Raw genomic sequence first — 57671 nt, 5'->3', positions numbered from 1 at the left:
AAGGCTTTATCGAAAGAATTATTAACTCCTCCTCTTAATGAGCAACAATATAAAACAGCTATGAAAGAAAGAGTTTCACAAATCATATCAGATGAAAGAGTAAAGCCGGAAACAATAACCACATTTAAAAAAGCAGATGGTGCTACAGAGGCTTTAGCTGACATATTGATAGAGCGAATTGATCAAGCAATTGCAACTCAAAAAGATCCAAAGACAGGGAAATTAAGTTCACAGTCCATTAATGACATTGCTAAAAAAGCTGCGGAACAGTTAAATAAGTTTATCGATAATCCAAATAAATATACAGTAAAGAAATTTACTAAGCAGTTAGTAAACGATCAAGCTGCAGCATTATCGGATACGATAATGCCAAGGAAACATTTTATTGCAAGAATTTGTGAATATTTAAAAGACAAATGGCATGGATATTCTGATGACAAGAGCAAACTACCATTGGCTGAACAATTGAAGAATGAAGCAAAATTTGTCGGGAAAAAAGCAAAATCACATATGTCATCTAAAGCACCAACGTCACCACCTCCACATAATGAAAAGACGGAAGGTAAAGGAAGAAGTTAGGAAAATTTTTAATAGACTTCTTGCAGCAGTAGAATTATGTAAGAAGTCTAATCTTCGCATCAGCTGGTCTAATATATAACGGCTCTATGGAGTTAGAAAAATTGTGCTTCCTTATTTTATCGGCTATATATTTACATATATGCAGTGCCTTCACTCTAGTAAAACGAGGTAAAATTGTTAAATTTTTTATATCCCTAATCTTGTCGTATATCATCTCTACCCCGCTACCCGCACAGACATTAATAGTAGCATCTTCTGTATTTAATAACTCCACAGCTTGGTCATAATTTATCAGTGAAGGAATAGAAGCTTGTTCATTTTGGTCAAAAACTTGGCTATATAATTGCCCTCTATATGCATTGAGAAAAATAAAAATTTTATTATAATCTTTTACTTGCCTGCTGGCTCTCCACCAAAAATACTCAAAATTAGATGTAGTGATGCCTGTTATCTCTGTACTTAGCAACAAGCCTTTTGCCACTGATAACCCTATTCTAATACCTGTAAAACTGCCCGGACCGTTTGTAACGGCCAAATAATCTAGGTCATGATAAGAAAGCTTTGCTATTTTCAGAGCTTCTTCAATCATTGGCACTATAGTTTCAGCCTGCATAGAAGATCTTAATTCTTCAATATAGGCTAGAATAATCTGATCTTCAGAAATTGCAACAGATGCACTATTATTTGTCGTATCAAATGCTAAAATTTTCATTTATAATATATACTGCTATGATTTCAAGAGTTGGGTAGACGAAGGTCAACTTCAAGAAGAGCTAGGAGTGTCAAAGTCGAGCAGCAGAGCGTACATTAGTACGTGAGCAGCACAGATCTTTGACACGACGACGCCAATTCTTGAAGTTCACCGAGTATACTCAATATTTCAAGTTTTGTAAGTATACTCAATTATAATGACAATGGAAATAAATAGAACAATTTTTAGACTGTATGACATTCGTGGCAGCAGTCTAATAGATATTAATCCAACTATTGCTTATAAAATTGGCTTTTGTTTCACCAAAATGCATATATCCAAGCAAGGGAACGAAATATTTATAGGGCGTGATGGTAGATTAAGCTCCCCTGCCCTTTACCATGCTTTGGTTAATGGCATTATTTCAGCTAAGGGAAAGGTTACCTCAATAGGCATTGTCCCCTCCCCTGTTTTATATTTTGCTGATAAAATATTTAAGCCACAAGCTAGCATAATGATCACAGGATCCCATAACCACAAAGATGATAATGGCTTTAAGTTGTTATCACAAGGAAAGTCTTTTTTCGACCAACAAATACAAGATTTACTGAATAATATTCTAAGTCAAGATTGGTCCACCAATCTTATTATACCAAAAAAATTTCTAGCACTAAGTAATATACGCAATTTAAATGTTACCGATAAATATCTAGATAGGATTTTGCAAGGAATAACTATAGATCCTCAAATAAAAGTCGCATGGGATCCTGCCAATGGTGCGGCTGGAAATATTATTGACTTATTAGCGTTAAGGTTACCTAACAAAAATATCGTTATCAATTCGCAAATTGATGGTAATTTTCCTAATCACCATCCAGATCCAACTATTCCCAAGAATCTAGAACAACTAATAGAGATAGTTAAGACTCAGGATTGCGATATTGGTATTGCATTCGATGGGGATGGAGATCGTATAGGCATTATAAGTAAGAAAGGACGAATAATTTTAGGCGACCAAATCCTTGGTATATTGGCAAAAGATGTAATTGATCAAAATCCAAATGCCACTATTATAATGGATATCAAATCAAGCAGTAGCATATTTAATCAGATTAAGTCATATGGCGGAAACGTGATAATGTGGAAAACAGGCCATTCCTTTATCAAAGATAAGATGCAAACAACTAAGGCGTTACTTGGCGGTGAAACTAGTGGTCATATATTTTTTGCTGATAAATATTATGGATATGATGATGCAATTTATGCCGCCCTACGGTTTGTTGATTTACTATCAAGGTCAAAAAAAACTTTGGACGATATGATAGATGAGTTACCTAAATGTTATAGTACCCCTGAAATTAAGATTTCTGTACCAGATAACCTTAAATTTGATATTATTCAGCAAATAAAAGAGGATTTAAACAGCAGAAATATCACTTTCAACGATATTGATGGTATAAGGGTTGACTCACATAATATACCCAATGAATTTCAAGGATATGCATGGTGGTTACTAAGAGCTTCGAATACTGAAGCTAAAATTATTGCTAGATATGAATCAGATAGTTTGGAAAAACTAAATAGTATAAAATTAGAGCTTTCATCTTTACTAGCCAAATATGGTTTGAAGCTATAGCTAACCCGAAAAACCCGAATTTGGGATAAGAATTGACAAATTCTTATCCCGAATTCGCGTAGGTTAAATTACAATGAATCTACAAGACCCAAATATTTCAAAGAGTCAAGCTACTTTGCCTAAGGTTACCATATACACTGATGGAGCTTGCTCAGGTAATCCTGGACCAGGTGGCTGGGGGGCATTGTTACAGTTTCATGGAGCTAGTGTAGAGCTAGACCCAAATGCTTTGAAGAATTGGTATAGCAAAAAAAAGTTAAACGTGTTAGATATATGTGAGAACTCCACGAAGTTTTGTGATAGCTTTTCTTTAAAGCAGAAGAGTATATTTGGTCATGAACTATATACCACTAATAATCGCATGGAAATGACAGCAGTAATTGAAGCATTAAAAGTTCTTAAAAAATCATGCTATGTAGAACTTTACACAGATAGTAAGTATTTACAGCTTGGAATAACACAGTGGATTAACACATGGATAAAAAATAACTGGCATAAAAACAACAATGATCCCGTCAAGAATGTTGATTTATGGAAAAAATTGTACGAAGAGTTAAGTAAACACTATATTATTTGGAATTGGGTTAAAGGTCACAATAATAATGAAGGTAATGAAATGGCTGATAGACTAGCTGTGAAAGGAAAAGAAACTGCTATAAAAATACTTAAATGTCATTCATAGATAATTTTTTTATACCTATTTTCTCTAAGGAAATTGGAAAAGATCAATTTGGTAACAAATATTATCAAAGTAAAAAGCAGAATTATTTAGGTCAAGCTAGAAGACAGGTGGTTTATAAAGGTAAAGTGGAAGCATCGAAAGTTCCTCCTATGTGGCATGCTTGGTTGCATTATATGACTAATGAAGTGCCAACTAACAATAATAAATTTGACTGGCAACAAAATTATCTCCCTAATATCACTGGCACTAGCTTATCTCATAACCTAATAAAAAATAGTACAACTGAAGCTAAATATAGTAGCTGGAAACCTTTAGATAAATCAAAATAATGAAACAGAATGTTATAGAAACTTTAGTTGGCTTTATAGTAATACTAGTTGCTTTAGGCTTTTTTGTTTTTGCTTATAAAATTGGTAACTCATCAAAAGTTGAATCTGGGTATATACTTAAGGCAAATTTTCAGAATGCGGAAGGGATAGTTCAAGGCAGTAGCGTGATGTTAGCTGGTATAAAAATCGGATCAGTAACCAACATAACTCTAGATAAAACTAGCTTTTTTGCCTTATTAACTATTAGCATCAATAATGATATAAAGTTACCTAAAGACACTAGTATAGCAATAGTCACAAGTGGAATACTTGGTAGTAGATACGTATCCGTAACCCCCGGTTCATCTGAAGAAAATTTGGCTGGAGGTGATCAGATAAAATACACCCAGTCAGCAGTTAATATTGAATCCTTAATAGGTAAATTAATTTATTCCTTTGGTAGTGGTCGTAAGTAAACTGAATTCGATGTAACAAGTTACATCGAACTTTCGTGTTATATATAGAAACAATCAGGTTTGAAGCGGCTGCCCACCTGATTGTTAAAATATAACACTCCATTCAATATACCCCAATTCGGGATAAGAATTAATAATTCTTATATCGGACTGAGGTTAAGTAATATTTTTGAATTATAACAAATAACCTATTAGTGTAGCTCGAAATTAGTGTATACTGCAAAAATATTGAGAATTGATGAATTATATTGTCAATGTTTTTGTTATGAAATAAGTTATGATCATAATGTTTGAATTAATTTATTCACTAACTTGTCTTAGGTTTTACAAGTAGTGGGGATGTATAATGTTTAAGTTAGCTAATATATTAAATATACTAAAATCACCTTCTAATGCGGTAGAGGATCAAAGTGTTCAGTCTAATAACTTTGTTAAAGTTACTAGGAATTGGTACGAAGAAAGATCTGATAGGTTAATTGTACAACGTAATATCTTGTTGGTATTATCTATATTACTAATAATACTTATAATGGCATCTATAGCAGCGGTAACTATAGTGGTAAATTCAAGAGAGTTTAGTCCTTTTGTTATCCAAATTGATGATAGTACGGGGATGGCAACGATTGTAAATCCAATATCTTCGGAGATACTAAACGGTGATGAGGCACTTTCAAGGTATTTTATTAAAAAATACCTCATAGCTAGAGAAACATATAATCCTGTTGATTTTGATACTGAAGCAAGGAAAAGCGTTAGATTATTATCTTCAAGTTCAGTATATTATAACTATCTCGGATATATACAAAATAAAAAGGTAAATCCAGTTTTAATGTATGGTCAAAACAACACAACTTTTTTAATAATTAAATCTTGGTCAGGAGTAGAAAAAAATAAATATATGGTTAGGTTCTCTATTAATGAAACAGCAGGCAATAAAACGGTTTTCAATAAAATAGCTGTGGTAAGTTACGCATATATTCCAATGGAATTAACAGATGCAGATCGAGATATTAACCCAGTAGGTTTTCAAGTTAATGATTATAGGGTAGATGATGATAATAGTTAGACTTCTTTTCATAGCGGCAATATTAGTACATTCGGTTATTGCCAACGCTTGTGCAGGTAATATGCATATAGATAATGATATAGATGATCTAGCCATAACTACTGATAACAGAATTAAAACTTATATACATAATCCTAATGAAGTTTACTTATTAGTTCTGCATTTTGGTTTTCAGTCAAGTATAGAATTCGCCAAAAATGAGGAGATCCAAAATATTGTTCTAGGAGAATCCTACGCTTGGAAAATGACTCCGTTGGCAAATAGATTATTCATTAAGCCATTGGAAAAAAACATTAGAACAAATATGACTATCATAACTAATAAAAGGACTTACCAATTCGATGTTGTGTCCAAAGAATTAGAAGAAGGACGTGAAAAAGACTTGGTGTATGTAGTTAGGTTCTATTATCCTAAAAAAAGGTTTAGTACTTCACAATAATACCCCAATTCGGGATAAGAATTAGTTAATTCTTATCCCGAATTGGCTTTAATATAAGGAAAAATGCATTCTTAAAGCGGCTAACGCGAATGCATTTTAAACCTTTCTAAAGCTAAAAATATTAATTTAACAATCAGATGCAGAGCCGTCTCAAATCTGATTGTTTCTATAATTTCGCGTAATAATGATATTAATTTAACTATGGCAAAGCAAAATAATACCTCTTCTCAAATCAGTACACAGAGTGCAGAGGAACAAGATATACCAGAAGTTCAAAATGAACTATCAAAAGTTGCCACTAATCCTAAGCAAAGCATTCTGATTCTACTTGTCATTTCTGCTGTCTTTATATTTATTTTTTTTAAACTTTTTATTACTGATAATAAACCAGCTGAGGTGGTAGCTCCATCAGCACCTACTGATATTACTAAACCGACACAAGATAATTCTCAAAATCTACCAGAGATTCCAAAATTACCAGAAGCACCTAAACTCGAAACACCTGTGGAGCTTCCACCGCCTCCACCACCACCTCCCCCTAAGGTTGCTGATGTACCAAAGCTTCCTTTACCTACTGCTCCAGTAGATAATAATAGTGCTGACAAAGTTTCTCTTCCTTCCGTTGTATCATCACCCCTTCCTGGAGGAGCTGAAAGTGACGAGGAAAAGAAACGCCGTGAAGCAAAGAGAAAATCTTCTATAGTATTAATTGCAGGAGTTCCAGAGAAAAAAACACCAAGTCAAATTGCCGAAGAAGCAAATTTTCAAGATCGTGGAGATATGGCATTTGTTCTTGGTCGTGGTAAGATAATTGAAGCGGTACTAGAGACTGCTATTAATAGTGATTTAGGTGGGGAAGTAAGGGCAATAATTAGCAGAGATGTATTTTCTGAAAGGGAGAAGATTATTTTAGTTCCTAAAGGATCAAAGATTTTTGGTACTTATACAACTGGTATTAATGGAGCGTATGGTCGAATTGCAATAATATGGAATCGTATTGATCTGTCAAACGGTTATACCATTACCTTAGATGCTGTAGCTGTTGATAATCTTGGAAGGAAAGGTGAGCAAGGAAGAGTAGATAATAAATATAGAGAACGATTAACCAATGCTGTATTATTATCGGCATTTAATATTGGACTTGCCAATGCCCTTGACAAAGTGGTAGCTCCTCCAGTTAATTCACAAGCTGCTGCCGCTAATACTGCTGCCGCTACTAATATACAAAATTTAGCACAAAGTATTAATAATGGTCCTGGTACTGAGGATGTTAAAATTTCACAGATCTGTTCTGCTGTCATGAACGCCATTCCCGATAAGACCTCAACAGCCTATACTGCCATGATGCAGGCTTGTAATACTGCACAAAATCCAACTGGATCACAGCCTGGTCAAAGGATTATTGCATTAATGACTGCAGTAACTAATGCAGCAGCTAGTTTGCTAACTAGCACGGCAACTGCTAGCACTCCAACCCAGGCACAAACAGCTTCAAAACAAGCTTTTACTGATATCAGTGATACTATGAAAGGTATGATTCAGCAACATGAATTTAACCCAACTATTACCATAGATCAAGGTACGGTAATTAAAATTTATGTCAATAAAGATTATAAATTTCCTCAAGCTGTACTAAGAAAATCAAGATTGATAAAATGAGTGATAATTTTGCTGCATTAGAGACTTTTCTATTACCATTTAAAGAACTGTTCGCAGAAGATGGTGTTAATGAGATCATGGTAAATAAACCAGGAGAAGTATGGATTGAGAAGAAAGGAGATCAGTTTTGTAAATTAGTACCTGAACTTGATTTTGAACATCTTATATCGCTTGGTAGGCTTGTAGCTCAGTCAACTGATCAGACAATTTCTGAGGAGAAACCTTTACTTTCTGCATCCCTACCAAATGGCTATCGTATCCAAATAGTGTTTCCTCCTGCTTGTGAACCAGGCCATGTCGGGTATGCTATCAGGAAAGGTAGTGCAATGAATCTTACATTAGATCAATATGATAAAATGGGAGCTTTTGATTCAACATCTACTGGAGAATTAATTGACGAGAATGCAAAAATCTTAAACAATTATTTAAAAGAAAATAAAATAAAAGAATTTATTCGACATGCTGTAATTTCTAAAAAAAATATTATTATTAGTGGTGGTACATCAACTGGTAAAACAACCTTTACTAACGCTGCTTTAGCAGAAATTCCAGATAGCGAGCGATTAATTACTGTTGAAGATGCTAGGGAGGTAATCTTAGCAAATCACCCTAATAAATTACATCTCCTCGCTTCAAAAGGGGGGCAAGGTCGTGCAAAAGTTACTACTCAGGATTTGATTGAGGCGTGTTTACGTCTAAGACCTGACAGAATTATTGTAGGTGAACTTAGAGGAGCTGAAGCATTTAGTTTCTTACGAGCAATTAATACAGGGCATCCTGGCTCTATATCTACTTTACATGCTGATGCACCAGCAATGGCTATAGAACAACTTAAGCTAATGGTTATGCAAGCTAGTTTAGGCATGCCACCAGATGAAGTGAAAAAATATATATTAGCGGTCGTCGATATTGTGATACAATTAAAACGTGGTAGTGGTGGGAAGAGATATGTCTCAGAAATATATTATAGTAAGAATAGGCAAGACTAATGATGGGATTGGAGAGAATAGTAAACCTTGCCCGTAACCTCTTGGGTCATTTTATAATACATCCTTTGGTAGTATTTTGTACGATATGGATTAGTGGAGTACTAGTTGCATTTACTACTAACGAGATTAGAGCTATAAATGTTGACTTAACAGCCATAGATATAGCTTATAAGTGGGCTTATTGGCTAGTTAGTGTATGGTCTCAATTAACTTTTCAAGCATATAATTACTTAAAAATTAAGTTAATATTATCCCTAACTATGCCGACAATTATAGTTATCATATTTTACTGGAAGAATTTTAAAAGAATAAAGAATTTACAATTTTTTATTCAACCGGAAAAAGTTTATGGTGATGCTAGTTGGGCTACTGAAGATGATGTAGATAAAGCTGGTCTACGTTCAAAACATGGTATGTTGCTTGGTACCAATAGCGGTGGATATTTTGTTGCTGATGGATTTCAGCACGCTTTGCTTTTTGCCCCAACTGGTTCAGGTAAGGGGGTAGGATTTGTAATTCCCAATTTATTATTTTGGGAACACTCTATTATAGTACATGACATTAAGCTAGAAAATCATGGTCTTACAAGTGGCTGGCGGCAGAAACAAGGACAACGAGTATTTGTTTGGGAACCTTCCAATCCTGATGGGATAACTCATTGTTACAATCCTATAGACTGGGTAAGTACCAAACCAGGTCAAATGGTGGATGACGTACAAAAAATCTCAAATCTGATTATGCCTGAAAAAGATTTTTGGAATAATGAAGCACGCAGTTTATTTCTTGGTGTGGTACTATACTTAATCGCTGACCCGACAAAAACTAAATCCTTTGGCGAAGTGGTCAGGACAATGCGTAGTGATGACGTGGTGTACAACTTGGCAGTAGTTCTAGATACTTTAGGCAAGGTAATACATCCTGTGGCCTATATGAATATTGCTGCATTTCTACAAAAAGCAGATAAAGAGCGTTCAGGTGTCATCTCTACAATGAACTCTTCTTTAGAATTATGGGCAAACCCGCTAATCGACTCAGCTACTGCATCATCTGACTTTAATATACTTGAGTTTAAGAAGATTAAAACAACAGTTTATGTTGGTTTAACTCCAGATAATATACAGCGTTTACAAAAATTGATGCAGGTTTTTTACCAGCAAGCTACAGAGTTTTTAAGCCGCAAAATGCCTGATTTAAAAGAAGAACCTTATGGGGTTATGTTCCTGCTTGATGAATTCCCTACTTTAGGCAAAATGGATACATTTAAGGCTGGTATCGCATTTTTCAGGGGATATAGAGTTCGCCTATTCTTGATTATACAAGATACTCAACAGCTCAAAGGAACTTATGAGGATGCTGGAATGAACTCGTTCTTGTCAAATGCTACATATCGTATTACTTTTGCAGCTAATAACTATGAAACAGCTAACCTAATATCACAGCTAGTGGGTAATAAAACAGTTGAACAACGATCTTATAGTAAACCACTATTTTTTGATCTTAATATTTCAACAAGAACTCAGAATGTATCCCAAGTTTCAAGGGCTCTGCTTTTGCCTCAAGAAGTAATTCAATTACCAAAAGATGAACAAATCGTTTTAATTGAATCTTTTCCACCTATTAAATCTTTAAAAATTAAGTATTATGAGGATAAGTTCTTTACAAATAGGTTATTACCGCCTACATTTGTTCCAACTCAAAAACCTTATGATCCTAATAAAAATAATGTAGATGAGGAGAAAGAAAATACAGATTCTACTACTAAAGAAGATTAATTTTTTAAGTAAGAAATAAGATAAACCTCTATGCGTTCAGCCATTATTGATATTGGCTATAATGCCATAAGAGCTGTAGTTTATGAATGTGATAGACTTGGAGCCCCAGAAATTTTCAATGATAAATTTAAAAGTGATGTTATCAATTTACTTAATCTAGATGACCTAGAAGTAAAGCATCAAGCATATCTGTCACTACAATATTTTGTACATATTTTTGATAGGTTATCAGTAACAGATGTTAAATGCGTTGCTACTGCTGTACTTAGAGGTCATCCAAGAGCTGAAGAATTTAGAGAAATAGTTAAAAGAAAATTTAATATTAATATTGAAATTATTTCTGGTGATCGCGAGGCCTATCTTACAGCTGCCGGATTAATTTCTGGTATCAATGATGCTTGTGGTATAGCAGCAGACCTAGGTGGAGGCAGTCTTGAGCTTGTCCAAATCAAAGACAGAAAAGTGGGTATCTTAAAGTCTCTACCTTTAGGCACTAGCCTAATCACTAATAATCATTTTGATGATATTAATATAATTAGCCAAATAATCAACAAAGAGTTTGGAGAAGTATACTCAAATCATTCGGGTATACAACAATGTCAACAAGAGTATCATTGTCCAAACTTATACTTAATAGGAGGAGCTTTAAGGCTAATTGGACGTTCTTACATGGAGTTTGTTCATTATCCTCTTAAGAACTTACATAACCTTGAAATAAATCGTAGAGAATTTGAACTATATCTCGAAAAATTGGCTCATGCTCATAGTATGAGAACACAATATAAATCAAGAATTCATTCTAACGCAATTTTGGTGGCAAAATCTATGCTAAATGTTTTTTTACCTGAAAAGGTAATAATTTCAAATTATGGTTTAAAAGAAGGTGTTAGATTTACTTGTCTCCCTAAAGAAGAACAGGAGAAAGATATTATTTATGAAAGAATCAAGACATTAGTAAATTTTGATGAAACTACTTGTAATATCAAAAATTATACAGAAGTCATTAAGCCTATCTTAATTCAACCAGATACAACAACAATTAGTATAATTACTTTGGTCATAATGCTTGCACAATATAATAAAAATATCGATAAAACTCTTCGCTCTAATTTTATTGTTGAATTTATTTTAGCTTCAGATATTCCTTTTAGTCATCGTCAAAGGTTGATGCTTAGTATTGCTCTTGCATTGACCTATACAGCAAGAAGTGATACATATATTAATAGATTAGCAAAAAGAATGATTAATTCATACGATTATTGTAACAGCCATATAATAGGTAATTTTATAAAAATTGCTAGGGCAATTGATGGACCAAGATTTCAGTCACCATCTTTTTCTCTTGAGTTAAAAGATAATAGATATATTGAAATTTCTACACTAAATATTTTACCAAAAGCGATGTTTGAAAAAGTGTGCGAACGTCTGAAAGCTATAGGTTTCGCCCGAAAAAATATTTATTGAAATAAAATGATAACAGCCTTATATTGCAAGGGTACAAGCTTTTTTAGAGTACGCGAGCATAGTACCCTACATTTTTCTATAATCGTCATCGCGAGGCATCTTTAGATGCCGTGGCGATCTAGGTAAACAGCGAAGCTGTTTTTTCTAGTACGCTTCGCGTATCCTGGATTGCCGCGTCGTCGCTTTCAGCGACTCCTCGCTAATAGACGATCAGCAGCCATTTTAATAGTGGTTATATAAAAAATGTAGGGTACTATGGTACGCGAGTCCCTCATTGTCAAAAAACAATTCTTCAAAGCAGAAGAATATACAATAACCTCAGTTCGATATAAGAATTATTAATTCTTATATCGAACTGGCTTTGTTATAAGGAAAAATGCACTCTTGAAGCGGCTGACGCGAATGCATTTTAACTTTTTTCATCATTCAATATATGATTTTAATAATTAAAATCATATATTGAATGGAGTGTTATATTTTAACAATCAGGTGGGCAGTCGCTTCAAACCTGATTGTTTCTATATATAACACGAAAGTTCGATGTAACAAGTTACATCGAATTCAGGTTACAATAAATAATACAACTACTTTTACATAATACGTCAGGAGATACATATGTTTATAGAAAATGCCTATGCAGATAACAAAGATACAATATCAATAACAGAAACTGAAGAAGTAGCTCCAGTAGCTGAATCATCATCTACTCAATCAATATTAACAAGCCTTGTACCGATGGTATTAATCTTCGTTGTATTCTATTTTTTTCTAATTAGACCACAAGATAAACGTCGTCGTGAGAAAGAGGCTGTAGTTGGTAGCGTTAAGAAAGGAGAAGAGGTGGTAACTAATAGTGGAATCTTCGGAGTGGTAAGCAAGATTAACGATGCTGACAACACGGTAGATCTTGAAATAGCTGAAAATATACGAATCAAAATTCTAAAATCTTCAATACTTGATATTACAAGTCGTCATAAAACAGAAGTTACTGCAAAAAGTAAAAAAGATAAAGGGAAATAAGCTGTGTATAATATTCCTAAATGGAAAATATTCCTTTCTATTTTATGTACAATAGCAGCCTTTATTTGTGCTTTACCTAATTTTATAACTATAGATTCTAAAATACTGCCAAACCATAAGGTGAATCTTGGTCTTGATTTAAGAGGTGGTGCTCATCTATTGCTAGATGTAGATTTTGATAGTTACTTAAATGATGTAATGGACAGTCTAGCTGACCATTTACGGAAATATTTACGGGAAGATAAAATAGGTTATAAAAATCTTGTTGTTAAAAACAAGGCGGTGCAGTTTGAATTAAGAAACCTAGAAGATTATAAACAGGTCAAAAAGATCTTAGGTAAAGTTGACCGAGAAATTACTGTGGAAAATGATAATACTAATATTAAGTTTAGCTATAGTGATTCGAAGCTTGCTGAATTAAGGTATCAAGTTATTGCCCAATCAATTGAAATAATCAGAATGAGAGTGGATAGCACCGGCACAACAGAACCTAACATACAAAGGCAAGGTGATAAACATATATTACTGCAAGTACCAGGTGAAGAAAATCCACAACAACTCAAAAATATTCTTGGCAAAACTGCAAAACTAACCTTTCATTTAGTAGATGAAACTGCCAACATACAACAAGCATTAAATGGACATTTACCCTCTGGTTCAATTTTAGTGAAAGGGGAAAATGAAAATAAGCAAGAATATTACGTAGTTGTTAAGAAGAAAGTTATTGTTAGTGGTGACCAACTAACAACTGCCCAAGCTTCTTTCAATCAAAATTCTCAACCTGCTGTTGCTTTTTCTTTTAATAATCTTGGTAGTAAATTATTTGCAGAAATAACCAAGAATAATTCTGGCAAGAGGCTTGCTATCGTGCTTGATAACAAATTATTAAGTGCACCAGTAATTAATGAACCAATTCTTGGAGGAAGCGGTATAATTTCAGGTAATTTTACTGTTGAATCAGCAAATGAATTAGCGTTATTACTTAGAGCTGGTTCGCTGCCAGCCCCTTTAAAAATAATAGAGGAAAGAACCGTAGGACCAAATCTTGGAGCAGATTCAATAGAGGCAGGCAAGAAAGCAGGTATGATTGGTTTTGTTAGTGTGGTGATATTCATGATTTGGTCTTACGGAATTCTTGGCATTTTTGCCAATATAGCATTAAGCCTAGCTTTACTTTATATTTTAGCGTTATTGTCACTTTTCCAAGCTACATTAACTCTGCCAGGAATTGCTGGTATAATCCTAACGATTGGTATGGCAGTTGATGCCAATGTACTCATTTATGAAAGGATAAGAGAAGAACTTAAAAAAGGTGCATCTAATCTATATGCCATAAGGATGGGATTTGAATCAGCTTTTGCTACAATCCTTGATTCAAATGTTACAACTTTGATTGCAGCATTTTTACTTTTTATATTTGGAGTTGGAGCTATAAAAGGCTTCGCAGTAACACTAACTATTGGTATAATATCATCTATGTTTTCTGCGATTATTATTACTAAGTTGTTGATTGATATTTGGATTAAGTACCAAAAGCCCAAAAGTCTAGGGTTATAATTACGCTAAGGGATTTACAATATGTTTAAAGTCTTTAAAAAAATGATACTACCTATTATAGCAACAGGAATGGTTACTGGGGTAACATATGAAGGTTATAAACGTTCGTCAGAACCTTCTAAATTTGAGATAGCTGCTAAGAAATTAGGTTTTACTTTCCCAACCCAGCAAGAAGGTCTATTAAAGATTTTTCATCTAGCAGGATATTTAAAACCAGAAAAATTATGGCATGATCTAGGGTGTGTCATCAATTAAGTTGACAGGAGCGTTTATTTGTTGTGTAATAGAGAAAAAATTAAGGATAAATTTTCTCTATGCGTCGATATGCTCTACGTGACGATCAATGGGATCGGATTAAAGATAAGCTACCTGGAAGGGAAGAGTCTGTTGGTGTAACAGCCAAGGATAATCGCCTATTTGTAGAAGCAGTCTTGTATCGATATAGGGCTGGTATACCTTGGAGAGACCTACCTGAACGTTTTGGAGATTTTCGAGTGATTCACCTACGTCATTCAAGGTGGAGCAAGACAGGTGTGTGGAAAAAGGTTTTTGAGATGCTGGCTGAAGATGCTGATAACGAGTATGTACTACTCATAAATGAAGAGTTGCAAAGATAGGAGAGATATTATAAAGTTTAGGACATTATGAGTAAGAATGTATTGACAGAAGAACAAAGAGAAAAGTTGAAGGAACGTCATAAGACAGAACGAGACGGACGCATACGTGATCGTATTAAGGCAGTTTTGATGTATGACGATGGGTATAGTAATGTAGAGATTGCTAAGGTACTACTCTTGAGCCACGAAGCGATAAGAAAACATATTGTTGATTATCAAAAAGCCAATAAGCTTAATACCGACAATGGGGGTAGTGCAAGCAAATTAAGTGATGGTGAGAAGACAGAATTAGTGACTCACCTAGAAGCAAATAATTATGTTTATGCGAAAGATATTATGCATCACATTGAGAACAAATATGGTGTGACATATACGATAACGGGAGTAACAAAATTACTATACAAACTGGGATTTGTTTACAAGAAGCCGAAAATAGTACCGGCTAAGCTGGATTTTGACAAGCAAGAGTTATTTAAGTTAAACTACAGTTTGCTAAAAGGGAATCTCAGAGATAAGGAAGCTATATATTTTATGGATGGTGTTCATCCTCAGTATCAAGCAAGGGCAAGGTGTGCTTGGATAAGAAAGAACCAAGATAAAACCTTACCAACATTCAGTGGCTGGAAAAGAAAGCACATGATTGGTGCTATTAACCTAGCCGATTTGCAGTTAGTAAGTACAGAGAACCCCAAAATAAATGGGGAGCAGATAGTTAATTTTTTACAAAAGTTAGAAGAGGAGAATAGTGACAAGGAGAGAATATATTTAATCTGTGACAATGCTAGTTACCACAAATCCAAGAAAGTCAAGGAATACCTAGTAAATACGAAAATAGAGCTAGTATTTTTGCCACCATATAGTCCAAATCTGAACCCAATTGAGAGATTATGGAAGTTTATGCACCGTATTACAACTAATAATAAATTTTATCATAATTTTGAACAATTTTCGGAAGCAATAAACAAATTTTTTAGCAACATCGGTGATTATAAAGATAGGTTACGTACCTTAATAAACGATAATTTCCAAACTATTACCGTTAACCATTTCTGCAACTCTTCAGGTTAATTGAGTATGCCATGATTGATTCAACCATTGTTAGGACTCATCAACATAGTGCTGGTGCTAAAAAAAAGAGTTAGATGATGACCAAGCAATTGGACGAGGTAAAGGGGGGCTGAGTACTAAAATCCATGCCACATGTGACGCTCTAGGGAATCCAACGGGATTCCATCTTACCCCGGGGTCGAGTAGCCCAAGGTTTGCACTTCAGGCTCTCACAGAACCTTACTATTACCCACAAATATTAGAGTTAGCTAATTGATAACCTTGAACTAGATCAAATAACCGTTGCCATCCTCTCCACAATACAATAGGACCAGGCTCTAGATCATTTTTTCTTGCTAAATACCCACCCAATTTAGCAACCCATATTATAGCATTTTTTATTGTAGGAATTGTATTATTAGGGGGAGCTGCTTTGTGTATCTTTACATACAAAACTCGCCATTCTTCTTCAGCTAATATTACACTACATGGTAGATTAGGATTAGTTCTGCCAATTAAAGTAATAAAAAAAATTCTCCAAGCAATTATGCTCATGATTGTCAAGTATTTTATTAATCTTTCTCCTGTTGCAAGTCTACATTGTTCAACCCTAAATCCAGATTTTAAAATTTTATGAAAAATTTCAATTCTCCATCTTAAACAATACCATCTTACTTTCTCTATAGCTTCTTCAAAATTATTGATAACTATATTGGTTAGTAACATCCATTCTAATGGTGTTGTTCCACTAGGGGGACGACGCTCAATAACATTGATGGCATATACTGGTAAATTTGGCAATGTTTCTGTTTTATGTCTTACATTGTTTACAGGAGGATTCATTATAAATTTTCCAAATCTAACTTCCAAATGTCTAATCCTATTAGCTTTATTTTCTTGACTAGTATCTTTAACTGCTATTTCTCCAGCACACTGGAAACCCGATACTACCTTCCACAAATATTGTCTATCTTTTTTGGAATATTTTGACTTTTTATTTATTTCTCTATCCTGTGCAGCTCTAACTAAAACTTTAGATTTCTGAGCTTGTGCCAATTCAAAAAAATCATATATATCAGCTTCTCTATCACAAACAGTTATAATTTGGGTATTACTATTATTCGTTGCATTAATAGTGTTCTGTAATGCATTAAGCCACTTCATACTTTCTTTATCTTTAATATGTACCGCATTACCATGACTAGTTTTTTTTAACTGTTGTATTTCTTCAGGCACTGCTGGTCTATTGTGAATCTTTTGATCCAACAACCCAAGTGCTAATCCATTGGTAGCAACCGCAAAGGCAGTATGCATTATCAGACCTTTACATTCAATATTTTTAACATTCTTTCCCTCTTTTCTTGATAACACACCCAATCCAGTAGTTTTTTTATGACTAGTATATGTGATATAACTAGTATCTTGTATAACAAGAACTTTATCATGCTCTTTGATTCTTTCTACTGCTTTAGCAATATGGGCTTCTAATATTTTTGATTCCTTAACATTATCGTTTTTAAAAAAACGATATGCTGCTTTTGTTTCTGCCCAATTTCCACATGCTTGATTAATTGAGCTTTCAGGTATATTTGCAAAATTATCAGCTATCTTTATTAACCTATTTGTCAGCCTTTTATCACCCAAAATAGCTCCACTAAATTCCTCGGTCAAATAATTATTTATTATTTCTTGACTCATACTATACCTTTACAATGTAATATTTTAATTGCAAATCAGTATATTATTTTTACTTCTTTTTCACCATTGTTATTTTGTGGGTAATAGTAAGCTCACAGAACCGTACGTAACACTCTCGCGTTATACGGCTCTTCCTTTGGATTCACTTATCATGTACCAATGACAAAATGTGTGAGCTGATTCTGCTTTTAGTTTGCCTAAGTGTTTCCAAGCCTTATTCCATGTTGCATAACTCTCGTACTTCTTCTTAATAAATCGCACTAGATAGTTATTTATCACGTATTCTAGTTTGTATAAATCCGATCTCCTATAATGACCATAATAGTTTATCCATCCTCGAATAACCGGATTCACCCTTTCCGCTATATCTTCTAAGCTACCACTCACACTTACCTTAAGTTGCCACGTCTTCTTTATTTTATCTTTAATCATTTTCATAGCTCCTGTGCCAATTCCAGGCGTATATACAAGTTTACCGTGCCATATTCTTGGCTTAAAATCATACCCCAAAAAGCTAAATTTACGTGGTAAATTATGCTTCCTATGATCATGATCGTTTTTAATTCCTGTGTATACTATCTTGGTCTTTTCTAGGTTCAGCTCTAGCTTATATTGCTTTAGCCTTGCTTGAACTTTCTCTTTAATAAAATATGCTTGCTTCTCACTGCAACAATGAACCACAATATCATCGGCATATCTCTCATACTTTATATTGCTATGTATCTCTTGCATCCAATTATCAAAAGCTTCATGTAAATACAAATTAGCAAGTATCGGACTGACTACCCCACCCTGCGGAGTGCCTTTTTCCCTTGCTATTTCTATATTCCTGCCACTCTCTATTCCTGTCGCTTTCAAGAACCTTTTCGCATATAATACAATAACTTTGTCATCAGTATGTTTTAAAAGCATATCCAGTAATATATCATGATCTATATTGTCAAAGAATCCTTTAATATCAATCTCTACCAACCACTCATGCACAAAACACCTCTCTCTACATACCGTCACAGCATCTATTGCACTTTTACCGGGTCTGTAAGCATACGAGTTTTGGCAAAATTTGTCTTCTAGTATTGATTCTAGTCTATTCTTAACAACTACTTGTGCTATGCGATCACAAACAGTAGGTATCCCAAGTTGGCGATATCCCCCCTTAGCTTTAGGGATATTCACTAAAAGCACAGATTTAGCCATATAGCTTCCTGCTGACATCCTATTCCATATCTTATAGAGTTGATTATCCAAATCTCCTTCAACATCTTCTATAGTGATGCCATCAAAGCCACATGCTCCTCCGCTTTTTCGAACACTCTTCCAAGCATTCATTACTTCATCCTTGCTTACATCATAATGTTTAGTCATATAAGTATCATTTCCTACCTAATTGGTTGTTTGATCTTCTATCACTCCAAAAGTAAAGCCCTTTGCTCCAGTTTGTTTCCAAACCTTCATCGCTACTACAACTTTATCCGCCCCACTCCCATGGAAGAAAAGAGAATAGGAATGGTTCCCAAGTTCTAAGTAATAGCCTAATTCAAGTTCACGCCATCTCTATATCGACTGTCACTAATCCAAAACACACATTACCGATTAGTCCTTATCCTAGCGATGCTTGAGATTCCCTAGTTTTGACAGTATTTACTCAGATTTCGACACCTCATCGATTGGTTCGCTTACGCTCGTCTCCTTGAATCATACGTGACGATCTACATCGCCTTTTCCCCATCCGCTCAACACCATCTCCTTGAAAGAAACAGCACCGTGGGGTCGTTTGAGATCTGCTCGTGCTAGCCGATCTCGGTGGACCTACCACCATCTATTACTAAGCATTCAATAACTTACTACGATGAAGTTATTGATTCTTGGCACACTCAAGCTCATGATTTGCAAGGATCTGATGTTTTGATGAATGAATTGACGAAAGCGGATGCTGTACTTGCTGATAAGGCTTATGATGCCGATGTACGTATGCGAGATAAGCTGAAAGATAAGGGATGTATAGCTGTGATTCCCCCAAAGAAGAATCGTGTGAATCCAGCTAAGTATGATAAGGATCTATATAAAGCTAGGCATTTGATTGAGAACTTTTTTGCAAAATTGAAGCAATATAGAGCTATTGCAACACGATATGACAAAACATCTCAGAACTTTTTGGGTGCTGTTTATATGGCTTCCATGGTAATTTGGCTCAATTGATGACACACCCTAGCATGTTTTGACAAAACTGGTAATCTAGAAAAAATATTTGCTTCAATTTCTAAAAGTTTAATTAAAGCTGGGGCTAATCAAGATACTCCTGAGCGATTCGATGCTAAATTATTGCGTAAAAATTTATTTAAAGCTACTAATGAACTAAACATACGAGATGTTGAAGATTGGTTACTATACGTTGCTCAGAATGCATTTAATCGTAAGGTTGGTCAGGAGCGTAACGAATTAACCAGTGAAGATTGGATGACTAAATATGCATCTCAACATATTGAAGCTGCTAGACAATTAGGACTTATTGATGAAATATCGCCTCAGCATCAAGAATATACTGAAAGCTGGATTGCTGGAGCCTCTAGAATTGGCTTATTGGCACGGATAATTTACTATAATAAAATAATAGAACAGATTAAAGTTAATGGATCAGTGTTAGTATTGACCGGAGCAAGACCATTATGGGCTAATATTGATGGCATTAACCCTGAAACATACGCCAAGTTGCTAAAAATATGGCAAGATAAGGGAGATATTAATAAATTAGATGCTTCTTTATTAGTTGGAGAAGATTTGGCTCGCACAGAGGAAGGGAAGACATATCTTGAATCACTTGCTAAAAGTTATAATATTGCCTTAGATATAACACAGCCTTTCATTAAATATACAACAAAAGAAGAATGTCCAAAAGGTCTTTTTCCTGGAAGAGTATATCCTAATTATGCGAGTACAGACCCAAAAATACTCACAGAAAGCCTGATGAGTGAGGATTTATTAAATAACTTCCTTAATAAAGACCAGAGAATTTCTGCTGAAGTAATAAATACCGAACTAGGTGATAATAACACACGACCTAATACGGCTACTACTGCTCGTGATGCTGCAGCTACTCTAGTTAATAAGATTTTAAAAGGGACTCTTGGTGAACACAAAGATTATATCATTCTATTTGTTAGTAATAATCCTTATATTCAACGTCAAGCAATTGCTACTCAAAGAGAAGTTGATAAAATATTACAAGAATATGGATTAGATAAAAAAGGTTATCATATTAAAATCGAAGGAGTAGGTTTTAGTTCCAAACAGGATGTCCCAACTATTCATTCTGAACTGGCATGCTTGATAGCAGAGTTATGGAAAAGTCAAAATCTACTAAGCCCTAATGAAGCTGGGCATTCTATTGAACAATTATTGTTTCAAACTCGTAAAGACCCTGAACTAATACCTCCAATGCTAGAAATCAAAGAAGAGGATGTAGGGATAATTGGAAAAGTAGTTGAAGGGGTTCAGGATATGTTTGATCGATTAGAGTACTAAATAACGCCAAAGTCTGTCTGTACCTTTGCTAATACCAATCCTAGGAGTACTAATAAATTTAGGGGTATTACCTACATCAATAATACAAAAAGACTTATTACTAGTTACATCTTGACCATTTTGGGTTTTATTAATTCCAAGAGTACGACATAATTTACCAGGTCCATCAAGTAAAACTTGTAAAGGGCTATATTGATACACTCCCCTAATTAATACAGCAGCTGGAAATCCCTGTTTTTCTGTTACTATATTTAAACAATAATACATACCATAAATCAAATATACATATGCATGACCTGCAGAACCATACATAATCTTTGTACGGGGCGTTATGCCCTTTGCTGCATGACAAGCAGGGTCATCTTCTCCAACATAAGCTTCTGTTTCAATAATTCGTGCTTCTATATTACCAAAACACAAAACCTTTCCAAGTAACTCTTGTGAGACAATAAGCGTATTTCTTTCATAAAATGTTTTTAGAAGTATTTTAAACATCTTAGTGGTTTAATAAAATATGATATAATTGTAGTGATACACTATAATTCACTATTACATCATTTCACAGCTTTTTCTTGACAAATATTAAAGGTGAGATATTTTGTACTTAGGTTTGTATATTATAGAAAAATATTTGAGATTATTACATATATGTCAAAAGCTAAAACAGCGTCTAAAAATAACCCAACCTCTAGAGAACAGGCAAAGGAGTATTTTCATAATGGACAAAAAATTAGGCCTGTAAAACTTATATCAGGTAAATCTTCTTTTTTAGCAGCAGAATATGATGTATCAGGAGATTTGGTAGTTGGATCTGATGGCAAGGCATTACCTTGGGACAGAACAAAAATTTAGCCTAAATATTAAGTTTTCAAACAAGTTTGTTGACCTTGCCTGTAAAAAGGTATATAAGCTACCTATCATTAATACGGTTTGGGGATGTAGCTCAGGGGTAGAGCATCTGCTTTGCACGCAGAGGGTCGGGGGTTCGATTCCCTTCGTCTCCACCATTCCTTTTATCAACATTTCGGTTAGAAGCCTGATACTCATAATATTTCCTCCGGTTAATTAGACTAAATTAAAAAATAGTTAATTGTTTCTATCATCGATAATGAGCTGAATCAACTTGAAATTGACTTACCATTTTGAAAACAATTGCCCGCTCTAGGGTGTGTCATCAATTAAGTTGACAGGAGCGTTTATTTGTTGTGTAATAGAGAAAAAATTAAGGATAAATTTTCTCTATGCGTCGATATGCTCTACGTGACGATCAATGGGATCGGATTAAAGATAAGCTACCTGGAAGGGAAGAGTCTGTTGGTGTAACAGCCAAGGATAATCGCCTATTTGTAGAAGCAGTCTTGTATCGATATAGGGCTGGTATACCTTGGAGAGACCTACCTGAACGTTTTGGAGATTTTCGAGTGATTCACCTACGTCATTCAAGGTGGAGCAAGACAGGTGTGTGGAAAAAGGTTTTTGAGATGCTGGCTGAAGATGCTGATAACGAGTATGCCATGATTGATTCAACCATTGTTAGGGCTCATCAACATAGTGCCGGTGCTAAAAAAAAGAGTTAGATGATGACCAAGCAATTGGACGAGGTAAAGGGGGGCTGAGTACTAAAATCCATGCCACATGTGACGCTCTAGGGAATCCAACGGGATTCCATCTTACCCCGGGTCAAGCTCATGATTTGCAAGGATCTGATGTTTTGATGAATGAATTGACGAAAGCGGATGCTGTACTTGCTGATAAGGCTTATGATGCCGATGTACGTATGCGAGATAAGCTGAAAGATAAGGGATGTATAGCTGTGATTCCCCCAAAGAAGAATCGTGTGAATCCAGCTAAGTATGATAAGGATCTATATAAAGCTAGGCATTTGATTGAGAACTTTTTTGCAAAATTGAAGCAATATAGAGCTATTGCAACACGATATGACAAAACATCTCAGAACTTTTTGGGTGCTGTTTATATGGCTTCCATGGTAATTTGGCTCAATTGATGACACACCCTAGCTTTAATTACTAAAAATATAATTCAAGTTGTCAAAATACCACTTTAAAATATTTCCTCATTTTGGTTTCCATTATTATAAATTAATTCTTGAAAACTATTTTTATCAGCGGTAATTATTTGATTATGACTAGTATACTGCTCGTAAATGAAGAGTTGAAGGAAGAGAAGAAAGAAGCTAGAATATGATTATGGGAAATATTTTAATATCTGAACAAAGAATGGCACTGAAGTCACGTCATGGTAATGAACGAGATAGGAGAGTATGTGACCGAATTAAGGCAGTTTTGCTGTATGATAAAGGTTGGAGCTATGGAGAAATAGCAGAAGCATTGCTGTTAAGTGAAGAAGCTATAAGAAAGCATGTCAGAGATTATCAAAAATTTAATAAATTAGAGACAGCTAACGGTGGTAGTGCAAGTAAGCTAAGTGAGCTAGAAGAGAAAGAGTTAATAGAGCATTTAGAAATATGTAATTATGTTTATGCCAAAGATATCAGCAATTACATAGAAGAAAAATACGGTGTTAGCTATACAATAGCAGGAGTAACAAAGCTATTAAGGAGATTAGGCTTTGTATATAAAAAGCCAAAATCGTACCCGGCAAGCTTGATGTAGATAAGCAAGAACTATTTAAGCTAGAATATAGTTTGTTAAAAGGTAATCTCAAGGCTAAAGAAGCTATATATTTTATGGATAGCGTTCATCCTCAGTATCAAACAAAAGCCCGTTATGGTTGGATCAGAAAGAATCAAAATAAAACTTTACCAACATTTAGTGGCTGGAAAAGGAAGCATTTAATAGGAGCAATTAATTTATCTGATTTACAATTAGTTAGCACAGATAATCCTAAAGTAAACGGTGATTATATAATCAATTTTCTACAAAAATTAGAAGCAGAAAATCCTAATAAAGAGAAGATATATGATAATGCCGGGTATCATAAGTCAAAGAAAGTAAAGGAGTATCTAGTAAATAGCAAAATAGAATTAGTATTTTTACCCTATAGCCCTAATCTTAATCCGATTGAACGATTATGGAAATTTATGCATAGAATTGTAACAAATAATAAATTTTACCATAATTTTGCTCAATTCTCAGAAGCTATAGATAGATTTTTTGGTAATATTGATAAATACAAAGGTAATTTGCTTACTCTTATAACTGACCAATTTCAGACTATAACTTATTAATCATTTTGCCAACTCTTCAGGTTAATTGAGTATATAACTTTCTTAACGGTATTTTTTGATATATACTCGATGAAAATCAACAATTGCGTTGTTGTTGTCCAAGACCTGCGGTGCTCACGTACTAATGTACGCTGTGCTCCTCGGCTTGGACACTCCTAGCACTTGTTGATTTTGATCTTCGTCTACCAACTCTTCATTTACGAGCAGTATATTAAGCTCTTTGGCAATTGCTTTAATTGCTTTGCCATCAACATGATACATTTTGCGTATTTTTGCAATTGATTCCACGATAAACACTCCCTAAAAACTCCTTAACAAAATATTTAAAATATTAATTTTTTGGAGATATTGTTACTTTTTTAGAGGGGGCATTTTTCGTTACAATCTTTGCTCTAAAGGGGTCAAAACCTGATTACAATTTACCCCAATTCAGGATAAGAATTAACTAATTCTTATCCCGAATTGGCTTTAATATATGTAAATAGCATAAGGAACTAGGAACATTTAGAAATCTTGAGAGTAACGCGGGCTATAAAGGGTTGGTCTTTTGACTGAGTACCAAAAGACCTTACCCTAAATTGATTGTTGATAGCTATTTTGGCAAGATTTTGTACGATTTTTGTCAGTTTTTTTCATTTTTTGGCAGAAAACGCCCGCGAAATCAGTAGGGGGACTGTGCGGCATAAAATCGGGCATAGGGGGGCGTTTGCAAAAATTTTTTTTAAGGTAATTAATCGTTCGTTATTAAAAAATTATTAACTGCTAGAATTGCTTGAATAAGATTATGTTTATTTAAGGCAAAATTGTGCTGATTGGTTTTAACAAACATTTCATTATTATTTTTATGTACACCAAAACCATTAAGAGTCGTTTCTAGAAATCTTTGCCATTTAACAGAATCAGGCAAACTACTGAATTGGCTTAAATCATCGATAGTCCAACCATCATCAGTGAGAATATAACTATCTCCTTGTTGCTTTAAATAAATTTGGATGTAGTCATTATGGCAGTCAAGATAAGGGGTAGTTATCTCCACCTAATCTTTTAATTGTTTCCATGTTGTTTTCTCTTCTAGCCACTGATGGTAACTTACCAAAAGATGTTCTATATTGCTAACCATACACAAATTTGAAGCCATGAGAATAATTATCAATAATGTTCAACATATAAAAAAAATCCAGCAAAAATTTAATAACAATAGAAAATAACTTACTGACAAGAATTATAATATAAAACATCACTGGAAAAAGAGATAGAAAAGTGCTATAATGAACGCAACTAATAAGACTTAAGAAAATAAAAAGAATTTTCAAAGAGTGGTAGATGACTAAGAATTATGGGTTGTTCAATAAATATTTAGAGAAACTATCGAATGAGACAATAAGCAAATTTGGTTCGCAGGAAAATGTTATACTATTCTTACAGGCTTTATGCGAAAGCGGAAACAGCCTTTCTGCTGCTAAAAATAGTGCAGTTTTGCCTTTGCAGTTGCCCTTGATCATTCACAAAGACAAATATTTAAACAAATGTGTGAAATTAGCCTTGCAATATGCGGTCGATAAAGCAGAAGGGGTTTTGTATGACAGGGCTATTAATGGCTATGAGGACATCACCTATAACAAAGATAATCAACCAATTGCTACTAAGAGAAAATATTGCTCTAAGTCTTTGCTGGAATATCTTAAAGCTAATTCGGAGAAATATCAAACTAGAAAAAATGATGATAGGAGTAATAGGAAAAGTGCTAATAATGCTGAGCAGAAAGCAAGAGATAAGGAAATGGCAAGGATGATTGATGTAAGTAACTTTGGAGTAGAGTCTTACGGAGCAGAGAGTAGCAGTAGTGAAGAAAAGTAATATTAAGGCTGGGAGAAACATTAGCAAAACTGCTACTGCTGAAATTAACTAAAGTTACCAAAGATATCCCTAGCTCTAAAAGCTTTAAATTCCCAGTAGACTGGTCACCCTACCCATTCCAATTACCTTTGTGGAGGTATTTGTATAGCGGTGGTAAGAAAGCCATAGCTATTTGGCATAGAAGAGCTGGTAAAGATATTATGGGCATTAATTGGATCACTGCTAGTGCTATTCGAGAAGTAGGCATTTATTGGTACGTCTACCCCACTTATAATCAGGCTAAAATGTCAGTGTGGGACGGTATGACTTTGTCGGGTCGTCCCTATATGTCATTTATCCCTGATGGGGTCATTGCTCGAAGTCAGCAATATAAGCAACGGATATTATTTAAAAATGGTTCGGTGATTCAGTTTGTTGGTAGTGATCGTTATGCTACTATTAGGGGTAGCGGTATCAAGGGAGCAGTTATTTCGGAATATTCCTACCATGATCCAAGGGCTATGAGTTGTGTTATCGAACCAATGGTAGTTCGGAATAATGCTTGGCTACTTTACCTGTATACGCCAAGTGATAACCCAAAACTAACACATGGTGAGGAATTATATTTAAAATATCGAGATAATTCCGAGGTATTTTGTCAAATCCAAACTATCGAAGACACTACAGATCATGAGGGAAAGCCCTTAGTCGATAAAAGTAAGCTTGATTCTGTCGATATGACTGATGAGGAAATTCGTCGAGAGTTTTATTGTGATTTTGAAGCCTATCGTTACAAGAGAGCTGATCAAGGTGGTACTTTTGTTGAACAGTTACGACTAGCTGAAAGTCAGGGGCGTATTGGCTATGTACCATATGACCCAGCCTATCAGGTTCATACTTACTGGGATATAGGAATTGTTGATTATACAGTAATTTGGTTTGTCCAAGAGAAACAAGACTACATAGATATTATCGACTTTTACATGAACCGAGGCAAAGATTTAGAGTTTTACTTGAATCATTTAAGAACTAGACCCTATCAATATGGACGTAACGTATTGCCCCATGATATGAGTCGAAGGCAAATGCCAACTTTGGATACAAGATTACAACAAGCTAATGAGGTAGCAGAGAAAGTGGGCTTCTCACCCTTTGCTGTTGGCAGGAAATATTTGCGAGAAGAGATGATAACTAAAGCAAGAAATTTGCTAGGCACGTGCCGAATAGATGCCGAAAAATGTCAACGTGGCATTAACGGACTCTACGAATTTGATGCTACCAAAAGAGGAGTGCATTCTAATTCCTCTAGGGCGACTGATATCACCGAAAGCTTTTGTTATATGTCTATGGACGTTAAAACTGGTAATGAACAGCAGCAGTCCCAATATGATATAGTGCAACATCGTAAAGTAATGAATGATTATAATGCGTTGGAAAGATGATGGAGCAGAAGAAGCAAGAATTGATGATGAAATATGGTAATTAATAAATAATTAAGGCAAAGTAATATATGTTTTGGCCAATAATCGGTTTACTAGGACTTGGTGCTTTAGCGTTTGCTGCATCTAACAAGTACGTTACTGGAGCTGATACAGCAAGACAGAAGAATCTCTATAATGAGTCACGAGATCGTTATAGTAATTATGCCAGTGAAGCACAAAATACTATCAATAATTTGTCACAGCAATTGCAACAAGCTCAGCAGGTCTTACGTTCTTTAGAGGAGCAACAGTATCAAGCTAGCTCGAGAAGCTATGATATGCAACACCAACTAGATTATCATACTCTACAATATGATAGTGGCTTAAGAAACATAGAATCACAAAGAGCTAGTTTGACCGAATCAGCCAATCAACTAAAACAAGCTTTTGAAGCATTTAAACAGAAAGCTCCCGCCCTTGATTTCAAAATAAGTGAGGTAGAGCAATTACCGGGTCAATTTCAAAACCTGTATGATCAAGTAGCCCAGCGAAGAGAAAGTTTGAAAGGTTTAACCGAAGAGGAAGCCGGTAGCCATATTGCTCAATATCAACAAGACGTTGAATTGTTAAAAAAGCAACGTAGTGAAACAGAAAGTAAAATACGCAATTCGATGGATAGCATCACCAAAGAGCATCAACAGCTAACAAGGGAAAAAGCTAATCTTGAATATCAGCTTGCTAACTACCAATCACAGCAAAATCGATTGTTGCAGGATACTAGTAACTTTGATAATGCTAGACAACAATTACTCAGCATGATTGAACAATACAAACAAGAACAGAACAGACAAGAGCAAATAACTGCTGACTATACAAGGCAGCAGTCGAATGCTGAAGGGTTGCAAAACCAGTTAAGAAGTTATGGGGAAGCTGCTCAAAGCCAGTTGGATAGCTATGGCAGAGATTTAGAGTGGCGAGCTGGTAAGTATCAAAAATCTGCGAGAGAGACTGGGCTAGTACAGGGATTGGGGCTAACAGCTTTAACTTTTGGACTTGGGGCAGGCTTAGGAGCGATTGGTGTTAAGGGTTCAATACTTGCTGGGATAGGTTCGGGAATCAAAATGTTATCTCCACTTGTTGGTATTGCTCATTATATGAACCGATCCGATATTAGTCGTAAACTTGCTGGTTTCGAAAGAATTAATCTTAACAACAATGATCCAAGTATAGGTGCTGACTTGTCGCGAATAGCAAGATACGGTCCATCAGGATTAGAAAAAAGAGCCATACCTGAACTTGGTGGTCTAAAACAAGCGTTGGAACATTTTAGCATGCGGTCAGTGCCACAATTAAAAGATTTACCACCGTTGCACGAATCTCTTGGCAAGATCGTGTCGCTTAAGGATATTGAAGGTTTAACTCTAGGCTTACCTAGCATGACTGCAGCTAGTGGCAAAAAATATAGCCATGAAGTGTTATATAATACTGAATTCATTAAGAAACTTAAGAAAGTATCAAAAAACTTAGGGACACCATACTTACAACACAACTCCAATTTAAACACAAGAGCTACTAGCTATGCATGATAATGATGTAAACAAAAAGATTGAATATTTTGATAATCTCAAAACCAAACGGGAAAAATGGAATCAGATATGGGATGAGCTGAAGAAATATGTTTGCCCGCAAACTGAAACTAACAAGGTAATATTTGATTCAACTTCCATTTGGTCAAGGGAGCAATTAGCTTCAGGTTTGCAAAGCTTGCTAGTTAATCCAGCGATGAACTGGTTTAACCTTAGCATAGTAGTTGAGGATGAAAATCAATACCAACAGCAATTAACATCAGCTGAACTGAACATACTAGGGTGTGTCATCAATTGAGCCAAATTACCATGGAAGCCATATAAACAGCACCCAAAAAGTTCTGAGATGTTTTGTCATATCGTGTTGCAATAGCTCTATATTGCTTCAATTTTGCAAAAAAGTTCTCAATCAAATGCCTAGCTTTATAGAGATCCTTATCATAATTAGCTGGATTCACACGATTCTTCTTTGGGGGAATCACAGCTATACATCCCTTATCTTTCAGCTTATCTCGCATACGTGCATCGGCATCATAAGCCTTATCAGCAAGTACAGCATCCGCTTTCGTCAATTCATTCATCAAAACATCAGATCCTTGCAAATCATGAGCTTGACCCGGGGTAAGAGAGAATCCCGTTGGATTCCCTAGAGCGTCACATGTGGCATGGATTTTAGTACTCAGCCCCCCTTTACCTCGTCCAATTGCTTGGTCATCATCTAACTCTTTTTTTTAGCACCAGCACTATGTTGATGAGTCCTAACAATGGTTGAATCAATCATGGCATACTCGTTATCAGCATCTTCAGCCAGCATCTCAAAAACCTTTTTCCACACACCTGTCTTGCTCCACCTTGAATGACGTAGGTGAATCACTCGAAAATCTCCAAAACGTTCAGGTAGGTCTCTCCAAGGTATATACTGCTCGTAAATGAAGAGTTGGTAGACGAAGATCAAAATCAACAAGTGCTAGGAGTGTCCAAGCCGAGGAGCACAGCGTACATTAGTACGTGAGCACCGCAGGTCTTGGACAACAACAACGCAATTGTTGATTTTCATCGAGTATACCAGCCCTATATCGATACAAGACTGCTTCTACAAATAGGCGATTATCCTTGGCTGTTACACCAACAGACTCTTTCCTTCCAGGTAGGTTATCTTTAATCCGATCCCATTGATCGTCACGTAGAGCATATCGACGCATAGAGAAGATTTATCCTTAATTTTTTCTCTATTACACAACAAACAAACACTCCTGTCAACTTAATTGATGACACGCCCTAGCCCAAATGCTAGAAAAAGCCATAATGGACATATTCAACAATCCGGCTTCTAATTTCTATAATCAAATACATCAGTTTTTCCTAAATCTAGCTGCCTTTGGTACAGCGATATTCTATGTCGAAGAAGATCCAGCGTTAACCCAAACTCTATTTTTCCGTAATATTAATTTACAAGAATGTTACTTTGAGGAAGACAAGTTTGGTTTTGTCAATACAATGTACCGACTCTTTACCATGCCAATTAAAGCCGCATCAGCTAAATGGCCAGACTTTGCCGATTTTAAGGAAAGACTAGCCAAGAATCCTGATGAAACAGTAGAAATATTGCACATAGTTAGCCCACAAAGTCAGAATCAGAGTGGCAAAGGTGCAAAGAGATTAATGACAACACTTGCCTATAGTTCAGAATATATCCATCTCGCTGAACAAAAAATTATCAGTCAATCAGGTTATTCGTACTTTCCATTTTTTGTTACGCGATGGATTAAAGAAGAAGGTCAAGTGTATGGATATGCTCCCGCTCACCACGTATTACCTGATATAAAACTGCTCAATAATTTAAGACAAATTACCCTGAAAGTAGCACAAAAACAACTAGACCCACCATTATTAGTGCCTAAGGATGGATATTACTTACCTCTTTACACTACTCCGGGTAGCGTTAACTTTTACCGTAATGGTATGGCGGATAAAATAATGCCCCTAACTGGCATGGAGAGTATCCTACCGACTGAAATCGAGCAAAATCAATGCCGCGATGCGATATTTAAGGCATTCTATGTTGATATATTCAGAATGCAGAAGGAAAACAAAGAAATGACTGCCACTGAGGTGCAAATTAGAACGGAGGAACAATATCGGTTAATGTCACCAATGGTTGGTAGAATCGAGACGGAATTTCTAAACCCGTTAATCACTGCGATATATCAAACTCTAATTAAATACAACAGAGTACCGATCCCAGAGGGAGCAACTAGACCGCCCGATATTGATATTGAATATGTATCACCATTATCAAAAGCTCAGAAATCATCAACCATATCTAGCGTTGAACAAGTATTGGGCTTCTTCCAACGAAGTGGCATTAGTAATTTCTACCCTGAGATTTACGATAACATCAACTGGGATGAATGTTTTAAACTATTTTGCGAGCTTAGAGGAACACCAAGCTCAATCCTCAAGAGTGAACAAGAAGTACTACAGCTTAGACAACAACGTAGGATGATGCATTTACAACAACAAATCCAACAACAAATGCAAGGACAACAAAATGAAACTATCAATTAACTCTTCAGCAACCCCATCTCCACCCTCAATACTTACAAAAGAGCAATTAAAATCAATTTATTTGCAGATTTTTAGTGGAGAAGATGGTAGAATAGTATTAGAAGACTTGGCTCAATTAAGTGGTGTGTATCGCAGCAACTTTCTGCAAGAAAGCAACTACACCGCTTTCAATGAAGGCATGCGAGCTTTGTTTTTGTACATATGCTCGCAAGCTTCAGAAGATGATGGAGTTGATAATATTGAAGGAAAAGGGAGTAGTTGATATGGAAAAATATTTAGACCCAACAAATGATAGTTTGTTTAAGAAAATCTTCCGTGATAAGGAGAATTTAAAAGAATTTCTTAATAGTGTTCTTGATTTATCTGAAATGTACAGAATTAAGGAAATTGAATTTATTCCAGTAGAAGAATTAGCAGGTATTCATAAGGGTAGGAGAAGTGTATTTGATTTAAAAGTTAAAGATGAATCAGGAAACTGGTACATTATCGAAATGCAGAAAAAAAATGAAACCGATTATTTAAAAAGAGTACAATATTATTCTGCTCATTCATATGTTCAACAACTTACAGAAGGTTTAACTCACTTTGATTTATTGCCAGTAATGGTGATTTCATTGGTAAAAACTAGAATATTTGACAAAAAAGTACCTTATATAAGTATTCATAAAAATATTGAGACTACTACTAATAAACAATATTTATTTGACCTCTCTTATGTATTTATAGAGCTTGGAAAATTTAAAAAAACGAAATTAATGAGTGTTGCTGATGAGTGGTTACATCTATTCAAATGTGCAACGCAAGAGACAGAACCACCTAAAGATATTAAGAGCAGTAAGGTATTAGATGCTTACCATATGATTGAACGGTATAAGCTTACCCCAGCAGAATACGACTTATATATTAGGACTAAATTGCAGGAAGATGCAGAAGAAATTGCTCTAGCAGAAAATTTTAATGAAGGTAGAGCTGAAGAAAAAATAGCAATGGCAAAAAAAATGCTAGCTAAGGGAAAGCCAATAGATGAAATCATTGAGTTTACAGAACTATCCATTGAAGAAATAGAAGTGCTACGTGAGAATTTGGCTGAAGACAAAAATACTGTACTTGACGAAAATTAGATAGGAAGGGTATTGAATTGCTGTATTGGAAAAATAGAATTTCTAGAAAATTTATGCATGAAATTATCAATGAGTAAAATATGAGCGAAGAAGCAAATATTATCAACAACGAAACTACCACTAGCAATAATTCATGGCTAGCTAATATGCCGGAGGACATCCGCAAAGCTGAGTCACTGGGTAAATTCAAGGATGTCTCATCTTTAGCACAGAGCTATTTGGAAGCAGAGAAGAGCTTGAATCAACGAATTGCCGTGCCAAAAGATGACAGCTCTGATGAGGAGTGGCATAAATTTTATTCTAGGATGGGGCTGCCTGAGGATAAGAAATATACTGACAAACGATCCAAGGAAGATGAGGAGTATTTAACTCGTTATGAAGACATGTTTTACCAAAGCGGATTATCTAAAAGGCAAGGTGAGAAGCTGCTTAATTCTCTGTATGGTTTTTCGCAGGATTTACAAAAACAGCAAAAAAATGCTATCGAGCAAACACGTCACTCTCACATTGGTTGGTTGAAAAACACTTATGGTGAAGGTTTTGACAGTAAGATGACAGTGATGCAGGAAGCTTTATCTAAGTTTGGTACTAAAGAACTGGCTGAATTAATTGAAGATTCCAATTACTCGCCAGCCTTAGTAGATTTGTTAGTTAGGGTTGGTGAAACCCTAAAATCCGATTCGTTGGTAACTGGTAATGAATCACCAACAATTACCAGCCGAGATAAGGCATTGCAAGAAATTAATAGACTTGAATCTGATACTGAATTTATGGTAAAATTAAATGGTAAAGATCATACAGGACATAATCAAGCTGTTAAACGTATGGAAGAACTGTACAAAATTGCATATGACAAAACGCAATAAGTAAATAATGCAAACAAGAAGTAAGTGATAACTCTCTTAAGGCTGCAATCCGCAATAACCTATCAAAAAAGAGCCACTGGACAATAGCACCAAACAAAATGCTAAGCATTATGTAATAACATAAACAAACTGTTGGTGGTAAGCTATGATAAATAACACCTTCTTTCAAACCAGTTTGTTAGGAGTTTATAATGGAATAAACTGACGCAATACCTTAAAATTAGAACCGGATCTGTACAAGAGTTATGGTCGATAAGCTCAATGGTGTTTTCTGTACCCGATTAGGAGCGTGACTTTGGAGGATGGTGTTTTGTACATTGATGGATCAGACATTGATACCTCGTTTGGAAGAGTATAATTTTTTAAATCCCTCTGACTTGTAGCAGGTTCATGTTAAGATTAATGTGCAACTATACTATAAGGAGGATTTATTATGAACAATGATAATAATACCAATACATTACAAATTATCAATCCTGATGCTGCTGGAATTGATATAGGATCAAAATCACATTATGTTTGTGTTCCACAAGATCGGGACAAAGAATATGTAAGAAGATTCGGGAGTTTTACTGATGACTTGCATAAGATTGCTGATTGGCTAAAAAAATGTGGTATTAAAACTATTGCCATGGAATCAACTAGTGTATATTGGATACCAGTATACCAAATACTCGAACAAAGAGGTTTTGAAGTATATCTAGTCAATGCTAAATATGTAAAAAATGTTCCTGGTCGTAAAAGTGATGTACAAGACGCCCAATGGTTACAAAAATTACATAGTTGTGGTTTATTACAGTCATCATTCAGACCTGAAGATAGTGTTTGTGTACTAAGAAGTTATATACGTCAAAGAGAGCGTCTGATCAAAAACTCTACAACGCATGTATTTCGTATGCAAAAAGCTTTAACAGAGATGAATATGCAACTACGTAATGTAATTACCGACATCACAGGTACAACAGGTATGGCAATTATCAGAGCGATTATAGGTGGTGAGCGTGATCCAGTAAAATTGGCAAAATTTAGAGATTACCGAATCAAAAGTAGTGAAGAAACTATAATTAAGTCACTACAAGGTGATTATCGCAAGGAACATCTCTTTGTGTTGAAGCAGGAGTTTGAATTATACATGGGTTATCTAAAAAAAATTTGAAGAGATTGATATTGAAATAGAAGGACATTATAAAGATTTTGAACCCAAAGGGAATGAAGTAATAAAAGATGACTCAAAAAGAGCCGGTAGCAACAGACCTAAATTTAATCTTAAGCAGGAACTCTATAACATGACTGGTCTTGACTTTAGTACAATACCAGGACTTAATGTACTAACTATCCAAACAATTATATCTGAAGTCGGTACAGATATGTCGCAATGGAAGTCAGAAAACCACTTTGCTTCATGGTTGGGTTTAAGCCCTGCTAATAAAATAACTGGTGAAAAAGTCTTTAGTACTAGAACTCGAAAAGTAATCAACAGAGCTTCCACTGCTTTCAGAATTGCAGCTGCCGCAGCAGGTAAAACCAAAACCGCTATTGGATCATTTATGCGTAGAATAAAAATCAGTAAAGGAACTCCAAAAGCTATCACAGCAACTGCCAGGAAAATAGCTTGCTTATTTTATAGGTTGTTGAAATTTGGACAAGTATATGTTGAGCAAGGTATAAGCAATTATGAACAAAAATACAAGAGCAAATTAGTACAGGCTCTTGAAAAACGTGCAAAAGAATTAGGATTTACTTTAACAGCAGAAAATACTGAAAATCAATATGTTATGTAGCAGTTTGTTGGAAGTGATTAATATTAGACTTTGAAATTTTAAAAAAGTCTATTGATAGAATATTGAGGAGATAAAAAATGGAACAAATAACCGATAGCCTTAAAGAACAATTTGCCAAAAATATCACCCTAGTTATCCAACAGGAAGGTTCAAAGCTACGCAAATGCGTTACTAATGGTACGCAGGATACTGAGGTAATTAGCTTTGAGTCAATGACCAATCATGAGGTCAAGAGTAGAAATCGACACCCAATTGATCCTGATGATCATCTACATGGACATTATGCGGATGCTAGAGACCCTGCAAGGTTCTGTTGACAAAAATTATAGTTAGGAAAGAGGAATAAAAAGTTGCCATAGTAAGAAGAAATGGTAGTTTTTAGTTATCAAAAAAAGGAACTACCAATATGAAGTATTACATAGAAGAACAAGCATGGGAAGTAATTTTATCATTTTTTAAGGAAAGAAATGGTATACACAACAAGAATGAAGAAAAAATGAGACAGTTTATTGAAGCAATATGGTTTATTGTTAGAACAGGTTGCCAATGGCGTCTTCTACCTGATGATTATGGTTGTTGGTACAGTATTTATCGCAGATTTAAGAGATGGGTTGACAAAGGTATATGGGAGGATTTAATGGATTATGTTAAAGTAGATGCAGATATGGAATCAATTATGATTGATGCAACTATTGTGAGAGCACATGCTTGCTCATCTGGATATATCAAAGGTAATCAAGAAGAAGCGGCTTTAGGTAGAAGCAGAGGTGGTTTTAGTACTAAAATTCATGCCCTTGTTGATGGTCTTGGTAATCCATTAAAGTTTATACTAACTGCTGGGCAAAGAAATGATATAGTTAAGCCCATAGGATTAGGTGACAAAGAACATAACAATTGTAAATTGTCATTCCCGCGAAGGCGGGAATCTAGATACCTGCTTTCGCAGGTATGACACAAAATTTGTATCACCTAATTCAATAGGTTTCACTATATAACTCAAGCGGGAAATCTTACTCAAGATGTTCAGAATACGACTGTGATAGCCGATAAAGGATACGATAGTAGTGCATTTGTAGAAAGTTTAGAAAATAAGAGGTGTGAGATTGTTATACCACCAAAATCTAACCGTAAAGTACAACGTGAATATGATAAACATACTTATAAGGAACGACATTTAATTGAGTGCTTATTTGGTAAAATCAAACATTTTAGGCGTATATTTTCTAGATTTGATAAAGCTCCAGCCACTTTTTTAGCTTTTCTAAATTTCGTTGGAACTTTAATATGGTTACGTTAAAATTTTTGTCAACAGAACCTAGCTTGTCTATTAGTTCGTTACAAAATTTCACAAGTTCTATTATCGCTTGCTGTTCATCTCCTGTTAATGAACTTGCCTTAATATGTTGTATTAGTTCTTCTCGTTCTTCAGAACTTAAGGTCGCTACTTTTGGCTTTTGCATTTCGATTAATTATCATTATTGTTAATATTTCAAATGTTATAATATGACTGGTACTTTTTTAACTAGTTTTTTTATTAATCGGTGATATTTGCATAGTAGAAACCCAAATTTATAAAATAAATTCATACCAGCAAAAAAATTTAATAGAGTTATGCAGTTTTGCTGCAAGTATACGATGAAATGACTATAGCGATTAATAGCTGTAGTCAAAATCTCAACAAAATTAAAGATGATATTGAATCTTTTAGGATTAATCGTAGCAAAAATTTCTTTTCTATGGTAGGAATTAGTCTTATCTTATCGATTATTACTACAACCACTGTCCTTTATTTTGTGTTACAATGGTTTCCACCACAGCAAAAATATCTAGTTGATAAAGCTCACGATATTCATACAGAAGGAGTAGTACAAATATTTGATATGCAAGGTAAATTCTGTAATAAAGCAAAAATAATCAAGGATTGACTCTAGAACTTTTTGATATACAAAATTAATTGGCAATTGGGGTTAGTTAGTTAATGTTGATTATTTTTGTTCCTTGGTCTGTGGCATAGTATTGCTAGAGTTAGCAAATACTTTAAACTCATCAAGTAGTATTTTAAGATGCAGATTTATATCTTCTAACTGAAAGGTAGCATGTAATATATGATGTTCTTTCTTAACTGTACTATTAGCTAACTCTGTACTCTTTTGATATAGAGCTGCTATTTCATTTTGTGCTTTGATGTAGACGTTAGAAAAATTATTGCAAATAACTTTGATGTCACTACAGGTTGATCTGATTTGATTAAGCCATTTGACCGAGAGTAGTATTAATAATATCTGTCCGATGATTAGGCTAAATACTCCAATGGCCAAGACTAATATTTGATAATTCATGTTCTACTTCCTTTATTTGCTAATGTTATGTTTGTCCGCATAGGCTTTTGTACGGCTAGATAAGGTCGGCTGATTGATTGCTGCTATACGTATTTATTTTAATCATTTAGTAAATCCTATTTATTACTTTACTTAATATTCAAAAAAATATTATTATAACTTTATAATCATAATTTCACGGTAAATAATAGTCTGATTTTTTACTGTGGAGTTATATACTGACGTATTAATTACTACAGTATTTTTTACGGTATTGATATGAGTTGATTTTTTACATATTATTTATGTATAAAGTTAGTCATCCGATAATTAAAAAATAATTTTGAGGTATAAATTATGGAATTTCAAGTACAGTATCTATTAGGAAAATGCTCTATGTCACATGCAACTGTTAGGAGTTTAATTAAAAAACCATTCCTCTTTTTTGTTATAGTTTGGCTTATACTTGCTTATAGTAGTGGAACATTAGCAGCAGGAAAAAATAATAATATAAAAGAATATGGGATTGTTATATTACCAGAAGAAAAATGCGTAAGAGTAGCTGAAAAACTAAATCAGGATATTGCAAAAATATTAAGTCATTTAAATAATGTTAAAAATTATTGGCATGTTACCTTATATCACGGAGCATATGAAACAAAAGATCTACAACAAATATATAACAAAATTAAAGGGCTAAAACTCCAACTTTTTACCTTAAATCTTAGTAAAATTTACTCTACTGCAGATAGGTGGATAGACTTAGGAGCAGAAAAAACTAAATATCTTCAGGAATTACACGTATCAATCGTTCATTTAGCTAGCCCTTTCCACAAACATCCGTTGGCTCGCTCTAAAGATGTTTATAAAGATATGTCAAATGTTCAACGTGAACAAGTCGATAATTATGGCGTTAGTGGAGTTTTGGAGTTATATAATCCTCATATGACGTTGTTTTACCAATACCCACCAAGGTTTGAATTACAGGATACTGCAAAGAGAGTAGCAGTCTCTTTCAAAGAAAATATGGTATGTAAAGCCTCCAAGATTATTATAGGAGAACTAGGGTGTGTCATCAATTGAGCCAAATTACCATGGAAGCCATATAAACAGCACCCAAAAAGTTCTGAGATGTTTTGTCATATCGTGTTGCAATAGCTCTATATTGCTTCAATTTTGCAAAAAAGTTCTCAATCAAATGCCTAGCTTTATATAGGTCCTTATCATACTTAGCTGGATTCACACGATTCTTCTTTGGGGGAATCACAGCTATACATCCCTTATCTTTCAGCTTATCTCGCATACGTACATCGGCATCATAAGCCTTATCAGCAAGTACAGCATCCGCTTTCGTCAATTCATTCATCAAAACATCAGATCCTTGCAAATCATGAGCTTGACCCGGGGTAAGATGGAATCCCGTTGGATTCCCTAGAGCGTCACATGTGGCATGGATTTTAGTACTCAGCCCCCCTTTACCTCGTCCAATTGCTTGGTCATCATCTAACTCTTTTTTTTAGCACCGGCACTATGTTGATGAGCCCTAACAATGGTTGAATCAATCATGGCATACTCGTTATCAGCATCTTCAGCCAGCATCTCAAAAACCTTTTTCCACACACCTGTCTTGCTCCACCTTGAATGACGTAGGTGAATCACTCGAAAATCTCCAAAACGTTCAGGTAGGTCTCTCCAAGGTATACCAGCCCTATATCGATACAAGACTGCTTCTACAAATAGGCGATTATCCTTGGCTGTTACACCAACAGACTCTTCCCTTCCAGGTAGCTTATCTTTAATCCGATCCCATTGATCGTCACGTAGAGCATATCGACGCATAGAGAAAATTTATCCTTAATTTTTTCTCTATTACACAACAAATAAACGCTCCTGTCAACTTAATTGATGACACACCCTAGGATATAATGGTAATATTGAAAAAATAGTTTATAGTGTAGAGCTGTCCAACTAAGTGTCCAGCTAATTATAACAACAAAATATTCGTGTAACAAATTATGTTGAAGCCTGTCCAAGATAAAAGCTCAGTACAAAATACATCAATCATTTGTACTAAACAAAACGATTTAAAATCTGAATTTGCTTCTATAGTAAATGTACCTGGCTTTGTTATCGCTAAAGACATTAATTCTAAGTATTCCGTTATTAGTAAAGATTATGCTCTACTACTGGGTTGGAAGAGTCCAGACCACTGCGTTGATTTAACAGATTTTGACATACCTTGTGAAGCCGTAAAAGCAGCTGAGCAATTTATAACCCTTGATCAGAAAGTTATCGATACTACTAAGGCGATATTAAGCTTATATATTTGCAATTATTCATCTGGCTGGAAAACCTTAATGAGTCATAAAATCCCCATACAACAAGAAAATGGGAAAATCACTGGGATATTTGGTCAAGTTATGGACATATCTAACACTAATATGTTTAATTGGTATCTATCATTAAATCAATTTGATAAAAAATTTATAAATTCGCAGGATAAACCTATAATTTATATTTTAAATCAGGAGCATTCTCCTCTTCCTTTAAGCAAAAAACAACAAGAGTGTGTATTCTTATTGTTACGTGGTAAATCCATGAAAGAAATCGCCACTATATTAAACCTGTCAGTACGTACTGTGGAATCATACTTTGCGATAATCAAATTAAAGTTAGGGTGCAGTAATAAATCTCAACTTATAGAAAAAGCAATTAATAGTGGTTTCCTACATTACATTCCAAATAGTATTATTCCTGTGTCTACAAAATAGGTTTCTATGAAAAAAATTGTTTTGACCTGTATGATTGGCAATGCATTGGAATGGTATGATTTTATTTTATATGCTCAGTTTGCTTATATATACTACTCATAAATGAAGAGTTGCAAAGATAGGAGAGATATTATAAAGTTTAGGACATTATGAGTAAGAATGTATTGACAGAAGAACAAAGAGAAAAGTTGAAGGAACGTCATAAGACAGAACGAGACGGACGCATACGTGATCGTATTAAGGCAGTTTTGATGTATGACGATGGGTATAGTAATGTAGAGATTGCTAAGGTACTACTCTTGAGCCACGAAGCGATAAGAAAACATATTGTTGATTATCAAAAAGCCAATAAGCTTAATACCGACAATGGGGGTAGTGCAAGCAAATTAAGTGATGGTGAGAAGACAGAATTAGTGACTCACCTAGAAGCAAATAATTATGTTTATGCGAAAGATATTATGCATCACATTGAGAACAAATATGGTGTGACATATACGATAACGGGAGTAACAAAATTACTATACAAACTGGGATTTGTTTACAAGAAGCCGAAAATAGTACCGGCTAAGCTGGATTTTGACAAGCAAGAATTATTTAAGTTAAACTACAGTTTGCTAAAAGGGAATCTCAGAGATAAGGAAGCTATATATTTTATGGATGGTGTTCATCCTCAGTATCAAGCAAGGGCAAGGTGTGGTTGGATAAGAAAGAACCAAGATAAAACCTTACCAACATTCAGTGGCTGGAAAAGAAAGCACATGATTGGTGCTATTAACCTAGCCGATTTGCAGTTAGTAAGTACAGAGAACCCCAAAATAAATGGGGAGCAGATAGTTAATTTTTTACAAAAGTTAGAAGAGGAGAATAGTGACAAGGAGAGAATATATTTAATCTGTGACAATGCTAGTTACCACAAATCCAAGAAAGTCAAGGAATACCTAGTAAATACGAAAATAGAGCTAGTATTTTTGCCATCATATAGTCCAAATCTGAACCCAATTGAGAGATTATGGAAGTTTATGCACCGTATTACAACTAATAATAAATTTTATCATAATTTTGAACAATTTTCGGAAGCAATAAACAAATTTTTTAGCAACATCGGTGATTATAAAGATAGGTTACGTACCTTAATAAACGATAATTTCCAAACTATTACCGTTAACCATTTCTGCAACTCTTCAGGTTAATTGAGTATACTCAAACAAAAATTTTTGCCAGATAACTCTATTAGTGAAATACTGACTTTTGCAATATTTGCAGCTGGGTTTGTGGTAAGACCGCTTGGAGGAATTATTTTTGGTAATATTGGTGACAAATTTGGAAGACGTATTTCCTTGGTTATAGGTATTTTGACAATGGTAGTTCCTACTACCATAATAGGATTACTACCCAGTTATAATTCAATTGGTTTAGTTGCTCCAATAATTTTAACTATAGTACGGTTAGTTCAGGGATTTTCATTAGGTGGGGAATTTAGTGGTTGCGTTATTTATCTTACAGAACATGCACCGGCAAATAACAGGGGCATAATTGGAAGTATTGTATATATTAGTCAATGCTTAGGAATGTTGTTAGGAATAATAATTGCTTATTTACTCAGTTCCTTGTTATCAAAAGAAGATTTATGGTCTTTCGGGTGGCGATTACCTTTTATTAGTAGTTTTTTTGTTGGTATGATAGGAATGTACATAAGAAATAGCATATCAGAAACCCCAATATATGCCAAGGTAAGAGATTGTGGACTAGTCTTACAATACCCTTTGCGAGAACTACTATTAAACTATAAGAAAAAACTTTGGTTAGCAATAGGTCTTTATATTAATGTTACAGCACCTTTCTATGCTGCAACTATTTTCATTCCAAATTACATGTTGACCCTTGGATATAGCCAAGCTGAATGCTCAACATTAGGAGGCTTAACTTTAGTTACCATGATCATTACTTTCCCTATTACTGCCTACATCTCAGATAAGATAGGACGCAAACCTGTAATTCTTTTTAGTTGCTTAGCACTTATAATACTCACCTACCCAATTTTTCTCATGATAAATACTAAATCTTATTATCTTGCAACTACAGCACAAATTTTATTTGCTGTAATAGTAGCATTTCATATGGGTGCAATACCAACGATTCTAGTGGAACTATTTCCAACTAGTGTTCGTTTTACAGGAGTAGCACTATCATGCAACATAAGTGCAGCAATATTTGGAGGGACAGTCCCTATGATTGGTGCTTGGATATATCAGGTTACAGGAGATAGATTAGCGATGTCTTATTATTTAACCTTCCTAGCTATTTTAGCTATTTTTATAATATTTTTTTACAAAGAAACATATAAAAATATTATATAAGTTTTAACGATACCGTCAAGTTAACTGAAAAACGCCTAATTTTAACAAAATTTTCAGTCTGTAAGCAGCATAGTATCGTTTACAAAATACTCATTTTTTGTTAAATTCAAGTTAACTTGACGGTGTCCCCTTAACAGCTTTTTCCATAATTTTTCCAATTGTTCGATCTTGCCAAGCAATTTTGCCGCTAGTAGCTTGCTACAAGACATATCCTTACCAAAAACTCTTAATCTTGGCAATCTTAATTTCTTGTTATCACTTCTTCCATATCTTGTTTTTCAAGCACTATTACTAATTATAACTTTATGATGTTTCAACTTCTTTAGTACTCAAAGATCTTATCAATGCATTAACCGCTTGCTGCTGCTCTGAACTACGAATTTTCATAAAATTCTTTGAAACCTCTATGTACATAACCCGAGTTGCCAATTAATTTATAAGAGCAGAGCTAGGTTTTATGAACGTTTGAGGTTAATTTGTAACATTAAAACACTCAAAAAACTATATTTTTTAGAAATATGTTTGTATTGAAAATGTTTCAGTAGGCTTCTTTCGAAACTAGACAATGATGTAGAATGGTGTTATAAATATCTGATTTGAAGTAATAATATGAAATTCGATCAGATTAAAGAGTTAGAGGATGAAAAATTTCGTCGATTAACAGGAGTAAAGAAGGGAACATTCTCAAAGATGGTGGATATTTTGAGGCAAGCTGATGGTCTTAAGAAATCAAAAGGTGGGCGTAAAAATAAGCTCAATTTGGAGGAACAGTTGCTGATGGTCTTAGAATACCTTAGAGAATACCGTACTTATTTCCATATAGGTCAGAACTATGGGATTAGTGAAAGTTCAGCATATAAAGCTGTTAAATGGGTAGAAGACACCCTAGTTAAACACCCAAACTTTGCTCTTCCAGGTCGTAAAGCTCTAATGAAGAGTGATATGAATTATGAAGTAGTCTTGATTGATGCTACTGAGAGTCCTATAGAAAGACCCAAAAAAAACAAAAATTCTATTATTCAGGAAAGAAGAAAAGGCATACACTAAAAACTCAAATAGTGGTAGACAAGAAAACACACCAAGTAATATGTACAGATTTTTCTAACGGTAAAAAACATGACTTTAGATTATTTAAGGAATCCAAAATTCTTATCCATCCTAAGGTTAAAGCGATTACTGATACAGGATATCAAGGTATACTGCTCGTAAATGAAGAGTTGGTAGACGAAGATCAAAATCAACAAGTGCTAGGAGTGTCCAAGCCGAGGAGCACAGCGTACATTAGTACGTGAGCACCGCAGGTCTTGGACAACAACAACGCAATTGTTGATTTTCATCGAGTATATACAAAAAATTCACAATAATTCTGAATTACCAAAGAAAAAAAGCAAGAAAAATCCTTTAACTAAAAATGATAAAAAGAATAATCGTAGGTTAGCAGGAGAAAGAGTTCTAAATGAAAACGTTATTGGTATGCTAAAACGGTTCAAAATTATTGCTGACAAATATCGAAATAGACGTAAAAGATTTGGTCTTAGATTTAATTTGATCTCTGGCATTTATAATTTTGAACTACGTCAACCAGTTTCGAATGAGGTCTAATAGTGGATACCAGTCTGAGCAATTGCGAGATAATCGTGTTACGTCAAATGATAAAATAATACCAACTTCACCAAGTGTTACTTGTGTTAGTAATGATTTAAATCCTTCGCGATGCTTAGCTTCTGCACCTGTTAATCCAAGGTCTGCATCTATTATCTCAATATTATTTGCTTGCCAACCCAATTCAAAAGCACGTTGTTTAAGTGCATACTGCAATTTTAGACTTTCTTGATTGGTTAGAGTTTGGTGCAATGTTGACTGTCGAATATAAATTATTGCTTTGAGAGCCAAGTGTTGTGATGTTATTAGTTCTGATGTGTTCATAGGTAATCTCCTGACAAATATTTAATAGTTCGGTTAAGATTTCATTTTGTTGTTTTTCTGATAATCGCTGCCAAACTTGTTTTGGTGGTTGAGACATAAGCTTGGTATCTCCATTCCTAAGTTAGTCAATGCTAGAATGCTCTCACATGTTAACTTAGTTGTAGGAATTCGAGGTACAAAAGCAATATTAGTAACATCAATAGGAATATAGAGTCGAGTTAGATGCTGGTACTCCACATAAATAAATCCTTCATTACTTGGTGAATTGCGCCATTCTAATACATGAAAAGAATGACCAAATAGTGGGTGCGTGGAATCCACTATTTTTACTTTTTTGATATCTTTTAAATTTGGGTTGTTGAAACGGGTATTAAGATGGTTGATCGTTAAATAAGAAAAAGCAAGAAAACTTACTTTTGCTTGAATTTCATATTATCAAAAGAAAACTGACTTTCAAAAATATCAGAAAGTTTTGATAATCCCATTTCTCTTTCCTTTTTTTCTAATTGAAGTTTTGTTGGTTTTTTGTAGATATTAGCTATATTAAAAAATATAGCTAATTTTGAACCTTTTAATGCTATAAGTTACCTTCAAAAGCTTGATGAAATTCAGCTTTGTGCTTAGCAATTAATTGGCAACTCGCGTTATTTTAGAGTATTGTTAATAAATGAACCTGTTGCATATAAACAGGATCAAATCTCCATTTTATATGGAGTTATCATTGTTGTAAGAAAAATCTGAACCCATTGGGGTAACGTCTTCAGTATAAGATGCTAAAGATGCATCAAAAAACTCTTCAACTTCTTCTAGCAAAGTGTTAGAAGCATCGTAAAATACATCTTGATTCCAGTTGTTGTAAGTTTCTGCCACACTAAAGGTGACCAACTTAATACCTGATACTAAGCCATGACCAGCCCAAATTAATCCATTTACAATATCGTATCCTATTCCTACAGAATCCAACACTATACTAGGGCGTGTCATCAATTAAGTTGACAGGAGTGTTTGTTTGTTGTGTAATAGAGAAAAAATTAAGGATAAATCTTCTCTATGCGTCGATATGCTCTACGTGACGATCAATGGGATCGGATTAAAGATAACCTACCTGGAAGGAAAGAGTCTGTTGGTGTAACAGCCAAGGATAATCGCCTATTTGTAGAAGCAGTCTTGTATCGATATAGGGCTGGTATACCTTGGAGAGACCTACCTGAACGTTTTGGAGATTTTCGAGTGATTCACCTACGTCATTCAAGGTGGAGCAAGACAGGTGTGTGGAAAAAGGTTTTTGAGATGCTGGCTGAAGATGCTGATAACGAGTATGCCATGATTGATTCAACCATTGTTAGGACTCATCAACATAGTGCTGGTGCTAAAAAAAAGAGTTAGATGATGACCAAGCAATTGGACGAGGTAAAGGGGGGCTGAGTACTAAAATCCATGCCACATGTGACGCTCTAGGGAATCCAACGGGATTCCATCTTACCCCGGGGTCGAAGTAGCCCAAGGTTTGCACTTCAGGCTCTCACAGAACCTTACTATTACCCACAAAATAACAATGGTGAAAAAGAAGTAAAAATAATATACTGATTTGCAATTAAAATATTACATTGTAGAGGTATAGTATGAGTCAAGAAATAATAAATAATTATTTGACCGAGGAATTTAGTGGAGCTATTTTGGGTGATAAAAGGCTGACAAATAGGTTAATAAAGATAGCTGATAATTTTGCAAATATACCTGAAAGCTCAATTAATCAAGCATGTGGAAATTGGGCAGAAACAAAAGCAGCATATCGTTTTTTTAAAAACGATAATGTTAAGGAATCAAAAATATTAGAAGCCCATATTGCTAAAGCAGTAGAAAGAATCAAAGAGCATGATAAAGTTCTTGTTATACAAGATACTAGTTATATCACATATACTAGTCATAAAAAAACTACTGGATTGGGTGTGTTATCAAGAAAAGAGGGAAAGAATGTTAAAAATATTGAATGTAAAGGTCTGATAATGCATACTGCCTTTGCGGTTGCTACCAATGGATTAGCACTTGGGTTGTTGGATCAAAAGATTCACAATAGACCAGCAGTGCCTGAAGAAATACAACAGTTAAAAAAAACTAGTCATGGTAATGCGGTACATATTAAAGATAAAGAAAGTATGAAGTGGCTTAATGCATTACAGAACACTATTAATGCAACGAATAATAGTAATACCCAAATTATAACTGTTTGTGATAGAGAAGCTGATATATATGATTTTTTTGAATTGGCACAAGCTCAGAAATCTAAAGTTTTAGTTAGAGCTGCACAGGATAGAGAAATAAATAAAAAGTCAAAATATTCCAAAAAAGATAGACAATATTTGTGGAAGGTAGTATCGGGTTTCCAGTGTGCTGGAGAAATAGCAGTTAAAGATACTAGTCAAGAAAATAAAGCTAATAGGATTAGACATTTGGAAGTTAGATTTGGAAAATTTATAATGAATCCTCCTGTAAACAATGTAAGACATAAAACAGAAACATTGCCAAATTTACCAGTATATGCCATCAATGTTATTGAGCGTCGTCCCCCTAGTGGAACAACACCATTAGAATGGATGTTACTAACCAATATAGTTATCAATAATTTTGAAGAAGCTATAGAGAAAGTAAGATGGTATTGTTTAAGATGGAGAATTGAAATTTTTCATAAAATTTTAAAATCTGGATTTAGGGTTGAACAATGTAGACTTGCAACAGGAGAAAGATTAATAAAATACTTGACAATCATGAGCATAATTGCTTGGAGAATTTTTTTTATTACTTTAATTGGCAGAACTAATCCTAATCTACCATGTAGTGTAATATTAGCTGAAGAAGAATGGCGAGTTTTGTATGTAAAGATACACAAAGCAGCTCCCCCTAATAATACAATTCCTACAATAAAAAATGCTATAATATGGGTTGCTAAATTGGGTGGGTATTTAGCAAGAAAAAATGATCTAGAGCCTGGTCCTATTGTATTGTGGAGAGGATGGCAACGGTTATTTGATCTAGTTCAAGGTTATCAATTAGCTAACTCTAATATTTGTGGGTAATAGTAAGCTCACAGAACCGTACGTAACACTCTCGCGTTATACGGCTCTTCCTTTGGATTCACTTATCATGTACCAATGACAAAATGTGTGAGCTGATTCTGCTTTTAGTTTGCCTAAGTGTTTCCAAGCCTTATTCCATGTTGCATAACTCTCGTACTTCTTCTTAATAAATCGCACTAGATAGTTATTTATCACGTATTCTAGTTTGTATAAATCCGATCTCCTATAATGACCATAATAGTTTATCCATCCTCGAATAACCGGATTCACCCTTTCCGCTATATCTTCTAAGCTACCACTCACACTTACCTTAAGTTGCCACGTCTTCTTTATTTTATCTTTAATCATTTTCATAGCTCCTGTGCCAATTCCAGGCGTATATACAAGTTTACCGTGCCATATTCTTGGCTTAAAATCATACCCCAAAAAGCTAAATTTACGTGGTAAATTATGCTTCCTATGATCATGATCGTTTTTAATTCCTGTGTATACTATCTTGGTCTTTTCTAGGTTCAGCTCTAGCTTATATTGCTTTAGCCTTGCTTGAACTTTCTCTTTAATAAAATATGCTTGCTTCTCACTGCAACAATGAACCACAATATCATCGGCATATCTCTCATACTTTATATTGCTATGTATCTCTTGCATCCAATTATCAAAAGCTTCATGTAAATACAAATTAGCAAGTATCGGACTGACTACCCCACCCTGCGGAGTGCCTTTTTCCCTTGCTATTTCTATATTCCTGCCACTCTCTATTCCTGTCGCTTTCAAGAACCTTTTCGCATATAATACAATAACTTTGTCATCAGTATGTTTTAAAAGCATATCCAGTAATATATCATGATCTATATTGTCAAAGAATCCTTTAATATCAATCTCTACCAACCACTCATGCACAAAACACCTCTCTCTACATACCGTCACAGCATCTATTGCACTTTTACCGGGTCTGTAAGCATACGAGTTTTGGCAAAATTTGTCTTCTAGTATTGATTCTAGTCTATTCTTAACAACTACTTGTGCTATGCGATCACAAACAGTAGGTATCCCAAGTTGGCGATATCCCCCCTTAGCTTTAGGGATATTCACTAAAAGCACAGATTTAGCCATATAGCTTCCTGCTGACATCCTATTCCATATCTTATAGAGTTGATTATCCAAATCTCCTTCAACATCTTCTATAGTGATGCCATCAAAGCCACATGCTCCTCCGCTTTTTCGAACACTCTTCCAAGCATTCATTACTTCATCCTTGCTTACATCATAATGTTTAGTCATATAAGTATCATTTCCTACCTAATTGGTTGTTTGATCTTCTATCACTCCAAAAGTAAAGCCCTTTGCTCCAGTTTGTTTCCAAACCTTCATCGCTACTACAACTTTATCCGCCCCACTCCCATGGAAGAAAAGAGAATAGGAATGGTTCCCAAGTTCTAAGTAATAGCCTAATTCAAGTTCACGCCATCTCTATATCGACTGTCACTAATCCAAAACACACATTACCGATTAGTCCTTATCCTAGCGATGCTTGAGATTCCCTAGTTTTGACAGTATTTACTCAGATTTCGACACCTCATCGATTGGTTCGCTTACGCTCGTCTCCTTGAATCATACGTGACGATCTACATCGCCTTTTCCCCATCCGCTCAACACCATCTCCTTGAAAGAAACAGCACCGTGGGGTCGTTTGAGATCTGCTCGTGCTAGCCGATCTCGGTGGACCTACCACCATCTATTACTAAGCATTCAATAACTTACTACGATGAAGTTATTGATTCTTGGCACACTCAAGCTCATGATTTGCAAGGATCTGATGTTTTGATGAATGAATTGACGAAAGCGGATGCTGTACTTGCTGATAAGGCTTATGATGCCGATGTACGTATGCGAGATAAGCTGAAAGATAAGGGATGTATAGCTGTGATTCCCCCAAAGAAGAATCGTGTGAATCCAGCTAAGTATGATAAGGACCTATATAAAGCTAGGCATTTGATTGAGAACTTTTTTGCAAAATTGAAGCAATATAGAGCTATTGCAACACGATTTGACAAAACATCTCAGAACTTTTTGGGTGCTGTTTATATGGCTTCCATGGTAATTTGGCTCAATTGATGACACACCCTAGTAAGTTTAGCCAGTGGATGTTTAATTTATCTGATCGAAGAGGGCATAATAAAACAGTGATAGCTGTAGCTAATAAACTGGCAAGAGTGGTGTTTGCAGTACTCAAGTCAGGAGATGATTATGAGGAAAGTAAAGTTTGTAGCTAAAGAGTGGGTAGTAACGGAGATATTATAATTAACATAAATAGTGATTTATATAATTAATAGGTAAACAACAAAGAATATGTAAGAGATTCCAACTTGGAATATGCGAAAGAATAATAATATTGATGGTAAATAAGACAAACCTTAGCTTACAAAAAAACTGTCTAACTCATGGGCTTAAATAAAGCCGTTAAGGTGATTATGTTCAAGTTTGTAAGCTAGGGAATTCCATCAGGACTATAGAGTGAGTTTTATCTGTATTATTAAAAAATATTAATAAAATTTACTTTGTTATAAGTCGGATACATGTATGCATTTGCTTTTTTGCTATTAACGTTATTTTTTTTCTTGCATTTTACAGGAACTCCATACATGAGTTATTAAAAATTATATTAACCTGAGTTCTATATAAGACATCGGTTTAATAGCCTACTAGGTTAGTTCTTTTAAGTTATTCTATAAAAATTTGTTCCTATTTTCTTGGATTTAGGTCATAATCCGTCGTTGTCATTTCCTCAAGAAATCAAGAAGTAAAAATATATAATAAATGAATATTGATAAAAATATACCAAATTATCTGACGATAGCTCGTATTGTGGTTATTCCAATTATTGTAATGACCTTTTATCTAGATAACTCTAAACTCGCTCATAGAATTGCAGCGTTATTATTTATTATAGCTAGTATTACTGATTTTTTTGACGGTTATCTTGCTAGAAAATTTGATTTAGTATCAGGGTTTGGTAAAATGTTTGATCCAATAGCTGATAAATTATTAGTAGGTTGTGTAATTATAATGTTGGTAAAAAAAGGAGCAGCGGGAGAGATACCGTGCTTATTAATTTTAGCTCGTGAATTTTTGGTGGCTGGACTACGTGAATTTCTAGCTTTGATTCAAGTAAGTATTCCTGTGTCTAGATTAGCTAAGATTAAAACATTTACCCAAATGTTTGCTTTGTCAGCGTTAATTCTTGGTTCTAAAGGTTCAGGTATAATTTATATGGATTTAATAGGCCAAATAGCTTTATGGATTGCCGCACTTTTAACTGTAGTAACCGGATATTCATATTTGAAGGCTTGTAGTAAATATTTTTAATTACTATTAGTTTAAATTCTTGCTTTCACGAAACAATCATTCATTATAATAAAAAATAAAATTATTGATGCCATAATAACTTAGCGTAGCATAAAAAGTATGATATATAACTAAGTGATAGGTATATTTACGCTATGCAACGTGGTTATTAACAAAGATGATAAAAATACTTGCCTAACATAGCCTAAAAAACCTTATGTAATCTCTAACTATTAGTTTATTGGATCATGAAGGAGCAAAATTCACCATATTTAGATAAATTAAGGCAAAATTTATTCAAAATATTTATCTTAATTTTTATAGCTTATAGTACAATATACAGGATATCAAGGTATACAAAAAATTCACAATAATTCTGAATTACCAAAGAAAAAAAGCAAGAAAAATCCTTTAACTAAAAATGATAAAAAGAATAATCGTAGGTTAGCAGGAGAAAGAGTTCTAAATGAAAACGTTATTGGTATGCTAAAACGGTTCAAAATTATTGCTGACAAATATCGAAATAGACGTAAAAGATTTGGTCTTAGATTTAATTTGATCTCTGGCATTTATAATTTTGAACTACGTCAACCAGTTTCGAATGAGGTCTATTGTTATATTTTCTCTTTAGAAGCTTATTTAAGAATCTCAATAAATCATATGCATTACATTATCAAGACAAATATGCTACAGAATTAGAACAACTTAAGTTTAATTATCAGCAGGAATTAAAAAATTGCGAAACCTCTTTAATGAGAAAAATTTGGAATAATGATTTCAATAAACAAAAAGATTTAGAAATTAATTGTTTATTTGCTCAGGAAGCTAATCAAATATCCTTGCTTGATAAGAGTTCTAACAATCAAGAAGATATGATCAAGGATTATAGGTTAAAAAACTTTGGTGATAAAGTACCTTGCTCTATACTTCTGTATCAAGAAAATAAAATAGAAGAAATTAATGCTAGTAAATTAGTTGACTTATTTACTGACAGATTTAATCAGGAAGACGAAAATATATCGGTTGAAATTTTAAGCAAAGCAAAAGTATTATATTTTGCTTCTAATGCAGCGTTGTACCAAATCATTTATAGTGTTATTAACTATCTATTTTTTTTGTTAAAGAAACAATCTTCTACTACCAAACACAATATTAGATTAACTATCGATAATATAAAACAAAAAATAGAGCTACGTTTTGAATATGACGGTTATCCTATAATGACAGCAGAAGAGCTGCTAAAAACATCAAATCATTTTTTCAAAACTCATGCTAACCCTTTTTTACTTAATTTAAGTCAAGTATTTAATATATTAAGAGCTGATGGATTCAACTATAAAATAAGTTATAACCAAAGCAATATTATAGAAATCTATCCAAATGATTCAAGCATAAGACAGAAAAATAAAAGTAACCCGCAACCAGTAAAAACAGAAAATAATGTGATTCTACTAACTTCTTTAACTAGGAAAAAAAAATGAATAAATATTTATTGTCACTTATGATGTTATTTATAGTCAATAATTCATTTGCCCATACACAAATATCTAATGTGATTACACCAGTTAGCTATTTTATCAATCATGGGAAACAGCTTAAGACACTTAAGGATATCTTAAGTAAATATAGACAAGCAAGTATAGTAGGAACTAGCGGTATCGGCAAAACACAATTTGTCAGAATGTATGCTTATGAAAATAAAAATAATTATGATATTATTTGGTTTTTTGATTGTAACCTTGATCTTAATGAGGAATTTGTCAAGTTAGCTAAACAGCTTAATAGTATCAAGAAGGCTAATATATCTGAAGATGTTACTTTTGCTAAGAAAGAAGTAATGTCATATTTAACTCATAGTAATAAGTGGTTATTAATATTTGATAATCTAAAAGTTAGTGAGAATAAGAAAGTTCAAGATTTAATTGATTGGGAACATAATGGCAATGTAATATTTTGTTCACAAGATAGCGAAATTTTACCTAATGCGATAGAGATGGCTTTATTTGATAGAACTACGACCATAGAGTTAGCTAATAATCTATTGGATAATAACGATAAGAATGATATTGAATTTTTGACAGAAGCCTTTAATGGTTATCCAATACTTATAGTTCAAGGTACTCAATTATTAAATAAGGTCAAAGGTTTAGATAAAGAGGAATATAAAAAGAAAATCCATCAATCGACTGATAAAATAGCAACAAATATTAGTATGGCTATAAAGGAATTAAAGCCTAGTGCAATAAAGTTACTTAATAAAATAGCTTTATTAAATAATCAGAGTTTCTCGAAGCAACTCCTTACTATCATTACTGATAGTAAAGAGACTCTAGATGATGATATATATCAATTATCTAAGTTTCTGCTGATTAGTAATATTGAGCCTAATGAAAATAATCCTATTTTTGAAATGCATGATGTTGTTGCTAATAAAATAATGGAGATAAATGGCAATAATAACAAAATATATTTAGAAAATATTATTAGCAAAATACCTAAATTTAAAGGGTCTTATTCAGGATATTTGTGGAGGGGTGCGAAAACTACACCAGAGAATTTAGAAATTCTTCTAAAAAACTCTGAGAAATATAATATTAACATATATCCAATACTTACCTTAAGAAGTGAATTACTTTCTCTATATGTAAACCTTTATAATAATAATAAAGCACAACAAATGGTTGATTGGTTTAGTCAGAAAGATAAAAACAAAGAATTTAAATTGTGGCAAATGTCTAAATATCAAAAATTTTATTACGCTAGATATTTAGGAGCAATAGGAGTGTATCATACAAGAATATTAAGAAATTTTGACACAGCGATTTCTTATCTTACTAAATCATTAAATATTTTAGATAAGCTTGAGGATGATGCATCTAATCATTTCCTTAAATTTTATTTTATATCCTATATATCTGCATCTCATATATTTTTGGGTAATATGACACTTGCTGAAGAATCTCTTAAAAAGATAGAAAAATTAGCAAAACAAGGAATAATACAAGAAGCTGATTCATTTATAATATATCTTTTAAAAAGTACATTATTTAGTATGCAAGGCAAATATAATGAAGCTTTAGAATGTGTAGATAAAGTTATTAAAATATTTATACAAAGTGGCTCACATACTAATGACCCATACTTTACTGCAGCTTATATGCTTAGAACACAAATATTGAATTCTCTTGATAGATATCAAGAAGCCTATGCTCAAGCTAAGCAATTATATGACATGTATAAACCTGTACAAAGTGAAAGAGATACGATATTTGCTTATATTTACACCCAAATGGCAAAAAGTGAATTAGGTTTAGGTAAAGTAGATAAAGCTTCTGAATACATTAATAAAGCTATTCCCATATCTTTAGCAGTGGAAAACAGCAATCCAGAGAAAATAAATTATTCTAAAAATCCTAGCTTAGCAGCTAGTTATGTAGTACAAGGTGATATTTTGTTCGCCCAAGATAGGCTTAAGCAAGCTATAGAATCTTATAAGAAAGCATTTGTTATATATCATTACTTATATAACGAGAGAAGTAAAAATGTTGCTAAAGTAAGTGATTTGTATAATCATGCAGCAAAAGCAGCTTGTAAAAGCAAAGATTTATATAATTATAAATTCTTTGGTAAACCGCAAGTTAAAGAATTTGGAATACATCACCCTAATACTACCAGTATGTTTGAATATTGCAAACAATATAATATGGATTTGTGGGCAAAGAAAAATTAAGGTTATATGAATAAATATTTAGTGCTAATAATATTATTAATCACAAACTGTGAATCTTTTGCTCAAGAACAAAAAATATCTAATTTGATTACACCGGTTAGCTATTTTGTCAATCATGAGAAACAGCTTAAGATACTGAAGGATATCTTAAGTAAATATAGACAAGCAAGTATAGTAGGAACTAGCGGTATCGGCAAAACACAATTTGTCAGAATGTATGCTTATGAAAATAAAAATAATTGTAATATTATTTGGTTTTTTGATTGTAACCTTGATCTTAATGAGGAATTTGTCAAGTTAGCTAAACAACTTAATAGTATCAAGAAAACTAAGATACCTGAAGATGTTACTTCTGCCAAGAAAGAAGTAATATCATATTTAACTCATAGTAATAAGTGGTTACTAGTGTTTGATAATCTAAAAGTTAATGGAAATAACAAAGTTCAAGATTTAATTGATTGGGAGCATAATAGCAATGTAATATTTTGTTCACAAGATAGCGAGAATTTACCCAATACTATAGAAATGACTTTATTTGATAAAGCTACTACCATAGAGTTAGCTAATAATTTATTGGATAATAAAGATAAAAATGATATTAAGTTTTTGATAGAATCTTTTAGTGGTTATCCAATACTTATAGTTCAAGGTACTCAATTATTGAATAAGGTTAAAGGATTAGATAGAGAAGAATATAAGAAGAAAGTTTATCAATCAGCTGATAAAATAGCGATAAATATTAGTATGGCTATAAAGGAATTAAAGCCTAGTGCAGTAAAGTTACTTAATAAAATAGCTTTATTAAATAATCAGAGTTTCTCGAAACAACTACTTACTATCATTACTGATAGTAAAGAGACTCTAGATGACGATATATATCAATTATCTAAGTTTCTGCTGATTAGCAATATTGATCCTAATGAAAATAATCCTATTTTTGAAATGCATGATGTTGTTGCTAATAAAATAATGGAGATCAATGGCAATAAAAACAATCAAATATTAGAAAATATTATTTCTAAACTCCCTAAACCCAAAGGTATACAGTCGGAACAATTGTGGAGGACAGCAAAGACTATACCTGACAACCTAGAGGTTCTTCTACAGAATTCTGAAAATATAATATTGACATATATGTAATGCTTGATTTAAGAGTCGAGTTGTTTGCTGTATATGTAAGGGATCATAATCTATATAAAGCAAAACAAATGATTGATTGGTTTGAATACAAAGATAAGGACAGAGCATTCAAACTGTGGAAAATGTCTGAATATCAAAAATATTGTTATGCTAGATATTTGGGGTTAATAGGAGAGCATAGTAGGTTGTCATTAGCAAATTTTGAAATAGCCATTTCTTATCCTACTAAAGCATTAAAGATTTTAGATAATCTTAATGGTGATTATGCTTTTTTAAAATTTAATCTTAACTCACACATCGCTGTATCTCAAGTATCTTTGGGCAATGTACACACTGCCAAAGAAATCCTAAAAAAAATGGAAGAATTATTTAAACAAGGTTTACAAGAAGCTGATATATTTAGAATCTATTATTTAAAGGCACGTTTATTTTTTATCCAAGGCAAATATAATGACGCTTTAGATTACATAGATAAATATGTTGAGGTATTTATAAAAAGTGGATTAAATATTAATCATCTACACCTTACTGCACCTTATGTATCTAGAGCAGAGATACTAAGCTATCTTGGCAGATACCAAGAAGCTTATGCTCAAGCTAAGCAATTATATGACATGCATAAACCTATAAAAAGTGAAGACCATAGGACATTTGGTTATATCTACAGAACAATGGCAAGAAGTGAATTAGGGTTAGGTAAGATAGATAAAGCCTTGAACCATATTAACAAAGCTATTATAATATTTTTAACAGATGAATATGGAAATCCCAAGAATACAGAATATTCTCAAGATCTAAATTTAGCGGGAGGCTATGTACTACAAGGAGATATTTTGTTTGCTCAAAATAATATTAAACAAGCAATCGAATCCTATAAACAAGCATTTACCATATATCATTACTTATATAAAGATAACAGTAAAAATATTGTTCAAGTAAGTGATTTATATAATCATGCAGCAAAAGCAGCTTGTAAAAGCAAAGTTTGTATAATTATAAATTTTTTGGCAAGCCACAAATTAAGGAGTTTGGCATACACCACTCTAATACAGTTGATATGTTTGAATATTGCAAACAATATAATATGGATTTATGGGCAAAGCAAGATTAAGGTTTGTGATATTTATCAATCATCCAATCTATAAATGTATTATCAACAGACTGCTTTTTCAGTGCATATTCATATACTTCTTTTATTAGAGATGTAAGATTTGTAGATGAAAAAATTAAGTTTCTTTCAATTAACATATTAATTGTTGCACTAGTGGCTTTACTAAAAATTTTCATTTGATCAATAGTTAGCACTTCATGGCTTATTTCGTTATCAACAACAAGAGCTTCTAGGCTAATATCTAAGGCTTTTGCAATTAATTGTAAATTATTAGCACTAGGATTTTTTGA

55 protein-coding genes, 1 tRNA gene and 10 pseudogenes (2 of these 66 only partly in view) are annotated in these 57671 nt (G+C 33.9%); 51 read left to right on the top strand and 15 right to left on the bottom strand.

Annotated features, from left to right (window positions below; genetic code table 11):
• Window positions 1-579, top strand: the 3' portion of a protein-coding gene (locus AAGD29_RS00945; protein WP_341758163.1) for a hypothetical protein. The gene continues 747 nt to the left of window position 1, outside the view; 579 of the gene's 1326 nt are visible here — the last part of the coding sequence; its start codon lies off the left edge, out of view; its stop codon occupies window positions 577-579.
• Window positions 580-613: 34 nt separating this feature from the next.
• Here AAGD29_RS00945 and tsaB read toward each other — a convergent pair whose 3' ends face one another.
• Window positions 614-1291 carry a tRNA (adenosine(37)-N6)-threonylcarbamoyltransferase complex dimerization subunit type 1 TsaB gene (gene tsaB, locus AAGD29_RS00940; protein ID WP_341758162.1) on the bottom strand — a complete coding sequence of 226 codons (678 nt, stop codon included), beginning with the start codon at window positions 1289-1291 and terminating at the stop codon, window positions 614-616.
• Window positions 1292-1493: 202 nt separating this feature from the next.
• Between tsaB and AAGD29_RS00935 the strand changes: the two genes are divergently transcribed.
• The 16 genes and pseudogenes from AAGD29_RS00935 to AAGD29_RS10190 form a co-directional block, all read left to right on the top strand.
• On the top strand, window positions 1494-2906 hold the full coding sequence (locus AAGD29_RS00935) for a phosphomannomutase/phosphoglucomutase (protein WP_341758808.1): 1413 nt from the start codon (window positions 1494-1496) through the stop codon (window positions 2904-2906).
• A gap of 73 nt (window positions 2907-2979) precedes the next feature.
• Window positions 2980-3588 (top strand): ribonuclease HI, encoded by a 609-nt coding sequence (locus AAGD29_RS00930; protein WP_341758161.1) that lies wholly within the window; start codon window positions 2980-2982, stop codon window positions 3586-3588.
• Window positions 3576-3917: a complex I NDUFA12 subunit family protein gene (locus AAGD29_RS00925; protein ID WP_341748339.1), complete on the top strand. Its 342-nt coding sequence runs from the start codon at window positions 3576-3578 to the stop codon at window positions 3915-3917. Before AAGD29_RS00930 ends, AAGD29_RS00925 begins: the two co-directional genes overlap by 13 nt.
• Window positions 3917-4372, top strand: a complete 456-nt coding sequence (gene mlaD, locus AAGD29_RS00920; RefSeq protein ID WP_341758160.1) for an outer membrane lipid asymmetry maintenance protein MlaD — start codon at window positions 3917-3919, stop codon at window positions 4370-4372. Before AAGD29_RS00925 ends, mlaD begins: the two co-directional genes overlap by 1 nt.
• A gap of 346 nt (window positions 4373-4718) precedes the next feature.
• Window positions 4719-5438, top strand: a complete 720-nt coding sequence (locus tag AAGD29_RS00915) for a virB8 family protein (protein WP_341758159.1) — start codon at window positions 4719-4721, stop codon at window positions 5436-5438.
• A gap of 61 nt (window positions 5439-5499) precedes the next feature.
• On the top strand, window positions 5500-5877 hold the full coding sequence (locus AAGD29_RS00910) for a TrbG/VirB9 family P-type conjugative transfer protein (RefSeq protein WP_410521219.1): 378 nt from the start codon (window positions 5500-5502) through the stop codon (window positions 5875-5877).
• Between the two features lie 201 nt (window positions 5878-6078).
• Entirely contained in the window at window positions 6079-7536 is a 1458-nt protein-coding gene (locus tag AAGD29_RS00905) for a TrbI/VirB10 family protein (protein ID WP_341758158.1), read from the top strand.
• The gene (gene virB11 / locus AAGD29_RS00900; RefSeq protein ID WP_341758157.1) at window positions 7533-8525 is read left to right on the top strand and encodes a P-type DNA transfer ATPase VirB11; all 993 of its coding nucleotides are present in this window, start codon (window positions 7533-7535) and stop codon (window positions 8523-8525) included. The genes AAGD29_RS00905 and virB11 overlap by 4 nt, the downstream gene beginning before the upstream one ends.
• 2 nt (window positions 8526-8527) lie before the next feature.
• The gene (locus AAGD29_RS00895) at window positions 8528-10297 is read left to right on the top strand and encodes a type IV secretory system conjugative DNA transfer family protein (protein ID WP_341758806.1); all 1770 of its coding nucleotides are present in this window, start codon (window positions 8528-8530) and stop codon (window positions 10295-10297) included.
• Between the two features lie 30 nt (window positions 10298-10327).
• Complete coding sequence (locus AAGD29_RS00890; protein WP_341758156.1) at window positions 10328-11761, top strand: Ppx/GppA family phosphatase; 1434 nt, start codon at window positions 10328-10330, stop codon at window positions 11759-11761.
• 615 nt (window positions 11762-12376) lie between these two features.
• Window positions 12377-12781, top strand: a complete 405-nt coding sequence (yajC, locus tag AAGD29_RS00885) for a preprotein translocase subunit YajC (RefSeq protein WP_341758155.1) — start codon at window positions 12377-12379, stop codon at window positions 12779-12781.
• Between the two features lie 3 nt (window positions 12782-12784).
• Window positions 12785-14338 (top strand): protein translocase subunit SecD, encoded by a 1554-nt coding sequence (gene secD, locus AAGD29_RS00880; RefSeq protein WP_341758154.1) that lies wholly within the window; start codon window positions 12785-12787, stop codon window positions 14336-14338.
• 42 nt (window positions 14339-14380) lie between these two features.
• Window positions 14381-14593: a hypothetical protein gene (locus AAGD29_RS00875; RefSeq protein ID WP_341758153.1), complete on the top strand. Its 213-nt coding sequence runs from the start codon at window positions 14381-14383 to the stop codon at window positions 14591-14593.
• Window positions 14594-14652: 59 nt separating this feature from the next.
• Window positions 14653-14931, top strand: a pseudogene (locus AAGD29_RS00870) (transposase); the annotation flags it as partial.
• Window positions 14932-14982: 51 nt separating this feature from the next.
• A complete protein-coding gene (locus tag AAGD29_RS00865) occupies window positions 14983-16023 on the top strand; it encodes an IS630 family transposase (RefSeq protein WP_341758152.1) in 1041 nt (346 codons plus the stop codon).
• Between the two features lie 82 nt (window positions 16024-16105).
• Window positions 16106-16210, top strand: a pseudogene (locus AAGD29_RS10190) (IS5/IS1182 family transposase); the annotation flags it as partial.
• 38 nt (window positions 16211-16248) lie between these two features.
• On the opposite strand, the gene AAGD29_RS00855 reads toward AAGD29_RS10190, so the two are convergent.
• A complete protein-coding gene (locus AAGD29_RS00855) occupies window positions 16249-17700 on the bottom strand; it encodes an IS4 family transposase (protein ID WP_341757292.1) in 1452 nt (483 codons plus the stop codon).
• A gap of 120 nt (window positions 17701-17820) precedes the next feature.
• Window positions 17821-19065, bottom strand: coding sequence for a group II intron reverse transcriptase/maturase (gene ltrA, locus AAGD29_RS00850; protein WP_341757463.1), 1245 nt, complete (start codon window positions 19063-19065; stop codon window positions 17821-17823).
• Window positions 19066-19503: 438 nt separating this feature from the next.
• On the opposite strand from ltrA (AAGD29_RS00850), the gene AAGD29_RS00845 reads away from it, so the two are divergent.
• Complete coding sequence (locus AAGD29_RS00845; protein WP_410521159.1) at window positions 19504-19899, top strand: transposase; 396 nt, start codon at window positions 19504-19506, stop codon at window positions 19897-19899.
• Window positions 19900-20022: 123 nt separating this feature from the next.
• Complete coding sequence (locus tag AAGD29_RS00840; RefSeq protein WP_341758150.1) at window positions 20023-21222, top strand: hypothetical protein; 1200 nt, start codon at window positions 20023-20025, stop codon at window positions 21220-21222.
• Here the strand turns inward: AAGD29_RS00840 and AAGD29_RS00835 are convergent.
• Complete coding sequence (locus AAGD29_RS00835) at window positions 21211-21717, bottom strand: DNA-3-methyladenine glycosylase (protein WP_341758149.1); 507 nt, start codon at window positions 21715-21717, stop codon at window positions 21211-21213. The genes AAGD29_RS00840 and AAGD29_RS00835 overlap by 12 nt on opposite strands.
• A 153-nt stretch (window positions 21718-21870) precedes the next feature.
• Between AAGD29_RS00835 and AAGD29_RS00830 the strand changes: the two genes are divergently transcribed.
• The 5 genes from AAGD29_RS00830 (at window position 21871) to AAGD29_RS00810 (ending at window position 24430) form a co-directional block, all read left to right on the top strand.
• Window positions 21871-22074, top strand: a complete 204-nt coding sequence (locus AAGD29_RS00830; RefSeq protein ID WP_341758148.1) for a hypothetical protein — start codon at window positions 21871-21873, stop codon at window positions 22072-22074.
• An 80-nt stretch (window positions 22075-22154) separates the two neighbouring features.
• Window positions 22155-22229, top strand: a tRNA-Ala gene (locus AAGD29_RS00825).
• 234 nt (window positions 22230-22463) lie between these two features.
• Window positions 22464-23227 (top strand): IS5 family transposase gene (locus tag AAGD29_RS00820; RefSeq protein ID WP_341757317.1). Its coding sequence is split into 2 segments (ribosomal slippage): window positions 22464-22796 and window positions 22799-23227, totalling 762 coding nucleotides; the frame shifts between segments, so codons are not numbered across the junction.
• Between the two features lie 202 nt (window positions 23228-23429).
• On the top strand, window positions 23430-23855 hold the full coding sequence (locus tag AAGD29_RS00815) for a helix-turn-helix domain-containing protein (RefSeq protein ID WP_341758147.1): 426 nt from the start codon (window positions 23430-23432) through the stop codon (window positions 23853-23855).
• Window positions 23856-23887: 32 nt separating this feature from the next.
• The gene (locus AAGD29_RS00810; RefSeq protein ID WP_341758146.1) at window positions 23888-24430 is read left to right on the top strand and encodes an IS630 family transposase; all 543 of its coding nucleotides are present in this window, start codon (window positions 23888-23890) and stop codon (window positions 24428-24430) included.
• Between the two features lie 114 nt (window positions 24431-24544).
• Here the strand turns inward: AAGD29_RS00810 and AAGD29_RS00805 are convergent, their stop codons facing one another.
• Both AAGD29_RS00805 and AAGD29_RS00800 read right to left on the bottom strand, forming a co-directional pair.
• On the bottom strand, window positions 24545-24718 hold the full coding sequence (locus AAGD29_RS00805) for a hypothetical protein (RefSeq protein WP_341758145.1): 174 nt from the start codon (window positions 24716-24718) through the stop codon (window positions 24545-24547).
• A gap of 442 nt (window positions 24719-25160) precedes the next feature.
• The gene (locus AAGD29_RS00800) at window positions 25161-25466 is read right to left on the bottom strand and encodes a DUF1828 domain-containing protein (RefSeq protein ID WP_341758144.1); all 306 of its coding nucleotides are present in this window, start codon (window positions 25464-25466) and stop codon (window positions 25161-25163) included.
• A gap of 287 nt (window positions 25467-25753) precedes the next feature.
• On the opposite strand from AAGD29_RS00800, the gene AAGD29_RS00795 reads away from it, so the two are divergent.
• The 4 genes from AAGD29_RS00795 (at window position 25754) to AAGD29_RS00780 (ending at window position 29571) form a co-directional block, all read left to right on the top strand.
• Window positions 25754-26287, top strand: coding sequence for a hypothetical protein (locus tag AAGD29_RS00795; RefSeq protein ID WP_341758143.1), 534 nt, complete (start codon window positions 25754-25756; stop codon window positions 26285-26287).
• A 140-nt stretch (window positions 26288-26427) separates the two neighbouring features.
• A complete protein-coding gene (locus AAGD29_RS00790; protein ID WP_341758142.1) occupies window positions 26428-27708 on the top strand; it encodes a hypothetical protein in 1281 nt (426 codons plus the stop codon).
• Window positions 27709-27776: 68 nt separating this feature from the next.
• Complete coding sequence (locus AAGD29_RS00785; protein ID WP_341758141.1) at window positions 27777-29273, top strand: hypothetical protein; 1497 nt, start codon at window positions 27777-27779, stop codon at window positions 29271-29273.
• Window positions 29266-29571 carry a portal protein gene (locus AAGD29_RS00780; protein ID WP_341758140.1) on the top strand — a complete coding sequence of 102 codons (306 nt, stop codon included), beginning with the start codon at window positions 29266-29268 and terminating at the stop codon, window positions 29569-29571. The genes AAGD29_RS00785 and AAGD29_RS00780 overlap by 8 nt, the downstream gene beginning before the upstream one ends.
• Here the strand turns inward: AAGD29_RS00780 and AAGD29_RS00775 are convergent.
• A pseudogene (locus AAGD29_RS00775) lies at window positions 29564-30189 on the bottom strand (IS5 family transposase); the annotation flags it as partial. The gene AAGD29_RS00780 and the pseudogene AAGD29_RS00775 overlap by 8 nt on opposite strands.
• A 148-nt stretch (window positions 30190-30337) precedes the next feature.
• A pseudogene (locus AAGD29_RS00770) lies at window positions 30338-30475 on the bottom strand (IS5/IS1182 family transposase); the annotation flags it as partial.
• A gap of 85 nt (window positions 30476-30560) precedes the next feature.
• Here AAGD29_RS00770 and AAGD29_RS00765 point away from each other — a divergent pair.
• From AAGD29_RS00765 to AAGD29_RS00725, 8 genes and pseudogenes are all read left to right on the top strand, one after another.
• Window positions 30561-31841: a portal protein gene (locus tag AAGD29_RS00765; RefSeq protein WP_410521158.1), complete on the top strand. Its 1281-nt coding sequence runs from the start codon at window positions 30561-30563 to the stop codon at window positions 31839-31841.
• Window positions 31825-32103 carry a hypothetical protein gene (locus tag AAGD29_RS00760; protein ID WP_341758138.1) on the top strand — a complete coding sequence of 93 codons (279 nt, stop codon included), beginning with the start codon at window positions 31825-31827 and terminating at the stop codon, window positions 32101-32103. Before AAGD29_RS00765 ends, AAGD29_RS00760 begins: the two co-directional genes overlap by 17 nt.
• A 1-nt stretch (window position 32104) precedes the next feature.
• Window positions 32105-32962: an Rpn family recombination-promoting nuclease/putative transposase gene (locus AAGD29_RS00755; RefSeq protein ID WP_341758137.1), complete on the top strand. Its 858-nt coding sequence runs from the start codon at window positions 32105-32107 to the stop codon at window positions 32960-32962.
• An 80-nt stretch (window positions 32963-33042) separates the two neighbouring features.
• Window positions 33043-33828, top strand: a complete 786-nt coding sequence (locus AAGD29_RS00750) for a hypothetical protein (protein WP_341758136.1) — start codon at window positions 33043-33045, stop codon at window positions 33826-33828.
• A gap of 433 nt (window positions 33829-34261) precedes the next feature.
• Window positions 34262-35609 (top strand): annotated as a pseudogene (locus AAGD29_RS00745) (IS110 family transposase).
• A gap of 77 nt (window positions 35610-35686) precedes the next feature.
• Complete coding sequence (locus AAGD29_RS00740; protein ID WP_341758135.1) at window positions 35687-35926, top strand: phage capsid protein; 240 nt, start codon at window positions 35687-35689, stop codon at window positions 35924-35926.
• 89 nt (window positions 35927-36015) lie between these two features.
• Window positions 36016-36906 (top strand): annotated as a pseudogene (locus AAGD29_RS10185) (IS5 family transposase).
• A gap of 322 nt (window positions 36907-37228) precedes the next feature.
• Entirely contained in the window at window positions 37229-37534 is a 306-nt protein-coding gene (locus tag AAGD29_RS00725; RefSeq protein WP_341758133.1) for a hypothetical protein, read from the top strand.
• Window positions 37535-37594: 60 nt separating this feature from the next.
• Here AAGD29_RS00725 and AAGD29_RS00720 read toward each other — a convergent pair whose 3' ends face one another.
• Window positions 37595-37948 (bottom strand): hypothetical protein, encoded by a 354-nt coding sequence (locus AAGD29_RS00720; RefSeq protein ID WP_341758132.1) that lies wholly within the window; start codon window positions 37946-37948, stop codon window positions 37595-37597.
• 336 nt (window positions 37949-38284) lie between these two features.
• Here AAGD29_RS00720 and AAGD29_RS00715 point away from each other — a divergent pair, with 336 nt between their 5' ends.
• Entirely contained in the window at window positions 38285-39010 is a 726-nt protein-coding gene (locus tag AAGD29_RS00715; RefSeq protein WP_341758131.1) for a hypothetical protein, read from the top strand.
• Here AAGD29_RS00715 and AAGD29_RS00710 read toward each other — a convergent pair.
• Window positions 39003-39766, bottom strand: a protein-coding gene (locus AAGD29_RS00710; RefSeq protein WP_341757317.1) for an IS5 family transposase whose coding sequence is annotated in 2 segments (ribosomal slippage) — window positions 39003-39431 and window positions 39434-39766 — 762 coding nt in all. Because the reading frame shifts where the segments join, the coding sequence is not laid out codon by codon here. The genes AAGD29_RS00715 and AAGD29_RS00710 overlap by 8 nt on opposite strands.
• A 176-nt stretch (window positions 39767-39942) precedes the next feature.
• Here AAGD29_RS00710 and AAGD29_RS00705 point away from each other — a divergent pair.
• From AAGD29_RS00705 to AAGD29_RS00695, 3 genes are all read left to right on the top strand, one after another.
• Window positions 39943-40698, top strand: coding sequence for a LuxR C-terminal-related transcriptional regulator (locus tag AAGD29_RS00705; RefSeq protein ID WP_341758130.1), 756 nt, complete (start codon window positions 39943-39945; stop codon window positions 40696-40698).
• 149 nt (window positions 40699-40847) lie between these two features.
• Window positions 40848-41888, top strand: a complete 1041-nt coding sequence (locus tag AAGD29_RS00700) for an IS630 family transposase (RefSeq protein ID WP_341757979.1) — start codon at window positions 40848-40850, stop codon at window positions 41886-41888.
• Window positions 41889-43055, top strand: coding sequence for an MFS transporter (locus AAGD29_RS00695; RefSeq protein ID WP_341758129.1), 1167 nt, complete (start codon window positions 41889-41891; stop codon window positions 43053-43055). It abuts the gene before it with no gap.
• 303 nt (window positions 43056-43358) lie between these two features.
• Here AAGD29_RS00695 and AAGD29_RS00690 read toward each other — a convergent pair.
• A pseudogene (locus AAGD29_RS00690) lies at window positions 43359-43469 on the bottom strand (transcriptional regulator); the annotation flags it as partial.
• A 195-nt stretch (window positions 43470-43664) separates the two neighbouring features.
• Between AAGD29_RS00690 and AAGD29_RS10180 the strand changes: the two are divergent.
• A pseudogene (locus tag AAGD29_RS10180) lies at window positions 43665-44657 on the top strand (IS5 family transposase).
• On the opposite strand, the gene AAGD29_RS00675 reads toward AAGD29_RS10180, so the two are convergent.
• Window positions 44628-44981, bottom strand: coding sequence for a recombinase family protein (locus AAGD29_RS00675; protein WP_341758128.1), 354 nt, complete (start codon window positions 44979-44981; stop codon window positions 44628-44630). The pseudogene AAGD29_RS10180 and the gene AAGD29_RS00675 sit on opposite strands and share 30 nt — an antisense overlap.
• A gap of 705 nt (window positions 44982-45686) precedes the next feature.
• A complete protein-coding gene (locus AAGD29_RS00670) occupies window positions 45687-45965 on the bottom strand; it encodes a hypothetical protein (protein WP_341758127.1) in 279 nt (92 codons plus the stop codon).
• A 66-nt stretch (window positions 45966-46031) separates the two neighbouring features.
• On the opposite strand from AAGD29_RS00670, the pseudogene AAGD29_RS00665 reads away from it, so the two are divergent.
• Window positions 46032-46471, top strand: a pseudogene (locus AAGD29_RS00665) (IS5 family transposase); the annotation flags it as partial.
• Between the two features lie 132 nt (window positions 46472-46603).
• Window positions 46604-48055 carry an IS4 family transposase gene (locus tag AAGD29_RS00660; protein ID WP_341757292.1) on the top strand — a complete coding sequence of 484 codons (1452 nt, stop codon included), beginning with the start codon at window positions 46604-46606 and terminating at the stop codon, window positions 48053-48055.
• 36 nt (window positions 48056-48091) lie between these two features.
• Here AAGD29_RS00660 and ltrA (AAGD29_RS00655) read toward each other — a convergent pair whose 3' ends face one another.
• Window positions 48092-49336 carry a group II intron reverse transcriptase/maturase gene (gene ltrA, locus AAGD29_RS00655; RefSeq protein ID WP_341757463.1) on the bottom strand — a complete coding sequence of 415 codons (1245 nt, stop codon included), beginning with the start codon at window positions 49334-49336 and terminating at the stop codon, window positions 48092-48094.
• Between the two features lie 438 nt (window positions 49337-49774).
• Here ltrA (AAGD29_RS00655) and AAGD29_RS00650 point away from each other — a divergent pair, with 438 nt between their 5' ends.
• The 8 genes and pseudogenes from AAGD29_RS00650 (at window position 49775) to AAGD29_RS00615 (ending at window position 57415) form a co-directional block, all read left to right on the top strand.
• Entirely contained in the window at window positions 49775-50170 is a 396-nt protein-coding gene (locus AAGD29_RS00650) for a transposase (protein WP_410521141.1), read from the top strand.
• Window positions 50170-50328 carry a hypothetical protein gene (locus tag AAGD29_RS00645; protein WP_341758126.1) on the top strand — a complete coding sequence of 53 codons (159 nt, stop codon included), beginning with the start codon at window positions 50170-50172 and terminating at the stop codon, window positions 50326-50328. The genes AAGD29_RS00650 and AAGD29_RS00645 overlap by 1 nt, the downstream gene beginning before the upstream one ends.
• A gap of 544 nt (window positions 50329-50872) precedes the next feature.
• Window positions 50873-51421, top strand: coding sequence for a CDP-diacylglycerol--glycerol-3-phosphate 3-phosphatidyltransferase (pgsA, locus tag AAGD29_RS00640; RefSeq protein WP_341758125.1), 549 nt, complete (start codon window positions 50873-50875; stop codon window positions 51419-51421).
• A 318-nt stretch (window positions 51422-51739) separates the two neighbouring features.
• Window positions 51740-51985: pseudogene (locus AAGD29_RS00635) on the top strand (transposase family protein); the annotation flags it as partial.
• Between the two features lie 167 nt (window positions 51986-52152).
• Complete coding sequence (locus tag AAGD29_RS00630) at window positions 52153-52881, top strand: hypothetical protein (RefSeq protein ID WP_341758124.1); 729 nt, start codon at window positions 52153-52155, stop codon at window positions 52879-52881.
• The gene (locus tag AAGD29_RS00625; protein ID WP_341758123.1) at window positions 52878-55130 is read left to right on the top strand and encodes a tetratricopeptide repeat protein; all 2253 of its coding nucleotides are present in this window, start codon (window positions 52878-52880) and stop codon (window positions 55128-55130) included. The genes AAGD29_RS00630 and AAGD29_RS00625 overlap by 4 nt, the downstream gene beginning before the upstream one ends.
• Before the next feature lie 6 nt (window positions 55131-55136).
• Window positions 55137-56270: a hypothetical protein gene (locus AAGD29_RS00620; protein ID WP_341758122.1), complete on the top strand. Its 1134-nt coding sequence runs from the start codon at window positions 55137-55139 to the stop codon at window positions 56268-56270.
• Window positions 56270-57415 (top strand): hypothetical protein, encoded by a 1146-nt coding sequence (locus AAGD29_RS00615; RefSeq protein ID WP_341758121.1) that lies wholly within the window; start codon window positions 56270-56272, stop codon window positions 57413-57415. The genes AAGD29_RS00620 and AAGD29_RS00615 overlap by 1 nt, the downstream gene beginning before the upstream one ends.
• Here AAGD29_RS00615 and AAGD29_RS00610 read toward each other — a convergent pair.
• Window positions 57378-57671 carry the 3' portion of a helix-turn-helix transcriptional regulator gene (locus AAGD29_RS00610; protein WP_341758120.1) on the bottom strand. Its footprint extends 120 nt past the window's final position, so the window shows 294 of its 414 coding nt (coding positions 121-414); the start codon falls outside the window, past its right edge; its stop codon occupies window positions 57378-57380. The two genes, AAGD29_RS00615 and AAGD29_RS00610, sit on opposite strands and share 38 nt — an antisense overlap.

Source organism: Candidatus Tisiphia endosymbiont of Ditula angustiorana (assembly GCF_964026425.1).
Taxonomy (GTDB): Bacteria; Pseudomonadota; Alphaproteobacteria; order Rickettsiales; family Rickettsiaceae; genus Tisiphia.
The sequence above is the reverse complement of the archived record's forward strand: the minus strand, read 5'-3'. Positions and strand labels throughout refer to the sequence as shown.

Coding starts and splice junctions, on each gene's coding strand:
- AAGD29_RS00785 (WP_341758141.1), top strand. CDS start 27,777: ATGTTTTGGCCAATAATCGGTTTACTAGGACTTGGTGCTTTAGCGTTT.
- AAGD29_RS00935 (WP_341758808.1), top strand. CDS start 1,494: ATGGAAATAAATAGAACAATTTTTAGACTGTATGACATTCGTGGCAGC.
- AAGD29_RS00715 (WP_341758131.1), top strand. CDS start 38,285: ATGGAATTTCAAGTACAGTATCTATTAGGAAAATGCTCTATGTCACAT.
- AAGD29_RS00755 (WP_341758137.1), top strand. CDS start 32,105: ATGGAAAAATATTTAGACCCAACAAATGATAGTTTGTTTAAGAAAATC.
- AAGD29_RS00875 (WP_341758153.1), top strand. CDS start 14,381: ATGATACTACCTATTATAGCAACAGGAATGGTTACTGGGGTAACATAT.
- AAGD29_RS00700 (WP_341757979.1), top strand. CDS start 40,848: ATGAGTAAGAATGTATTGACAGAAGAACAAAGAGAAAAGTTGAAGGAA.
- AAGD29_RS00795 (WP_341758143.1), top strand. CDS start 25,754: ATGACTAAGAATTATGGGTTGTTCAATAAATATTTAGAGAAACTATCG.
- AAGD29_RS00660 (WP_341757292.1), top strand. CDS start 46,604: ATGAGTCAAGAAATAATAAATAATTATTTGACCGAGGAATTTAGTGGA.
- virB11 (WP_341758157.1), top strand. CDS start 7,533: ATGAGTGATAATTTTGCTGCATTAGAGACTTTTCTATTACCATTTAAA.
- yajC (WP_341758155.1), top strand. CDS start 12,377: ATGTTTATAGAAAATGCCTATGCAGATAACAAAGATACAATATCAATA.
- AAGD29_RS00780 (WP_341758140.1), top strand. CDS start 29,266: ATGCATGATAATGATGTAAACAAAAAGATTGAATATTTTGATAATCTC.
- AAGD29_RS00915 (WP_341758159.1), top strand. CDS start 4,719: ATGTTTAAGTTAGCTAATATATTAAATATACTAAAATCACCTTCTAAT.
- AAGD29_RS00930 (WP_341758161.1), top strand. CDS start 2,980: ATGAATCTACAAGACCCAAATATTTCAAAGAGTCAAGCTACTTTGCCT.
- AAGD29_RS00925 (WP_341748339.1), top strand. CDS start 3,576: ATGTCATTCATAGATAATTTTTTTATACCTATTTTCTCTAAGGAAATT.
- AAGD29_RS00835 (WP_341758149.1), bottom strand. CDS start 21,717: ATGTTTAAAATACTTCTAAAAACATTTTATGAAAGAAATACGCTTATT.
- AAGD29_RS00910 (WP_410521219.1), top strand. CDS start 5,500: ATGCATATAGATAATGATATAGATGATCTAGCCATAACTACTGATAAC.
- AAGD29_RS00905 (WP_341758158.1), top strand. CDS start 6,079: ATGGCAAAGCAAAATAATACCTCTTCTCAAATCAGTACACAGAGTGCA.
- AAGD29_RS00645 (WP_341758126.1), top strand. CDS start 50,170: ATGACACACCCTAGTAAGTTTAGCCAGTGGATGTTTAATTTATCTGAT.
- AAGD29_RS00750 (WP_341758136.1), top strand. CDS start 33,043: ATGAGCGAAGAAGCAAATATTATCAACAACGAAACTACCACTAGCAAT.
- AAGD29_RS00740 (WP_341758135.1), top strand. CDS start 35,687: ATGGAACAAATAACCGATAGCCTTAAAGAACAATTTGCCAAAAATATC.
- AAGD29_RS00760 (WP_341758138.1), top strand. CDS start 31,825: ATGAAACTATCAATTAACTCTTCAGCAACCCCATCTCCACCCTCAATA.
- mlaD (WP_341758160.1), top strand. CDS start 3,917: ATGAAACAGAATGTTATAGAAACTTTAGTTGGCTTTATAGTAATACTA.
- AAGD29_RS00620 (WP_341758122.1), top strand. CDS start 55,137: ATGAATAAATATTTAGTGCTAATAATATTATTAATCACAAACTGTGAA.
- ltrA (WP_341757463.1), bottom strand. CDS start 49,336: ATGACTAAACATTATGATGTAAGCAAGGATGAAGTAATGAATGCTTGG.
- AAGD29_RS00865 (WP_341758152.1), top strand. CDS start 14,983: ATGAGTAAGAATGTATTGACAGAAGAACAAAGAGAAAAGTTGAAGGAA.
- AAGD29_RS00830 (WP_341758148.1), top strand. CDS start 21,871: ATGTCAAAAGCTAAAACAGCGTCTAAAAATAACCCAACCTCTAGAGAA.
- pgsA (WP_341758125.1), top strand. CDS start 50,873: ATGAATATTGATAAAAATATACCAAATTATCTGACGATAGCTCGTATT.
- AAGD29_RS00765 (WP_410521158.1), top strand. CDS start 30,561: ATGCTAGAAAAAGCCATAATGGACATATTCAACAATCCGGCTTCTAAT.
- AAGD29_RS00670 (WP_341758127.1), bottom strand. CDS start 45,965: ATGACACGCCCTAGTATAGTGTTGGATTCTGTAGGAATAGGATACGAT.
- AAGD29_RS00675 (WP_341758128.1), bottom strand. CDS start 44,981: ATGAACACATCAGAACTAATAACATCACAACACTTGGCTCTCAAAGCA.
- AAGD29_RS00705 (WP_341758130.1), top strand. CDS start 39,943: ATGTTGAAGCCTGTCCAAGATAAAAGCTCAGTACAAAATACATCAATC.
- AAGD29_RS00855 (WP_341757292.1), bottom strand. CDS start 17,700: ATGAGTCAAGAAATAATAAATAATTATTTGACCGAGGAATTTAGTGGA.
- tsaB (WP_341758162.1), bottom strand. CDS start 1,291: ATGAAAATTTTAGCATTTGATACGACAAATAATAGTGCATCTGTTGCA.
- AAGD29_RS00720 (WP_341758132.1), bottom strand. CDS start 37,948: ATGAATTATCAAATATTAGTCTTGGCCATTGGAGTATTTAGCCTAATC.
- AAGD29_RS00625 (WP_341758123.1), top strand. CDS start 52,878: ATGAATAAATATTTATTGTCACTTATGATGTTATTTATAGTCAATAAT.
- ltrA (WP_341757463.1), bottom strand. CDS start 19,065: ATGACTAAACATTATGATGTAAGCAAGGATGAAGTAATGAATGCTTGG.
- AAGD29_RS00815 (WP_341758147.1), top strand. CDS start 23,430: ATGGGAAATATTTTAATATCTGAACAAAGAATGGCACTGAAGTCACGT.
- AAGD29_RS00890 (WP_341758156.1), top strand. CDS start 10,328: ATGCGTTCAGCCATTATTGATATTGGCTATAATGCCATAAGAGCTGTA.
- AAGD29_RS00615 (WP_341758121.1), top strand. CDS start 56,270: ATGCTTGATTTAAGAGTCGAGTTGTTTGCTGTATATGTAAGGGATCAT.
- AAGD29_RS00630 (WP_341758124.1), top strand. CDS start 52,153: ATGAGAAAAATTTGGAATAATGATTTCAATAAACAAAAAGATTTAGAA.
- AAGD29_RS00895 (WP_341758806.1), top strand. CDS start 8,528: ATGGGATTGGAGAGAATAGTAAACCTTGCCCGTAACCTCTTGGGTCAT.